Raw genomic sequence first — 56584 nt, forward strand, 5'->3', positions numbered from 1 at the left:
CAGTTGCTTGACTGATTTATCATCGGTGACATCGCAGCGGAGCATATGAATGCCCTGTCGCACCTCGTCGGGCGCGGCCTGACGGCTGGTGCCGAACACCCGATATCCCGCGCGGATCAGGGCAAGTCCGGCCGCAAGCCCGATGCCCCCGGAAGCGCCCGTGATCAGGGCTACCTTTTCTCCCGCTGCGCGCGATTGTGCATGTGCCATCTCGAATTCCCTTGTCAGCGCCGATAATGATTATGCTCGTAATCATCGTCTATTTATGATTATGTATATAATCATTGTCAAGGACCTTTGGGACGACAGTCCGGGCCCCCGCTGAAAAAGGTCATGCCGGCGTTATGCGTCGGCCGTCGCCATCAGAAGGAAAGGGCTCGTGAAAGTCAGCAAGGAAACGGTCGAGCAGAATCGGGAGCGGGTGATCGCGACCGCCGCAAGGCTGTTCCGGGAACGTGGGATCGACGGTATCGGGCTTGTCGACTTGATGAAGGCTGCCGGGCTCACTCCCGGAGGCTTCTACCGGCAGTTCAAGTCAAAGGACGACCTCATCGTTCAGGCGGTCAAGCGGGCCTACAAGGATATGAGCGAGGATATCGCGCGCCGTATTGCAGCGAGCGATGATCCGCTGGAGACCCTCGTGCGTCATTACGTGTCGCACTACCACCGCGATGATCCGGGGCAAGGGTGCGGCCTTGCAGCAATGGCTGCCGACGCGGCACGTCACGACGATCCGGCGCTGCGGGAGTGCTTCGGCAGCATCGTCAGCAACTATATCGGGCTTCTCACCAAGCTCGTGCCAGGAAGAAGTGCAAAAGCGAAGCGGAGCGCGGCGATAACGGCGCTCGCCGAAATGATCGGATCGGTTGTCCTCTCCCGCGTGGTGCCAGATCCCGCACTATCCGATGAGATCATCGACACGGTCTCGAATGATCTGGTGAAACGCCATGCGAAATCTTCTCGAACTGCTTGATGAGCCTCTCGCACTTTAGCGGGCAATCCGGCGACCTTGCTCGAGTTATTCAACGAATAGATGCTCGCTTCACGAGGCTTCCGTTGTTGCCCTGGCCATAGGCGTGCATCCGGCACAACTAACTGACCCAGGCGCGTGAAATCGTACAAGATCGTAGTCTGGCGTACAAAATCGCGTAAATAGCGGAGAGAGTGGGAGTCAAACTCACGATTTTCAATCATTCCACTTCGAAGAAGACTGAAAGCTGCTGAGTAAGCGCTCGCCTGCCTCCTTCAAAGATTTCGAGTCTGAGCCGGGTTGGATTCCGGTCGGCGATTGTGGAGACCGGAACGGCATGGGCCCTGCCTGCTGCCGAGCGCTTGCTGATTTATTTTTGCGAGCTACTGCCGTCCGTCATCTTGTTGGTATTCCTGTTGGTATCCGCAGCAATCGGCGACTAAAACTATTGCAAATTCAAACCGTTATGCGACTAGGCGATTATCGGCCAGGGGCACCAAGGATTTATTCCGAGCTGCGAAGTGCAGCTATGTCCGCCGCACCGCGGCTCTTTCCGCCGTACCACGAATCCTCGGGAAAAGCGGAAGCAACGCGGACATCGTCAAACCAACGCGAACGCCCCTGAGCCGACATTGCGCCGAGTTTCAGCATACATGGAAGAAATGCCTCCATGCCCTGGAGAGCGAAGTTCGCCAATAATTGCTGGTTAAAACAGAGTACGGGAGTATCCTGACGAGCGGACGTCGAACCCAGCGAGGGCGCCAATATGGCACAACTTCGCGAGTGGCTTGAGGCGCGAGGACTGGGGCGCTACGCCGACGCGCTGCTGGCTCAGGACATCGAACTCGACATCCTGCCCGAACTGACAGATGCAGACCTCACGGCGGCCGGCCTGCCGGTTGGCGCCCGCAAGCGCCTGCTCCAGGCGATTGAGGGACTGCGCAACCTCGCGGACCCAGCGATGCGGTCAATGGCGTCGCCTACGATCGTTCCGACAGCGGAGTCAGCAACTGAAGCGGAACGGCGGCAACTGACCGTGCTTTTTTGCGACGTGGTCAACTCGACCCACCTCGCTGAAACGTTGGACCCGGAAGATCTGCGAAATCTGCTGCTGTCATTTCAGAAAGTGTGCGTAGAGGCGGTTCAGCGTCATGAAGGGCAAATTGGCCTTTTCATCGGCGACGGCGTGAACGCCTATTTTGGTTATCCAAGGGCCCACGAGGATTCCGCCCAGAGTGCAGTCCAGGCAGGCCTCGACATCATGGCCGGACTAACGGAGCTTCGAACAGCCAGCCTCGAAGCGCGCTGCGGCGTCCACACTGGCCCGGTTGTTGTCGGTGAACTGGGAATTGGCGAGAAGCGCCTCAGTGACGGTATCGTCGGCGAGGCGCCAAATATTGCCGCGCGGCTGCAAGCCTTGGCACCGCCGGGCAGCCTGGTCATGAGCGAGGCGACGCTGCGCCTCGTCGAGGGCTTCTTCGAGATTGAGCCGCTTGGCCCGCAAATGCTCAAGGGCGTCAGCTCGCCGATTGCAATCTATCGGGTGCTGCGCCCCAGCGCCGCGCCCAACCGCTTTGAGGCGAGAAGCGGACAATTCTTGACCCCACTCGTCGGTCGCGAGACCGAACTCGGCTTTCTCACCAAACGGTGGGAGAACGCGATGGAAGGCGAGGGCCAGGCCGTGCTGCTGCAGGGAGAAGCCGGCATCGGCAAATCCCGCTTGCTGCAGACGCTTCGCATGCAGCTTCGCGAAGCGCCGCACACCGAGATTGTCTTTTATGGTTCTCCACAACATCAGGCCAGCGCGCTTTGGCCGGTGATCCAGCAACTGCATCGGGCGCTGGGTTTTGCCGGCGAGAAGGATGACGTGACGCGGCGCGAGCGCCTCCGACACTTTCTCGGCGATCTCGATTTGGACAGCGCCGATGTGGTCGAACCGCTCGCCATGCTGCTGGGCCTTACTGCGGATCCGGCGTGGAATGCCGGCCCAGCGGATCCTGAACAGGTTCGCCGGGTTGTCTTCGCTGCCCTGTCGCGGCTTATCTCTGCAGTGCAGCGGAGAAGCCCCGTCCTTGTGATTGTCGAGGACGCCCACTGGATTGATCCTTCGACCATAGAACACGTCGGTCAAATGCTCACGGACATGGCGTCCCAACGGCTTTTCGTTCTGCTGACCGCGCGACCGGAGTTTGAAGCGCCGTGGTCGAACTCGTCGCAGATGGTGACCTTGCCACTCGCCAGGCTCAGCCGCCGCGAGACCGAAGTGATGATTCGTCGCGTCGCGCCCGATGATCTGCCGGCAGCCATGGTGGCGCAACTGGTCGCCAAGACCGACGGTGTGCCGCTATTCATCGAAGAGCTAACTAAGTCGGTGGCCGAAAGCAGGAGTAATTTCGGCTTCGGCGCGGCCATCGAGATCCCCGCGACCTTGCAGGCCGCGCTACACACCCGTTTGGATCGTCTGGCGCCGATCCGGCAAATCATTCAGGTGGCGGCACTTTTGGGCCGGGTGTTCGATGCCGATCTTCTGATCGCGGTGACCCAGCGAGACGCTGCCGCGGTTAAGCGGGCACTGCACGACCTGATCGAGGCCGAGCTTATCTATCCGCGGAGAAATCCCCACTGCGAAAGCTTTCAGTTCAAACACGCACTGATCCAGGACGCGGCAACCGACACCCTTCTTCGTAATCAACGGGCCCAATTGCACCGCCAGATCGCGGTTGCCCTGGTCGAGCTGCGCGCCGATGCGGTTGAGCGTAACCCTGAGGTCCTGGCGCACCATCTTCAGAAAGCCGGCGATTGGGGTGGCGCGCTCGAACACTGGCAACAGGCGGGGTCGGCCGCCATGTCCAGGGCTGCCGCCCGGGAAGCTGTCTCGCACTTTGCCAATGCGATTGACTGCAGCAAGAGACTAGACGAAGTGTCCGGCGGCGCCGAGCGGATGACACGTCTCCACCTGGCGATGGCCAATGCCTTGATGCAGTCGGAAGGCTATCGTTCTGAGCGCCTTACTCAGGCGCTTGATGCTGCACGTCGGGCCGCCGCGAACACTGCATTGGTCGAATTGCAGTGTGAAGTGGCTATATCGTTTGCTGCTTTTTTTTATGCTACCGGGCGCAATCGCGATTATCTGACACTCGCCGATGAGCAACTAGAAAATCACGCAGATCTACTACCGCCGGCCTACGTGAGCGGCCTTTGGTCGACGAAGGGGTTTGCCCATTTTAACCGAGGCGAATGGCGCTTCGCGCTCGACGCCCTGCATAAGGCCCGAGGCCTGATTGATCGGGCTGACGCTGGTCGACGTATTTTGCTAGGCGGCGCGGATCAACTCATACCAACCGAGGGCTATTTTTTCCGATCGCTGGTTTTGATGGGTTTTGTTGATGAGGCCGTCAAAGCGACGGAGCGCTTTGTTCAAGCGATTGACCAGTTTGAGAAGCCCTTCGACATCGTCTGGGCTCTTATGGTGAAATGCAGTTTGTGCGCGCTGCTCGGCCAAAACGATGTGCTGCTGCAGGACGCGGCAAAGATAATCGAGATCAGCGAACGGCATGGTTACACGGCCCGGCTTGGCAACGGTCTTTCATTACGGGGACTTGCTCGGTCGCGATTGGGTGAACTGGATGCCGGTATCGCCGATGCCCGCGAGGGGATGGTGCTTTGGCGTAGTCGTGGCATTGTATCTACCACTGCCGAGCTAATATGCTGGCTGTGTGATCTTCTGGTGCGGGCGGGCCGCCTCAAGGAGGCATCACAACTGCTGGATGAGGCCGACACCCTCATTATCGATACCGACGAAGCATGTGCTTTGGTTGAATGCATCCGCATTCGCGGCCAAATCGCCGCTTGCAGAAACGATATGATCGGCGCGGTGCGCTTATTCGAAAAAGCGATTGCTGTTTCCCAGTGCCAAGAAGCGCGACTATTCGAGCTCCGTGCCACAACACAATTAGCAACAGTCCTCGCACGTCTAGGGCGTACCCAGGAGGGTGAGGCGCGGCTGCGCACCATCATCGATGCATTCGATACCAAACACGAAATCGTCGATCTCGTTGCCGCACGAAAAGCATTGCACACGTTGCGCTGATCCGCAGCTTCGGTCGGCAAGCCAGCCCGCTCTCACCCCTCCCGATACCAGCTCGCCAGCTGCCACAGATCATTGTCCCAGCCCGAGATATGCGCTGTCAGCTTGCCGCTGAGCGCTGCGACGCGGGTGCGGGAGATGATGGGCTGGATGTAATTATCTGACACGACGAGGTCGTTGAGCCTGATGAACAGCGCGGCGCGCTTCACCGCGTCGAGCTCCTGCTCGACCTGCTTGTAGATCTCGTCATATTCCTTGCTTTGCCAGCGCGAGACATTGCGCCCCTGCCACTTGTTGTCCTTGTTCGCCACCTGCCACGACACATACTGGTTCATGAAGAACTGCGGATCGGCCTGCGGCATGGTGGTGTTGTACATCTGCGCGTCGCAATAGAAATGCGGGTAGGTGTCGGGATTGCCGGCGTCGGAGGAGAAGAACACCGATCCCACCACCGACTTCAGTTCGACGTCGATGCCCGCTTTCTGGCACGCCTGCTTGACGATGGCCTGGGTCTTCTGCCGGGGTGCATTGATCGAGGTCTGGAATACGAACTTCAGCGGCTTGCCGTCCTTGGCGCGAATGCCGTCGCCGCCCTTTTTCCACCCCGCGGCCTCGAGGATCTGGTTGGCCTTCTCGATGTTGAATTCGAACTTGGTGTTCTTCGACCGGAAGCGCGGCGGGTTGTTGAGGAAGTTCGCGGTGGCGAGCGCCGTGCGGCCATAGATGAATTTCTCGATCGACGCGCGATCGATCAGGAGATTGATGGCCTGGCGCACGGCCGGATCGCTGAACAGCGGATGTTTGGTCTTGATGCTGGCGCGCTCACCGTCGACCTCGACCGCAGGATCGGTCGAGTTGAGCTGCATGAATTCGACATTACCTGACGGCGTGATGTTGATCCTGCCCTTTCCGAGGGCTTCCATCTTCAGCAGGATCTCGTCTTCGACCTGCATGTTCCAGGCATAGTCATATTCGCCGGTCTGCAGCACCGCGCGCGCCGCCGACACCGCATCGCCGCCGCCCTTGACCTCCACCTCGTCGAAATGCGGCCGGTTGGCGACGTGGTAGTTGGGATTGATTTTTGCGCGGAGCATGTCGCCCGGTTTGAAATCCACGAACATATAGGGGCCGGTACCGACCGGCTTCAGATTGTTCGGCGCCTCGCGCGATTTGGCACCGACGTAATCCTTGAACAGGTGTTTTGGGATGATCATGCCATAGGCGCTGACAAAGGCATCGGCCCAGAATGGTGTCGGCTTGGCAAAAACGAGGCGGACGGTGAAGTCGTCGATCTTTTCGACCGTGATGTCCTTGTAGCTGCCGATCGAGACCGACGCGGTCTCCGGCGTTTTGGCATATTCCCAGTTGAACACGACATCGTCTGCCGTGAACGGCATGCCGTCATGCCATTTGACGCCGCGTTTCAGCTTCCAGATCACGGAGCGGCCGTCCTCGGCCAATCCGTCATTCTCCTTGCTCGGAATCTCGGCCGCGAGGATCGGCACCAGATTGCCGTCGCCATCCCATCCTGCCAGCGGCTCGTAGAATATCCGGGAGCCTTCCTGGTCCTTGGTGCCGACGGCGAAATGCGGATTGAGCAGGGTCACGGCCTGCCAATACATCAGTTTCAGCACACCGCCGCCGCCGGCCTTGGTCGGCTTGTAGGGAAGCGCGGTCGCGGCCATCGCGACCCCGGACTGGCTCAGCATCATCCCGGCCATCGGCGCCGAAAGGCCTGCGGCGATCATTCGCTGGACAAAGGCCCGCCGCGACAACTGACCGGTCTTGACGTCTGCAATCAGGTTTCGAAGTTCCCGCTCCTTCATTGGGCCGGCTCCTTAACTGTGCTGAATGTCCCGTTACTCTCGATCAAGGAAATGGATCAGGTCAGCGCGAACCTGTCAAAGCAGGATCCGCGCCATCCCGTCATGCCAGGCTCAACCGAGACAAGGTGACGCGGCATCAGGTGGCAGTGCACCTAATTCACACGTCACGCCTTCGCGGGCATCGCCTGCGAATGAAGTGCACTGGCCCCGAAATTTTCTCGAACAGGGCTCTTGGATTGAGAGCGGCGACAGCAGACGAATGGAGATTCGGCTGATGACGATGAACGTACGAGGATAGTCTGGAACGGCGGATGACGCCTTCGGCTCCAATCCGCCTTACGCGCCTGGCTCAAGCTGTTGGTGCGACGGCTCCCTCGCCGCCGATCGCGCGGTCCAGGGCGTCGATCAGTATCTGAATCTCGATGAACTTGTTGCGGGCCCGTTCGGCCTTGTCGCGGTCAAAGGGAGCGGCCAGCACCTTCGCGTGCGCGTCCCTGTCCTCGAGCATGCGCGCACGGGCTTTATTCAGCGTTTCAAGTCGCTCGCTCATTTTGGGCTTCTTTCCTGGGAGGGATGGGCGCCACGCTGCCGGCGCGAGTCTCATGCGTACACCGATCCAGTCCCTGGCGCCATCGATCAATGGCGCGGCGTCAAGCTGAAGGTTAAGCCGGCGCCGCCGCATAGTTTCGGGAACCGTGACAGTCGTACCGACATCACCTGCAATTGAGTGCATTGGCAACACGGTTCGCGGAGTTGTTGTCTTGACCGCACTCGCCTTTGTTACGACCATCGATCATCCAGCTACGCCAGCTCAGGAGCTCTTATGTCTTCGACATCCAATCTGCCGCGTCTGAACAGGAGAGCTTTTGTTGCCGCGGCTGCCGGCGCGGCGATCGGTTGCGCGCCGGCGCTGGCGCAGCATTCGGGCCATGGCACACCGTCGGGCACGGCGTTGCCTGAAGCAGCCCCCTCCTCCGACCCGTTTGCCCGGCTTCAGGGCGGCACGCCGCATCACCTCACGACCGAGCAGATTGCCCAGCGAAGAGTGGAAAGCCCCGCGCCGAAGGGACCGCAGGGACACTGGACCGCCAAGGCGGCGTTGCCGCTGCCGCGAAGTGAAATGGCCTGGGCTACCGCCTGGGCGGGGCGCATGCATATTGTCGGCGGCTATGGCGAAGGACGCGTCGACCGCGCCTATCACCATGTTTACGATCCCAAAGACGACCGCTGGTTCAACGCCGCGCCATTGCCGCGCGGCGCCAACCATGTCGCCGTCGTGGCGGATGCTGGCCGGGTCTACGCGCTTGGCGGCTTCATCGAGCAGAACCGCAATCCGGATCCGAATGCGTTTTTCTACGATGTGGCGGCCGACAAGTGGACGACCATCGCGCCACTGCCGCGGTCGCGCGGCGCGGCCGCAGCCGTCGCGCTTGACGGCAAGATACATCTGATCGGCGGCGCCGGCGCCCCGACCAACGAGCGCGCCAGCGTCGGCTGGCATGAGGTCTACGATCCGCAAACCGACAAGTGGGAAATCCGCAAGGCGCTGCCGGCGGCGCGCGACCATGTCGGGGCTGTCGCCCATAACGGCATGATCCATATCATCGGCGGCCGCTTCAACACATTCGAATACAACACCGATCTTCACCACGTTTACCTGCCCGTATCAGACACATGGAAGGAGCGCGCGCCGCTGCCCACGGCGCGTTCCGGCCACGGCCTCGTCGTCTACCGCGACCGCTTCTTCGCCATGGGCGGCGAATACGGCGTGCAGGACAAAGGCCAGATATCGCAGGGCGTCGTATTCGGTCAGATGGAAAGTTACGATCCCGCGACGAACACCTGGCAGTCTCATGCAGCAATGACGACGCCGCGGCACGCGGTGGGCGCCACCACCATTGGCGATGCCATCTATGTTGCGGGCGGAGGCGCGGTGACAGGCGGCTCAGTCCAGTCGTCCGTGCACGAAGCGTTTACGCTGGCGGTTTGATCGCTTTTACCGGTTGGCCGTCGCAGCGGTGCGGAAGTAGAAGGGTTCACTCGGCAGCGAGCCATACACGAATGGTTCCTGCTGCCGTCCGGTTGCCGCTAGCACGTCGTCGCGAACGAAGCGGAACAGCATTGACACCTCCAGGCCCGGCTGCTTCAGCCGCTTGAGGAGCGCTTTCATGAACGGACTGTTGCCATCATCGCCGTCGTGCGCCACCTGGCCGGCTTTCGCCGCATAGGCGACCATGGTTCCGCCTTCAGGCTCCACCCGCGCCAACCCCGTGCCCAGCGAACGCGTGCTGTTGGTGAAACGCATCTGAGGCGCGAAGGGATTATTGCGACAGGCATCCAGCACGATCAGCCGCAATCCCCGCACACCCTCGATCGCAGCGCTAAGCTCGTCGATGGATACCGCTTCGAGACGTACGTCGCGATCAGTCTTGAACTGCGCATCAACAGGTGCGAGCCAGTTGACGCCGCCCATCTCGAGTCCGTGACCGGCAAAATAGATCACTGCCCAGTCGGACGTTTCGGCGTCCTTCGCGAACGCGCGCAGCGCGGCGAACATCTGTTCGCGCGCGACATCACGTAGCAGCGTCACCTTGCGGAAGCCCAGCGCATCGAACTCCGCCGCCAGTGCTTCCGCGTCACGGCCGGAATTGGTGAGCGGCGCTACGTTCTGATAAGCCGCATTGCCGATCACCAGCGCGACCCGATTGCTCCGCTCGCGCGACGGCGTTGCACCCGGCGCGACCGGTTCGCCGAGGGGCGGCGCCATTGCGCTGTCCACCTCGCGCACGAGCTGCTCCGCCTCGCGGAACAATTCCGCGGCGTCCGGGCTGGACAGCGGCAGCCGGCGCGCGGTGGACAGCGCATCCCGCGCGGCCGCGACATTGTTCGTTCGGGCCAAGGCCACGCTCTTCAGGGCAAACGCTTCGGCGTTGTTCGGGTCGATCTTGAGCAGCGCATCCAGCACAGGAAGAGCTTCCGAATGGCGCTGCAGCGCCACGAGGGATTTACCGTGCAGCAGGCCAATGTCGGCGTACATCTTCTGCTGCGAAAAATTGACGGTGGCTCGGGTGGCGCGAGCCCGCGCAACCTGCCGGAGCGCCTCATCGGGACGGCTGAGTTGCAGCAGGAAGTCGGCCCGGTTGATGAAATTGTAGACATCGCCAGGTTGCAACCTGGCCGCATGGTCGAGGTCGGCCTGGCTCTCCGCGATGTTGCCACGCCGGACAAACGCCGCGGCGCGGTTGCGCAGCGCGCCGGCACGGTCCGAATTGTTGTTCGCCATGGCGAGCGCCTGGGTGGCGTCCTTGATGGCGAGATCGAATTGGCCTAGGCCACTGCGGATGGTGCTCCGGTTCAGCCAGGCGTCCACGAAGGACGGGTTGTCTTCAAGCGACTTGTCGCAGTTAGCCAGTGCGTTCCGATAGTCGTGCCCCAGGATGTAACGGTAGCACCGATTGTAGTACGCGGTCGCACGCTCGCGCGCGGGTATGCCGCGTGTGTTGATGATCGCCATGCAGGCGGTGAGCCCGGCCTCACCGTCGTTGTTGCGGCAGGTCTTCCATAGCTTCGACCTGTCGCCGGGTGCCGCAGCAAATGCGCTAACGGCAGGCAGCGACACCACGAGCGCCAGCAGAAGCGTCATACTGTGCGTTGGCCGCAATACGCGCCAGTGCGCAATCTGCCGAAACGCGATCATGAATGGGTTCTGCCGAAGGCGGCCCCGCCTTCCGGCGAGGGCCGGATGGCCACGTCCGCCAGGCGCGGCGCATCGAGAACCCGTGACGCCCAATTACTCATCGCGATCATGGCCGCTCCGATCGCGAAGAAAATCGTTCCGATGAAGGACAGGATGATTGGGGTCAACCAGAGCGACAGCACGCCCCGGATAGTGGCGGCGCCCGGCGCCGCCGGATCATAGACGACCGAGACGACCTCGCCGGTGCGGTAAGCGGGTGGATTGGTGCGCAGGCCGGACTGGAATTCATGTGTGCTGCCGTCCGCCGTCTCGAAGCGCACAATCGGCGAAAATAGATAACCCTTGTCGTCGCTGTCCCGCATGCGCACCATCTCGATCACCACGCCTTCCACTTCGAGGGTGCGTGCGAGCCAGATTTTCGTGCTCCAGACAGACCAGGCGGCTGCGAGCAACAGCAACAGGCCAATCGGTATCAACGCGAACTTGCCAAGGCGGCTGAGGAAAATCGTCGGGTGTTCCATCGATCGGTCCTGCGGCGGCGAGCGTGGTGCGCTTGTAGGCCTGTATCTGTCTGGAGGGCGGCCGAAAGGTTCAACGAAAATTGCACCAGCGACTAGCGGCAGCATGGCCACGCCGAACGCTGCACCGACGCGGCGTAAAGCGATGCAGGCAATCGGCCCACGCACGCGCATTTTGCAGGTTCCAATCGGTAGAACTACGGGTGAGAAAACACCTCACCGCCGCAGTTCATCCGCGAAATGTCCACATCCGACTTCTATCCGGCGGGCCTCACACCCATGGATGGAAGTTGATGCGATATCTTTTCGCCGCCGTGATTGCTGTGTTCGTGATCACGCTGGATTTTGAAAGTTCCAACATCAGGTCAGTATGGACGGAACCATCTTTCGTCGTCGCCGAAGCGCAATCGGAACCCACGGCCATATCGAATTCGCACAGTGGAACTGTGACCGCGTCCGTTGAGTCTTCGCTTGCGTCGGACAAGACAAATGTCGTTGCCGCGCCATACGAGAAGGCAACGGCAGCCGATGCAGATGCTCATGCAGCCGCCGCGGTCGACAACGAGTCCAAGTCAGCGTCGGGAGACAACGAGGCCAAGCCAGCGGACGTGATCTGCGAAACGGTCAAGGCTGCCGCCGAGGAACACGATATTCCGATCGGATTCTTCGTGCGCCTGCTCTGGCAGGAAAGCAGGTTTCGTTCCGAAGAAGTCAGTTCGGCCGGCGCGCAGGGCATTGCCCAATTCATGCCGCAGACGGCCGTCGAAATGGGTCTGAGAAACCCGTTCGATCCACTGCAGGCGATCCCTGCGTCGGCAAAATTTCTTCGCAAGCTTTACAATCAGTTCGGCAATCTCGGGCTTGCGGCGGCAGCGTATAATGCGGGCGGCGGCAGGATCGCGAAGTGGCTTTCACGACGCAGTTCACTGCCTGCGGAAACGCGCGCCTACGTCAAGATCATCACCGGCCACAAGGCCGAAGCGTGGACTGCCGAAGAGAGCACCGTCTTCATGCCGACCGATCTGCCAAAGAAGGCGCCATGCGAGGGCGTTGGCGGGCTGTCGCGGCAAGATCAGATCGCCGCCGTAAACGTCGACCTGACGCCTTCCGCCAGCGCGATGGTGCGCAAGGCGGAGACTGATGATGCCGAGGACAAGAAGAACGTGTCCGTGAGGAAACTACGCGTTGCAAGCTCGGCGGCCAGACGTGCCGGGCCGGCATCACGAAAGGCAAATGCCCGCGCTGTCCTGCTGGCAGGAAAGGTGGCGCGCAAGTCAGGGAAACAAGCCGCCGTGCGTGTCGCGTCAGATTCTTCTACCGGCGGCCGAACGAAGTCATCGAGGGCGGCACGGGAATTGTAGCTGTTGCCATCAAGCTGCCCGAAACGAAAGAAGCCCGCGTTGTTGCTCGCGGGCTTCTTTGTATTGTCAGCCTGCCCTGTTACCAGCCGCGATATCCGCCGCTGCCGAAGCTGAAGGTTACGCCGGGGCCGCCGCCATAGTAGCGGGGTCCGTAGTAACCGTACTGACGCGGCGCATAGTAGCCGTAGCTGTTGTAGTACGGCCGATAGTGACGGTGGCGCCAGTGGTGATGGTGATGGCCATGCCAATGCCGATGGCGGTATTGCGCACTGATGTCAGTCGAGGTGCGCGTGGCATCCGTCGAGGATTTCGACTTCACCGCATTGTCGGCGGCGTAGGCCGCGGAACCTCCCATCAGAGCGGCGGCACCAACGGCGAACACGATAGCTAACTTCTTCATCATCGAACTCCAGTGAACGTGTGAAGACTAACCGGCCGGCGCGCGTGACGTTCCGGCGTGCGACATAAAGACCGCACTCGTTGCCTGAACGAATGTTCACGTAGATTAACGCTTCTGCGACGAGAGTAGCGTTGTTCGATCATGCAGCGGGCCGTAAGAATCAGCGGTGACCGAAAAGCAGCGACAGTGCCGATGTGGCGCGATCTATCATCGCACCGAAGCGATGGCGCCTTCGCGCGAGATCGACAGTTTTGAATGCACGGCTTGCGGCGTGACTCTCGAAAAGTGGGATACCGCGTGGGTGCCGACCTATCGACTGATCGCAGAGCCTGCGATCGAGATCACAGAGCCTGCGATCAAGCCCGAGAAGTAGAGTAGCGCGATGGCGACGAGGCCTGAGCGGAGCTCGGAAATCCCCTATTGCGGCGGCGCCGGCGCGGCAAAACCGTGCCCCGCGAGCGTGCGCTGGCCTTCCGCCGACAGGATGAAAAGCGCGAATTTGTAGGCCGGCGCCGAGGCGCCGTTCATCACGGTCAGTCCGTAATCGGCGCCGACCGCGAGCGCGTCAGGCAGTTGCACGATCTGTTGCGTTGGATTTTCCCGCTGCGCGGCGAGCGCATTGGTGCAATAGGTCAGGAAGATATCGGCGGCGCCTTGTGCGACGAGATCGCCATAGACCGAGCGGCCCTGCGGCGCGGGCGGGCTCGTAGGCCCACCGGTAAGCTGCAGCGCTTTCTTCTCGAGCATAGTTGAGCTGCCCGCCTTGAGCTTCTCGGCTTTGCGAAACACCTCCCAGGCGTAATCGCCTGAAGGATCGGCCTTCGGCGTCGAGGTACCGAGCTTCACCGAGGAATCGAGCATGCGGTCGAGAAGAGATGCCGGCGTGACTTCAAGGCCGGGCCGCGCCAGCGCGCACAGCCGGTTTCGCGCGAACAGCACCACAGGTCCGCTGCGCTTCTCTGCGGCCAGCGCCTGCGGGTGCTCCATGTTGGCGGAGGCAAACACTTCCGCTTTTGCGCCAGTGGCGATCTCGTCTTTCAACAGGCCGGATGCGGCGAACTTCGCCTGCACCTTGCCAAGGCCCGCGACTTCGAAAGCGTTTGCCACCTCAGTCAGCGCCGCGCGCAGGCTGCCGGCGGCGTGGAGCAATACCGTTTCCTCTGCCATCGCAGGCGCCATCGTGACCAGGAGAACCGCAATCGCTGCCGAAAGCCGCGTCCGCATCACGCGCCGGAATCGCTGGCGTTGGGATAGAACAACTGTTCGCCGTTGATCTTGTACTCGGCGATGGCCTTCTGGCCCTCCGACGACACCAGCCAGTCGATCAACTGCTGGCCGAGATCCTTCTTGACGCTCGGATGTTTTTCCGGGTTCACCAGCATGACGCCGTACTGGTTGAACAGCCGCTTGTCGCCTTCGACCGCGATCACGAGATCGCCGCGGTTCTTGAACGACAGCCAGGTGCCGCGATCGGCGAGCACATAGGCGTTGGAGGCCGATGCGGTGTTCAGCGCCGCGCCCATGCCCTGCCCGATCTCCTTGTACCAGGGCCCTTTGTCCTTGGCGATGTCGACGCCGGCAACCTTCCAGAGGTTGACCTCCGCCTGATGCGTGCCGGATTTGTCGCCGCGCGAGATGAAGTCGGCGCCCTTGGCCTTGATCGCCGTGAGCGCTGCTGTGATGTCCTTCGTGCCTTTGATTCCGGCGGGATCGCCCTTCGGGCCGATCAGGATGAAGTCGTTGTACATCACGGGATAGCGCTTGACGCCAAAGCCTTCGGAGAGAAATTTTTCTTCCGCAGATTTGGCGTGGACGAACACCACGTCGGCATCGCCCCGGCGCGCGGTATCGAGCGCCTGTCCGGTGCCCTGCGCCACCACCTTCACGTCGATGCCGGTCTTGGCCTTGAACATCGGCAGGATGTGGCCGAACAGGCCGGAATCCTGCGTCGAGGTGGTGGACGCCACCACGATCGATTTCTCCTGTGCGGAGGCGTGGCCTGCGAATACGAGGCTGGCGGTCACCGCAATCAGTAAACGGCGAGTGAGCATCTTCATGGGTATTTTCCTTCCCTTAAACCAATAGTTCGCCCGCGAGGAATATCTTGGCCTCGGCGGTTTGCGGCCTGTCGAAGAACGATGCGGCGGCGGCGGTCTCCACGATGCGGCCGCGGTGGAGCATGACGATATCGCCGGCGAGCCTGCGGGCCTCACCGAGATCATGAGTCGCCATCACGACCTTGATGTTGCGTTCGCTGACGGCGCGGATGATGTCTTCCACTGCCTTGGTCGCGGTGGGGTCGAGGCTTGCGGTCGGCTCGTCCAGGAACAGCACCGCGGGATCGCGCGCGAGCGCCCGCGCCAGCGCCAGCCGCTGCTGCTCGCCGCCGGATAACCTTCGCGCGGCGCGATCCGCGAGATGACCGAGACCGACCAGTTCGAGAAGCTCAACGGTGCGGCGCGCATGCTCCGCGCGCGGGATTCCGGCGGCGCGCAGCGCGAAGCGGATATTGGCGGCAGCGCTGCGCCGGAGCATCGCCGGGCGCTGAAACACGATCGCGCGCTTCAGCGGCGGGACATTTTCCAGCCCGCCCCAGGTGATGCGCCCGCGCGAAGGCGCGAGCAGCCCCATCGCCACGCGCAGCAGCGTGGATTTTCCCGAGCCGTTGGGGCCGATCAGCATCGTGGGCGCGCCCGGCGCCAGCGTGAGCGCGATACGATCGAGGATCGTGACGGCGCCTGCCGTCACCGTGACGCCATCGAATACAATGGGCAGTTCGCTCGACGGCGCGCGCATGGTCATCCCGCCAGTCGTTCGCCGGCGCGGCGGGCGGTCCAGGCCAGCGCGTTGACGGCGATCACGATCGCGATCAGCACGAGGCCGAGGCCGACCGCGAGCGGCAGATCGCCCTTGGAGGTTTCCAGCGCAATCGCCGTCGTCATCGTGCGGGTAAAGCCTTCGATATTGCCGCCGACGATGATGATGGCGCCGACCTCCGCCGCCGCACGGCCGAAGCCGGCGAGCAGCGCCGTGACCAGGCTGAAACGCGCGTCCCAGATCAGCGCCGTGACCCGGCCGAGCGGGCCGAGATTCATCGCGGTGAGTTCATCGCGATATTCGATCCAGAGATCCTCGATGGTCTGCCGCGTCAACGCGGCGATGATCGGCATTACCAGCACTGTCTGCGCGATGATCATGGCGCGTGGGGTGAACAACAGACCGAACGAACCGAGCGGTCCGGAGCGCGACAGCGCGAGATAGACCGCGAGACCGACGACCACCGGCGGCAGGCCCATCAGAGCGTTGAGCAGCACGATGACGCCCTGGCGTCCCGGGAATTTCGTCAGGGCGATCCAGGCGCCCAGGGGAATGCCGATCAGCGCCGCCAGCACCACCGCGGACAAGCTCACATAGAGCGACAGCCGCACGATCGCGAACAGCGCGGGGTCGCCGCTGAGCACGAGTTGAAGGGCTGTTACGTCCTGAGGCATGGAGAATTCCGTTGAGCAAACATCTTGCGCAGATGGTACTGACATGGTCAATTTGCGGAAATGCTGCATGCGGGTGCATATTCATGCCTATGCGGGAACTCCTGACGACTGACGAGGCCGCCGATTATCTGCGGCTATCGGAACGCAAGCTTTACGAACTGGTCGCGGACCGCGCCGTGCCTTGCAGCAAGGTGACGGGGCGTTGGCTGTTTTCGCGCGCCGCGCTCGACCGGTGGGTGTCCGCCGGCCTGATCGCGCCCGCGGCGCTGGCGCAGGTGGCGGCACCGCCGATCGTCGGCGGCAGCCACGATCCGCTGCTGGAATGGGCGTTGCGCGAAAGCAATTCCGGCCTCGCCAGCCTGCCCGAAGGAAGCGAGGAAGGCCTGCGGCGGCTGACCCAGGGCGAGGTGATGGTCGCGGCCATCCACCTGCACCGCCTCGACGGCGATGACGAAACGGCCAATGTCGATGGAGTCGCCGATATGCCGGGGTTGCACGATGCGGTGGTGCTCGGCTTCGCGCGGCGCGAACAGGGCATTCTCGTTGCGCCCGGCAATCCGCTGGTCTTAAGCGACATGGCCTCGATCGCCACGTCGCGCGCGCGCATGGCGCAACGCCCGGCCGGCGCCGGCGCGCAATTGCTGCTGCTCGCACTATTGGCGCGCGCCGGCATCGCGCTCGACGACCTGAAACTGGCAAAGCCCGCCTTTCCGACCGGCCCCGACATCGCCCAGGCGATACGCGCGGGCCGCATCGATTGCGGGATCGCGACGCGAAGCGTGGCGAAATCGGCCGGGCTCGATTTCCTGCCGCTCACCTGGGAACGCTTTGATCTGGTGATGCGCCAGCGCGACTATTTCATGAAGGGGCCGCAGGCGCTGTTCGCCTTCATGCGCGCGACCACCCTGCGCGACCGGGCGGCCGAGCTCGGCGGCTATGATGTCAGCGATGCCGGCGTGGTGCGGCTCGTGAATTAGGGTGCGGACTTGTAGGCGCGCAGCCAAATGCGGCCACCGCCACGCCACCAAATCGCCTAACGACTCAACGACGCCTAGTGCAGCGGGCCGCGGGCACCAAGGGAGGAATTGATGGATACTCCAACGTCTGCCGCACTCGACGAGAAAACGCCTCCGCCAGAGGCGACTGTGGCGACACAACCCAGCAAAGAGAAATCGAATCCCTCCAACCCGCTGGAGATCAGCACCGAACGATTCAACTCGTCCGTCGCCCGGTTGACTACAAATTCGATAGACGAACTTCACAAGTTGGCTTTCGAACTCCAAAAAATGCAGGAATTCCTGAAGTCCGAGGTCGAAAGCGTGCAGCGCCAAATCGACAGCGCGGTGGCCGGAATCAATATCATCGTCGAAACCATCGGTCCGTGGAAAAGCATGGCGGGCTCACAAGCGCATCCGTCAGGCAATCGCAACGTCCGCGCAGGCGGACCGGCCGCCAACATTGAGCAACGCATTCGCGCCGGGCAGTAACGGGCTACAGGCGCCGCTCGGCGATATTTGCCGGCTGCGGTGGACTCTGGATGCAGCGCGTTTTCTAACAATGCCATTCTCAGTGCAGCGTTCTTTACGCGAATCGGTATCTGCTTCGCTCGAAAACGCTACGTTAGCGCCGCCCCGGCAGCCACGCGACAAATCCGGCCTCTTCGAGCCGCTTCATCACCTCGTTCAGATGCGCGCGGTCGCGCGTTTCGATCACGGCTTCGAGCAGCGTGCCCTTGGCCGGCAGGTCGGAGAACGTGCGCTGATGCGAGACCTCGATGATGTTGGCGCCGGCTTCGGCGAGTAGCGCCGAGACCGCGGCGAGTTGGCCGGGCCGGTCGACGATATCGATGGCGATCTGCGTCAGCCGTCCCTCGCGCGCGAGTTCGCGGGTCAGCACCGAGGCGATCAGCCGCGTATCGATGTTGCCGCCGGTCAGCACAAGGCCGACATTGCGTCCGGCAAAACGCTCCGGCGCCGCCAGCACCGCGGCAAGGCCCGCCGCGCCGGCGCCCTCGACCACGGTCTTTTCGATCGCGATCAGCATCGCCACCGCGCGCTCGATCTGATCTTCCGTGACGAGGACGATGTCGTCGACGAGATGGCGGATGATTTCGGTGGTGATCCGGCCCGGCGCCTTGACGGCGATGCCTTCGGCGAGCGTGTCGCCGCGCATCGGCAGGCTCTCGCCCTTGATGGCGTTATACATCGAAGGATAGAGCTGTGCCTGCACGCCTATGATCTGCAACTCCGGTTTCAGCGATTTGGCCGCGACCGCCATGCCGGAGATCAGCCCGCCACCGCCGATCGGAACCACCAGCGTATCGAGCTGCGGCACGGCAGCGAGCATTTCGAGCGCGATGGTGCCCTGCCCCGCGATGATCAAGGGGTCGTCGTAAGGGTGGATCATGGTGAGGTTCTGCGCCTTGCCATGCGTGCGCGCGAACTCGGCGGCCTCCTCCAGCGTCTTGCCGGAAATAATCGTTTCCGCGCCGTGACGCCTGGTGTTCTCGATCTTCACCATCGGCGTGCCGACCGGCATCACGATGCTCGCGGGAATAGCGAGCCTGTTGGCGTGATAGGCCACGCCCTGCGCATGATTGCCGGCCGACATCGCGATCACGCCGCGCTGTCGTTCATCCGGCGACAGCGCCAGCAGCCGGTTGAGCGCGCCGCGCTCCTTGAAGGTCGAGGTGAACTGCAGGTTCTCGAATTTGAGCCAGAGATGGCAGCCGCAGATCTCGCTCAGCGTCCGGCTCTGGTCGCATTCGGTGACGATGACCGAGCTGGAAATGGCAGCGGCCGCGGCTCTGACATCATCGTGCGTGACGGCAAGCCGGCCGGGTTCGGAAGCGTGCTGGTCCGGCGGGGCGTTTTTGGGGGCTTTCGGCATTTCGGGGGCCTCGTTGGGAGGCAATCGTATAGGCCTTTTCCGCTCGATCCGCCTCCTCCGAATCTCGTAAAAATCCGGCCCCATGAACATGGGTGTCGCAAAAAGCCGCCGCGGGGTTAAACTTGCGCGGGTCGCAGGGACAGGCGGCCGGAGTTTTCATATGAATTCATTGAACGATGAGCCGAAGGTTGAGGCCATCACGGTCGTGCTGCTCGAGGACGACGCGCCGACGCTTTGGCGGCTGCAGGACGCGCTGACCAAGGCCGGATATCAGGTCAGGGCCGCCGGCACGCTCGCTGAAGCCCGCGCCTGTCTCGCGCAAGGCGCGCCGAAAGTGCTGCTGACCGATCTGCAACTGCCTGATGGCCACGGCGTCGACCTGATCCGCGAAACCCGGCAACGTTTTCCCGACACCGAGATCATGGTGATCTCGATCCTCGGCGACGAAGAGAGCGTGATCTCGGCGATCACCGTCGGCGCCACCGGCTATCTGCTCAAGGACGCGTTCCCGACCGATATCGCGGCCACCGTGCGCGATCTCGTCGCCGGGCATTCGCCGATCTCGGCCTCGATCGCGCGCTTCATCGTGCGCCGGACCCAGAACACGCCCGAGCCGCCGCCCGGCCCCGTGCTCAACACCGCCAGACTGACGCCGCGCGAAATCGACATCCTCTGGGGAATCGCCAAAGGTTTCAGCTACGCCGAGATCGCCAGCCATCTCGGCCTGTCGCGCCAGACCGTGCCCGGGCATATCAAGAACATCTATCGCAAGCTCGAGGTTCATACCCGCGGCGAAGCGGTGTTCGAGGCGGTCCAGCAAGGCTTGATAAAGTTGTGAACGACCACGACGAGGACGCGACGGCGGAACAACTGCCCGCCCGCGAACGGCGGCGGCTGCAGATGCCGCGCCTGGTCCAGTACCTTCTGTTGCAGGCGGTGATCGCCGCCGCCTGCGTGCTGGCGCTTCTGCAGTCGCTGCCGAACCCTCCCGCCCAGTATCAGGTCACGGCGTTCAATCTCACCGAGGCCGGGGTCGAGCGCGCGGTGACGCTGCCGTACTTCTCGCCGTTGCGGAATGCGATGAACGATCCACCCCGCTTCACGGGACGATTTGTCCGCCCAGCCGGCGAGGCCGCGCGGGCCTGGTCGGTGTTTCTGCCGCGCTTTACCAACGGCGTCGAGGTCACCGTAAACGATGTCGTGATCCTCGATAGCCGCCGCGATCCGGCCGCCAACCGCCCCGACCGCAACACGCCGGCGATCGCCGTGATCCCCGCGTCGCTGCTGCGCGACGGCGACAACGCGATTGCGATCCGGCTGTTCATCTGGGGTCCTATCACCGGCTTTCTCGATCGCATCTGGGTCGGCCCGGACGAATTGCTGCGCCCGAGCTATGATCAGAGAACGCTGATCTTCGTCACCCTGCCAGTAGTGTTCTCGTCGTGGCAGGCGATCCTCGCGGTCATTCTCGGCATCATGTGGGTGATGCGGCGCCATGAGCCGGCCTATGGCGTGCTCGCAGCGGCGATGGCGGTCGGCGTCGGGCAGGCCTTCCTGCAGACGCCGATGGGGGAGACGCCGTTTTCAAAACTCAATGTGATCCTGATTTCCTCGGCGCCGCTGGAAAGCGCGCTGGTGCTGACATTCGCGCTCTTGTTTTCGGGGTGGAAATGGCAGCGCTACGGCTGGATTCTTTTCATCCCTGGCATCGCGCTGGCGCTGGGCGGCCTGTTCGGAAACCAGGCGCTGTCGCGCACGCTGTTCCTCGTGCTCGCCGTTCCGATGGTCGGCATCTCGCTGGTCATCATGGCTGTCGTCACCGCCCGCTCCGCGCTGAAACGGCAGAATGTCGCGAGCTTCCTGCTCGGCTGCGCGGTCACCATCATGCTGACCTGCTGGATCGCCGACCTGCTCTCGGTGTTTCAGATGACGCCGAACCGCATCTTCACCGCGCGGCTGTCCTATTCGGTGATGCTGGTGGCAATCGGCGCGGGGCTGACCTGGCGGTTCGCCCGCGCGCTGAACCAGGTCGACGGCTTTGCCGGCCGCCTCGTCACCCAGGTGCGCGAGGCGGAGGAGAAGCTGAAGGCCAGCTTCGCCCGCGAGGAGGAACGCGCCCGCGCCGCGGCGCTGGCGCGTGAGCGCACGCGGCTGATGCGCGACCTGCATGACGGGCTCGGCGGCCAGCTCGTCAGCATCGTGGCCTTGAGCGAGCGCGGCAATGCCGGCGCGGGAATCGGCGATGCGGCACGCGCGGCGCTGAAGGATCTGCGCCTCGTCATCGATTCGATGGACGACATCGGCGGCGATCTGATGCTGGCGCTGGGATCATGGCGCGAACGCGCCATGGCGCAGCTGCGTCCGCATGACATCGCGCTCGACTGGCGCGCGGTCACGCCCCAGGGCCTGCCGGTGCATCCCGAACTGCGGCCGTGGCATGTGATTCAGATCGTGCGGCTGCTGGATGAAGCCGTGACCAACGCAGTCAAGCATGCCGACGCGCGGCGTATCACCGTGAGGATCGAGACGCTCGCAGGCGCCGATGGCCTCGACCGCGGCTGCATCACCGTCGAGGACGACGGCAAGGGTTTTGAGATCGCGGCTGATGGTGCGGCGGCAGGCGCGATAAAAGCGGCGCGCGGCTTGCGCAACATGCGAAGCCGCGCGGCGCGCTGTGGCGCGGAGCTGGAACTGAGCTCCTGCGCCCAAGCGACGCCTCAAGGGACTTATCAAGGCACGCGCGTGAGACTGACATTGCCCCACCGCTTTCCCGACAGCGACGGCGCTGCCGGTTGAGGTCTGCCCCGGCTGCCCTCAACGGCGGCCGACGCGGTTGACCGGACCGCCGCGGTTCATGGGTGTGCCAGGACGAACACCGACGCCCGGGGCACCGACGCCGACACGTGCAACGCCGACGACCGGCGTCACCACCGCTGCCCTCACGACCGGCGTCGGCCGCGCCACACAGCCCTTCGGCACGCCGACCGTCTTGCAGTAAACCACCGCGGCCTGAGCCGAGCCCACACCGCCCACCGCGAACGTAGCAAGCGTCGAAACCGCCGCGAGCGTCAGACCAGCGCTCAGCCAACCTGTCTTCTTCAACATCTGTCATCTCTCCCGAATTGGGCGTGCAGCTCTTTGCGATGTGCCGATCGGTCACCGCAGCCGACGCGAGATGTACATGGTCCATCGAGGGGCGCGGCAACATCCCATGAAAATGGTGTGAGTGCGCGCAGGCGTTTGCAGGGCCGATTTCCGACGCCATGAACATGGCATGGACCATGGGCGCAACCTCGACGAGCTTCCGCGCGCTTTCAACCCTCACATTCTCGTCGAAAGGTGACCCATGCTAAAATCCATTCATGTCGCAACCGTTGCGCTGATCTTGTCGCTCGCCGCCGGCTCGCTGGCTCACGCGCAATCCGGACCCACCCCCCAGGAGCAGATGGCCTGCCGTTCGGATGCCGGAAAATTCTGCGCCGAACATGTCGGCAAGCCGCCGCAGATGAACGCCTGCCTGAAGGCGAACAAGGCGAAGCTGTCGGATGGCTGCCGCAAGGTGGTGGAATCGCGCGGCGGCTAACGCCTCATCCGGAAAAATCAGTACCGGTTTTCTCTCGGGCTGAACGACGAAGCGTTTGCCGTAGGTCATACTCAAACAGAAGGAGCGCGATGATTTTCAAAGTCATCACGCTCCAACATGCAGTCGCGATCGGCGGAAGAAATCAATTAATCCTGATCGAACAGCCTGATCCGGGGCATTTCGATTCTGGCCGGCTCGGCGAACATATCCCTTCTCCTGGGCTCGGCGAAGTCTCTTGGCTCTCCTTCTTCCCGGACTCTAACCCGCCGCGGCTCGGTCATTTCCCGGACTCTCTCTTCGACCGCCTCGAGCTCCTGCTCACGAGGCTGCTTCAATCGGCGCTTGTCTGCCCATTGCTGTCGCCGTTCGGCGCGCCGCTTTTCCGCGTCCGCGCGTTTGATGTCGGCATCGCGGGCCCTGGCGAAGGCGTCCCGAGGCGCGGCGCTCCTTTCGTCGGCCTGTTCGGCAGGCTTCGAAGGTTGCGGCTGTGGCTGTACGGGTTGCGCGGCCGCTACGTTGTTGGCGGGCTTCTCTTCGGCGCGGGCAGGATTGGCGGACGGAGCTGCCGCCTCTATTTGCGGCGGCAACTGCTGCTGCGTGTTCGGCTGCTGCTGGGTCTGCTCCTGGGCGGGCGCGGCAACGGGCTTCGTCGTGGCCACATGCGTCACCGGCTCCGTTGGTGCCGTCGAGACGGTTATCGGTTCCGCCGACATCCTGCGTTCCAGCTTGGAGACCGCCTGCGTAGGCGGGCTGGTAATATTCGCAGCCAGATAGCCGCCGCCAAGACCGGCGGTGACCGCCACGATCACGGTTCCCACGCCTGCAAAATAAGCCGTCGATATCCGCATAATTCGGCTCCCTAATCCACGCGGGCAACGCGTGGCATGGGCCGATGTTCCTGCACGGCATTGAGAGGAAACTGGAACCCGCGGCGCAGCGACCGCAGCGCACACCGCTCAGATCATCGCGGCGACTTTTTCCAGGCCGATGATGCGGGCGAGCGAACGGACTTCGTTCTTCTGGTCTTCACGCAACTGGAACAGCAGCGGCATCGCCGCCGATTTCAACTGCTGGACTTCTGCGGATTCGGGATCGATCGGCACGCCCGGAGCATTCGGGTTGGCCTGCCGGCCCGCATGAATCTTGCGGGCGACGGCGCGCAGCGCGGTTTCCACCGGTGGCCAGTAGGACTCCTGCGAAGCAGACAGTTTCAGGCGGTCCTTGATTCCGGCGATCTGGACGTCGCTCAGCAGCGCGTAGTTCTTCTGCGGCTGGGGTTTTGCGACGGCTTTGGGCTTCGGCGGCGGAGCGGCCTGTGCCGCGGCAGGCGCAACTTCCTTCGGCAGCCCGATATCGACAGGAGCGGTAGATGCATAGGCCTGACGCAACGGCTCGCTCAGTGCCGCGGTGGTCTGCGGCGGCTCGTAGGCGGCCAGCGCGTAGCTGACGACGGCAAGCCGGTCCTTCTTGTTTTCCTTGTTCGACACCGGCGCCTGGACGGGAGCGGGTGCCTGGACCGAAGCAACAGAAGCAGAAGCCAGTTGGGACAGCGCCGCAGGTATGCTGTCGCGACCGAGAATGGCGGTGGCGGCGGCGCCGACCACGAGAAAGCAGATCAGCGCAACGATGGTCATCGTTTTGGTCAAAAAGGTCTCCATTCCCGCCGACGTTTGGCCCTTTTGCCGAAAACTGGACGACAATTGAGGCGTTACGATGCCGATCGGAGCCGTAACGCGATCAAAAAGCTGGGGAAATCGGCCCGAAACAGGCCGAAATCAGGCCGCCGCGGCCAATTCGTAGGCCTCCTGGATATCGGCAACGATATCGGACGCCTCCCACAGGGCGTCGGGCTCGACCGCCTGCAGGGTGACGGTCCAGTTGCTCTTGCTCTTGCGGTTGCGAGGCATGCTGACGACCTCGAATTCGATGCCGCGGCACAGCGGGTGCCGATCCAGCGCAAACATTACCCGACGCGTGATCTCCGGGAGGGTTGCCGGGGTTTTGGCAGCCAGATACCGATCGAAATCCATGTCGCGCCCCCTCGATTTGCCGTCCGGCCGGCCGTGGCGGCCGACCATCCTCTGGGGCTATTGTTGGGGCCGATATGGTTAACGGCGCGTTAAGCCTCGCAATGGCACGGGCCGGAACCTTAAGCGAACGGCGGAGCGGAACAGCCCGGTATGGCTGAAGCGATACCCCAGACAACGACGGCCGCGACCGGGTCGTCGGTTCGCGCCGCGCTGGTGGCGGCCATCGCGATTTCAGCCTTCACGCTGTCGGTCGCGACCTTCGAACTGGCGATGGCGGACTGGCCTTCCGGCTTCGTCCTGCTCGTGGTCATGCCGCTGATGGCGCTGATCTTCTGCGGCTGCGCGCTGTGGTCGGCGACGCTCCTGCTCAGAGTCCGAAAAGGCGGACTGAAGTTCGCCCTCCCCTTCCTGATCTGCGCGCTGACGCTCGCCGCGCTGGTCTATGCGCCGCTGCAGCAGATCGCCCTGCAGCAGAATTTCGACTGGCACCGCAAGACTCGCGAGCGGATCGTGGCGCGGATCGAGGCTGGCGAACTCAGCCCCAATGTCAGCTACAACAAAAACCTGATCGCGCTCGGCGACCGCGAGCCCAACGTTTCCGCAGGCGGCAACGACATCGTCGTCGACGAGACGGACGAAGGCACCTACGTGCTGTTCCTGACCTCCCGCGGCCTGAAACACTATTTCACCGGCTTCCTGCGCGTGCCGCCGGGCGGCGATCCCAACAAATTCTTCGAGTTCGAGGACAAGCCGCCGAGCCAACTCGTGCGCTATGACGAGCGCTGGTATTTCGTGGCCAATTAAGGCCCTCTCAAACCAGTTCCATGCGCAGATGGCGCCCAACTGCCTGCGCGGCCCGCGCCAGCGTCCCAAGTGTTACCGACTCGTTTTCGGGATCGAGCAACCGATCGAGTTGGGCGCGGCTTGTCTTCATGCGGATGGCGAGCTGGGTCTTGGAAATTTCCTCACGCCGCATCAGTTCGTCGAGCTGCCGCACCAGCACACGCTTGATCGCCCGCGCAGTTACGTCCTCGTAGATTCCATCCTCCTTCAGGAAATCATCAAAAGACGATCCAATTCTGCCCTTCTTCCCATGCACCTTCTTCATGCGATCTCCTTTTTTCGTTTGATCGCCAGTTCCAGATCACCTGCGGGCGTCTTCTGCGTCTTCTTGATGAAGGCGTGAAGCAATATCATTCTGCCTTCATGTTCACAGAACAGTACGCGGGCGATACGCCCTTGCGTCAATGTGCTGCGAACCTCCCACAACCCGCGACCCAGGGACCGGCAGAGCGGCATACCAATCGGCCACGCGAACTCGACATCCTTGATGTCCTCGCCGACGATCTTGCGATCATCGGCGGACAAGCCCTTCAGCCATTCCCCCAGCGACGTACCATTTTTGGTACGCTTCGGCAAGAAAAATCGAGCCGCCCGTTTATTAGCGCTTTGCCTCGGCTACGCGCAGCGGCCATCCGCCCGCGACGGTGCCGAGCGCGATGCCGCCGATGATCAATGTCATTGCCAGAAACAGCGATGGCTCGAGCGGCTCGTTCAGCATCACGGTTGCGCTGATGATGCCGAGCAGCGGCGTCGCCAGCAGCCACAGCGAGGTGGTGACGGCGGGGAGGCTGCGGTTCACCATCGTCATTGCCCAGTTGGCGAACGCCGTGCAGACGATTCCGCTATAGAGCATCAAAACGGAGAGGCGCCCCGTCCACGCGATATGCGGGGGGCCTTCCGCAAACCACGCGATGATCGCGAGTAGCGCGGCCGCCAGCAGCATCTGCCAGAACACGAGCTGGAAGGGCGTCGAAATCCATCTGTGCGCCCTCACATAAACGATGTTCCCAGCCCAGCAGAACGCCGCGATCAGGATCAGGCCGCTGCCGAACAGCGCCTGACGATCGCTCCAGTTCAACGTCTGCGGATTGAAGATCACCGCAAGGCCGGCAAGGCCGAAGCTGATACCGATCGCGCGCCGGCGCGTGATCTCCTCCGACAGGAACATGGCTGCCCCGATCGCAACCCACAGCGGCGTTGTATAGCCAAGCACGATTGCCCTGCCCGCCGGCACGAACTGAAGCCCCGCAGCGACCAGGGCGGAAAACGCCACCAGATGAAGGATCGAGGTGCAGAACACGACCGGCAGGTCGCCGCGCCGGGGGATGATGAATTGCCCCTGCGCCCACAACATCGGCGCAAGCACGACGGCGGCGATCACGCAGCGCAGTGCCGTTGCCCACAATGGCGGCACGTCCTGCACGATCATCTTCGTCACCGGCCAGTTCGTCCCCCACGCGAGCACGACCGCGGCAAGCAGCACGGCCGCGCTGCGGGTTGAAAGTCCACTGGCCATCTCGAACGCGTCCCGTCATGAGCCGATCTGGATTGCCTAGCCTCCCAACTGGCTCTAATGAAAGTACCAGTCCTGCTAAAATAGTAGAGCCAGTTATGGACGAGCTGTTGCCCGGAATGCTCCATCTGTCGCGCGACGGCGGCGACACGCTGATGCGCCAGCTCACCGACCAGTTGCGGGGCCTGATCACGGACGGACGCCTCGCGCCCGGCCGGCGCCTGCCGTCGAGCCGGCAGCTCGCGCAATCGCTCGACCTGTCGCGCAACACCGTCTCGTTCGCGATCGAGCAATTGGCCGCGGAAGGCTATCTGAGCCTTTCGGCCGGCCGTCGTCCGGTGGTGGCCAAAGGCCTGTCGCTCGACGGCGGCAAACCGCCATTGCCGGGCAACCGTGCCGCGACCGGCCGTTTGAGGCTGTCGTCCTGGGCGCGCGGGGTGCACATTACGAACTGGCCGCCCGTCCATGCCGGGCGTCCGCGGCCGTTCCAGCCCGGGCTGGCGGATGAGCGGGAATTTCCGCATGACCTCTGGAGCCGCCATCTGCGGCGCGCGGCGCGCAACGCGTTGTTGCGGCAGGATCGATCCATCAATCATCCGCCGCTGCAGCAGGCGCTGTTGCAGCATCTGGTGGTTCATCGCGGGATCAAGGCCAAACCGGCCCAGATCCTGATCGTGCCGACCGCCCAGGCCGGCCTGACGCTGGTCGCCAATGCGCTGCTCGAGCGGCGCGATCATGCCTGGATCGAAAGCCCCGGCTATGGCGGCGCCCACGTCGCGTTGCGGGCCGCCGGCGCCGTCGTCTCCGCCATTCCACTCGATGCGCAAGGCATGACGGTCGTCGCACGCAAGCATGCCCCTCGCCTGATCTTCGTCACCCCGTCACACCAGTACCCGACGGGGCGGCTGATGCCGATCGGCCGCCGCCTCGAACTTCTTCGTTATGCCGACGCTGCAGGCGCCTGCATCATCGAGGACGACTATGACGGCGAATTCCACTACGAAGCGCGCCCCGTGGCCGCGTTGCAGGGGCTCGCGCCGTCGCCGCACATTTTCTATCTCGGGACATTCTCGAAATCGACCTATGCGGACATCCGCATCGGCTACCTTGTCGTGCCCGAGGCGCTGATCGATGTCTTCGAAGTCGCGCAGCGCCACATGGGAATGTTGACGTCGATCACGATGCAGGACGCGCTGGCCGAATTCATCGGCGCAGGCGCCTATCTCGGCCACATCAGACGGATGACGCGTCTCTACAAGGGCCGGCGCGACCACATGCTGCAGGCGCTTGCCGCCGAAGCGGGCAACCGGCTGAGCATCGAAGTACCGGCCGGCGGAATGCAATTGCTGGCGCGGTGCAGCGGACCGGCGAACGACCGGCAATTGTCGGCACGGCTGCTCGAAGCAGGCGTCGTCAGCCGGCCGCTAACGGGCATGCTGTATCACAAGGCGGGTGAGCACGGCCTGTTTCTCGGCTTTGCCGCATGGAATGAAAAGGAGATCGATCAGGCCGCGCGCATTCTCGGCCGGATCGTTCGTTAGGACGCGTGGTATCGCGGCGAACTAACCGGCCGCGCGCCGCGGCGTTGCATTGCCGGCCACCTCGGCCGGCGCTGGCGCCGGAACCTGCATCAGAATGGTTTGAGCGGTGGGCGCTATTTCCACGCCGCATTCCTGGAATCGCCGCTTCATGCGGCGGTTGAATTCCCGCTGCACCGGCCAGCGGCCGGCATCGCTGCAGCGAATCTGGCCGACGATCGAAGCCATCGAACCGTCCACCTTGTCGACGCCCCACAGTTCGAGATCGCCGCGCATCAGGTGCTGGAACTCAGGCTCGCGCCGCATCTCGGCGACGATGTCCTTGAGGATCTGACCGGCGCGGTCGGTGTCTTCCTTGTAGGACACGTTGACGCTGACGGCCGCATTGCCGGCGCCTCGGCTCGAATTGGTGATCGTCGTCACCGCGCTGAACGGCACGATATGCACCGAGCCGTCGCCGGAGCGCAGGCGAAGCGTGCGGATCGAGACATTTTCCACCACGCCTGACAGGCCTGACAGCGTGACATTGTCACCGACCTGGACGGTGTTTTCGAGCAGCAGAAACAGCCCGGTGATGAGGTCCTGCACCAGTTTCTGCGAGCCGAAGCCGATGGCGATGCCGACGATGCCGGCGCCGGCGAGCAATGGCGCGACGTTGACGCCGATTTCGCTCAGCGCGGTGAGGCCAACGACGGTGACGATCACGCACAACAGCGCCGTTCGCAGCATCGGCTGAAAGGTGCGCAGCCGTGCCGCACGCGCGTAGTGGCCCTCACGCGACAACGCACTGATCTTGCGATCCAGCAGCGCGTTGCTGATCTCCCAGATCGCCGCCGCGGCCAGCGCGGCGATGCCAACGGTCACCACCGCCGACAGCAACCGGCTGCCGATCTGGCCGCCATAGAACCAGACGATGGCGTCAACGCCCCAGACCTCCAGCAGCGCAACGAAGCCGATGAACGCAATCACGGCCGAGACGATGTTCCGCAACAGCGGCAGATAGCGGTTGGCGCGGGTCTCCAGGCCGGGGAAGCGGCGCAAGAGATCCGGGCTGATGCGAAAGCCGCGATCGATCAGGCTCAACACCAGAATGGTCGCGAGACGCACGATCAGAACGACCGCGATGGTGCCGACGAAATACTGCAGCAGCAGCGCGTAGCCGTTGCGGATATTCAGCGCCCACACCGCCCACAAGGCGAGGTCGAGCGCGATCGCCAGATAATGCCAGAGGCCGGCGACGCGATTGCGCACCCTGGCCGCGAAGCCGTCGCGGCCGGCCGGCGCGCGAATGGCGTCGGCGACCTGGCGGCGGCACTGCAGGATGACGACGACGACAAAGAGATGCACGACCAGCATCACCATGCGCAGCAACGCAGCGTAGCCGGCGCGGTGCAGGCCCAGCAGCAGCGCGACATTGGCAAAGGCTATCCCAGCAACGGCGACGGTGACGATGCGACGTGCCCATATCTCGATATAGGCCGCGGTCTCCGCGCGAACGCGAAACAGGCCGAACGGGCCGGCCAGCGCCCGCACGACGCAGATCAGCGCGCGCGACAGCGCATAGGCATTGACGACCGCGAGGATCACAAGCCGGGTGGTTGAGAGATCGCCGATCCCGGTGCCCAGCAACATCGTGGCGACTCCGATGAAGACAAGAACCGGGAGCAATTCAAGCGCGAGACGTCCCAGCACGAAAGGCAGCCGAACCAGCGACTGCCAGGTGCGCGCCAGGCTGAGGCGCCGCCGCTGCAGCGCGGGCGCCGCAGCAACGTCTGCCGCAGACGATGGCGGATCGGATATCGGCAGCGTCTGCACCGGGGCGCGCGCGGTTTGTGGAAGCCGCGCTTCCAGGAGCGCCACCGGCCGCTTGATGAGGCGGAAAACCAGCCACTCGGCTGCGAAGGCGCAGATGAACACCAGCGCCAGCTTCCAGGCTATATCGAGCAGTTGATGATAGGCGGATGGATCGTTGGCGGTCCGCACGAACCAGTAATAGAACGCCCGGAAATGCGTCAGCGTCCGCACGACGTCGGCGACCTCGCGCGAAATCTCGCCGACCTGCTCGGACACTGAAAGCAGGAGCTGCGCGCCAAGACTGTCCGAAGTGAGCGGGATCGCGGATTTCGATTCAGGCGCGGCGCCTTGCGGCGGCTGTGAGGCATTGGCAATTGCGCGCAGCGTCTCGATCACCTGCGCGCGCTTCTTGTCGTCGGAAAGCGTCTCGAGCGCCCGCTTCGCCTGATCGGGTGAAAGCACGTCAGCTTTATCGGCGGCAGGGGCGGCCGGCGCAGCGTTGGGCTGAGCGAAAGCCGGAACAATAAACAAGGCGCAGGCGAAGAGAATCGAAGGCAGGAGTTTGAGCGACACGAAGACCTCTTTGGAAAAAATGCGCCCGACGGCGAAACCGGGATCGGCCTCGCCCTCGTGCGCGCGTCATGTCGGATTGCCTGTTTTCGCCGTCATCCTGTGTCGGAAGTTTGCCGCGGCGACGGTTTTCTCTTGGCATTTCGCCGTGCATTACAGCATCACAGAAATGCCGCAGCGCTCGATCGCCGGGAACTTTGCAATCGCTGAAAAATGCGGTGGACGAGTGCAGCGCTCTAATCAAGTCTGACGCGCGCGGCGGCCTCGCGAAACTCCGCAAGCGTGCGCGCCACCAGTTCATCGACCGAAAGCAGCTCCGTCACGCCCGAGACGGAATGCCCCGCGCTCCAGATATCCTTCCAGCGTTTTGGGTGGCTCTCGCGGGCACCGATGTCGATGTCCTTGCCGATGTCGATTGCGCCGCGCGGCGGCAAATCATCCGGATCGAGGCCGGCGGCCTCGATCGATGGCCGCAGCATGTTGGTTTGCAGGCCCGTAAACGCCGACGTCAGCAGGACATCGTCGGCGGTGCTCGCAACCAGCAACTCCTTGTATCTGACATCCGCCATGCTCTCGCGCGTGGCGATGAATTTTGTGCCCATGTAGGCGAGGTCGCAGCCGAGCGCCTGCGCGGCGCGAAGTGCGTGGCCGTCGGTGATGCCGCCCGCCAGCACGAGCGGCCCATCGAAGAACGCGCGCACCGCGCGCACGAACACGAAGGGGTTGAGCCAGCCGGTCTGGCCGCCCGCACCGGCCGTCAGCAGCACAAGCCCATCGGCGCCCGCGGCAACGGCACGCTCGGCATGGCGGATCGAGGCGACGTCGGCAAACACCAGCGCGCCGGCATCATGCAGCGGCCCGATCACCGGCGCCGGTGATCCGACCGAGGTGATCGCCATTTCGGGCCGGTACCGCAACAGCACCTGCAGATCCTGCTCCAGCCGCGCATTGGAGCGATGCACGATCAGGTTTGCGCAGATGGGGGCTGCGGGTTTTCCGCTTGCATCCGAATGCGCCTTCAACCTGATGTCGATATCCGTCAGCCATCCGTCCAGTTGTTCGGAACTCCGGCAGTTCACCGTGGGAAACGAACCGATCACGCCGTTGCGGCAGGCGGCTACCACAAGCTCGACACCGGAGACGAGAAACATCGGTGCCGCGATCAACGGCAGGCTGAGGCGGTCGCGAAAGCGAGAGAGAGAGAGAGAATCGGTTGGTTGCGTCATGCTGACTTGAGCCGCATCCTCTTTGTGCTAGCGTTACCAGAAGATTGGCACGAGCGAAGGCCAATTACAAAACAGACGGGAGAATAAGATGAGCAATCCGCTCTACGCGTTTCCGGCGGCATGCGAACAGACCTTGCGGGCGCTGGCGCGGTATCCCGAGCGGACGGCGTTCAGTTGGCCGGGCGGATCGATCACCTATCGCGGCGCGACCGACATGATCGGCCGCATGCAGAGCGTCTTCATGCAACTAGGCTTTGCGCCCGGCACCCGTGTCGCGTTTCTCACCGCCAACCGCGCCGACACCTGGTGCGCCGGCTGCGCCGCGCAATTGTCGCGGTTCGCCATCACCTGGCTGCATCCGCTGGGTTCGCTGGACGACCAGCTGTTTCAGCTGGAAGATTCCGAAGCGCAGATGCTGGTCGTCGACGGCGTCACGTTCCGCGAACGCGGCGGCGAGCTCGCCGCCAGGGCATCAACGCTGAAAGCCATCTTCACACTCGGCCCGGCCGACTACGGCGCCGATCTGCTGCAGGCGATCGAGACGGCAGGCAGCGCCACCGCACGCAACTTTGCCGGGCCTGACGATGTCGCCACGCTCAACTACACCGGCGGCACGACAGGCAAATCCAAGGGCGCGCTACGCCATCACCGTGAGTATGGCAGTTGGTCCAACGCGATCCTGGCCGATTTCGAAATTCCGGATACCCCGAGCTTTCTGGCGGTGGCGCCTATCAGCCACGTCGCCGGGACGAAAGTGTTGCCGACGCTGATGCGCGGCGGCACAGTGCACATGCTGAAGGGTTTTGATCCCGAGGCGGTGTTCAAAACCATCGAGCGCGAGCGCATCAATTTTACGCTGTTGGTGCCGACGATGATCTACGTCCTGCTCGATCATCCTTCCCTCGACAAAACCGACCTCTCCTCGCTCGAACTGTTGCTGTATGGCGCTTCTGCGATGTCGCCGAGCCGGCTCGTCGAAGGCATCGAGCGGATCGGGCCGGTATTCTCGCAGCTTTACGGCCAGACCGAATGCTATCCGGTGTCGGTGCTGCGCAAGGCCGACCACGATCCCAAAACGCCGGAGTTGTTTTTATCTTGCGGATTTCCGATCGCCGCGTGTCAGGTCAAGATTCTCGACAATGACGACCAGGAGGTCGCCACCGGCGAGCCCGGCGAGATCTGCGTGCGCGGCACCCATGTGATGGCCGAATACTGGAAGCGGCCAGACGCCACGGCGGAGACGCTGAAGAACGGCTGGCTGCACACCGGCGATATCGCGCGCACCGACGAGCGCGGCTACATGTTTATTCTCGACCGCAAGAAGGACATGATCGTCTCCGGCGGCTTCAACATCTTTCCGCGCGAAGTCGAAGATGTGTTGTCGCAGCATGCCGACGTCGCGATGGTCGCCGTGGTCGGCGTGCCCGACGACAAATGGGGCGAGGCCGTCACCGCCGTGGTCGTGGCGCGCGAAGGTACAAAGCCGAATGCGGACGAGTTGATCAACCTGGTGAAGGCCAAGAAAGGCTCGGCGCACGCGCCCAAGCACATCAAGTTCGTCACCGAGTTGCCGATGACTGGCGTCGGCAAGGTCGACAAGAAGGTGCTGAAGGCCGGCTTCTGGACAGGCCGCGACCGGATGGTCGGGTAACGCCGACGCCTCACGCCAGCAATTGATCGAGCTGATCGCGCAGCTGGTCCTGATGATAGGGCTTTGCGAGACGCGGAAGGTCGAGCTGCGCCCCTTCCGGCAATTCGGCATAGCCGGTCGCCAGCAGGACCGGCAGCGACGGGCGCACCTCGCGCGACACCGCAGCCAGTTCCAATCCAGTCATCCCGGGCATCATGTGGTCCGTCACCATCAGGTCGAGCGGCTGTTCACTCTTGAGGATGTCCAGCGCATGCTGGCCGGAATTGGCGCCGATCACCTGGTGGCCGAGATCTTCCAGCATTTCCACGGTCGACATCGCGATCAGCGGATCGTCGTCGACAAACAGGATGACGGCTTTGCGCTTGATCTTTTCCACGACAGGCGCCGGACTTTCCGCTTCCGGCGCGACGGTCGCAACCGGTAGCACTAGCGTCGCACAGGTTCCTTTCCCGACGGTGCTCGTCAGTTGCAGCGTGCCGCCCAGTTGGACCGCAAGCCCATGCACCATCGACAATCCCAGTCCGGTACCCTTCCCGACCTGCTTTGTCGAAAAGAACGGTTCGATCGCCCGCTTCAGTATTTCCGGTGACATTCCGCTCCCGGTATCCGCCACCGACAGCCTGAGGTATTTGCCCGGAGCCAGCAACTGATCGCGCGTCGCCTGATATTCCCCCACGGCGATGTCGATCCTGCCACCGTCGGGCATCGCGTCGCGCGCGTTGATGGCGAGGTTGAGGATCGCAAGCTCGAGTTGGTTGGCGTCGATCCGGGCCGGCGGCAAGCCCTGGGGAATATCGAGCCGCAACTCCACACGAGGCCCGAGCGAGCGTGCGAGCAGATCGACCATGCCTTCGATCAGCGCGCGCAGATCGACCGACACCGCACGCAAGTCCTGCTGGCGCGCGAATGCCAGTAAACGCTGGGTCAGCGAGGCGCCGCGCTCCGCGCCCTGGATGGCGCCTTCGACCAGCCGTTGCAGGCGCGGATCGTCCGGCAGGCGCTTGCGCAGCAGATCGAGATTACCCATCACGGCCATCAGCAGATTGTTGAAGTCGTGCGCGACACCGCCGGTAAGCTGACCGATGGTTTCCATTTTCTGAGCTTGGCGCAATTGTTCCTGCGCGCTCTCGCGGGCGGCCACCGCCTTCATCAGATCGGCCGAGCGTTGCTCGACACGCTGTTCGAGCGTCGCGGTCAATTCGGCCAACGCGGTGCGTTCGGCCGCCAGTTGGGCGAGCAAATTCTCTCGCTCGATTTCAGCCGTCTTGCGCGCGGTGATGTCGGAACAAACGCCGATGAGCGACTTGATGCTGCCGTCGGGGCGATACACCGGCCGGCCGCGCACATCGACCCAGTGCAACGAGCCGTCGGGCCAGATATTGCGGAACTCGATGTTATAGTCATATCCTTCCCCGATTGTACGCGTGACGCTTTCATCGCGGCGCGCGCGATCATCGGGATGAACCGCGTTCTCGAGATCCTGGTACGTGAACGGACTTTCCGCATCACGCCCAAACGCTGTCTTACAGGTTGTCGAGGCTTCAAAGAGCAGGTCGGGCAGATGCAGCTCCCACGCGCCAAGTTGCCCAGCCTTGAGTGCGGTCTGCAGCAGATTCCCGCTTTCGGTAAGATCGCGAAGGATTGCGCGCGCCTCGTATTGCCGCCGCCTGCCGCGAATTGCGGAGCCGACGATGCTCACCAGCGTGGTCGGATGAAACGGTCGCTCCAGGAATGTGACGTTGCCGAGCGCCTGCCCGAGCCGCGCAGCATCGGGATTGCGCTCGGGACCGCCGCCCTGATGCGTCAGCAGCACGATCGGAAAATCCGACCATGGCGGTTGATCATTGAGCCAGTTCACCAGGCCACGCAGATCCACGGTCTTGATCGCCTCGTCGGCGATCACGGCGAGGCCCGCGCCGCCCTCGATCTCGCTCAGCAATGCTGCGAGATCGCCGCAGGCTTGCGCATGGTAGCCTGCCTCACGGATCAAGGCGGCGGCGACCGATGCGTCGCGGCCCTGCGGCGCGAGAATGACGGCCCGCTCGGATGACGGACCGGCGATCACGCGAGCGAATCCTTCAGCAGGGGCTTACCCTCGCCGACATAGACCGGAACTCCTTGCAGCACCCCCTGGAATCCAACAAGCGGCCCGCCGACGGTAAGGCCGCGGTTGTCGATGCGATATTCGCGGATTGTTGCTTCGTGCGCGCTTGTACGTTTCTTGATGATCGACATCGCCCGGCGCACGGTACCGACCGCCTCGAAATAGCGCAGCAGGATCACGGTATCCGCAAGATACGTCACGTCGACCGGCGCTTTCATGTCGCCGATCAATCCGTGCTGCGCGACCGTCATGAAAGTCGCCGCCCCCTGGCGATTGAGATATTGCAGCAGTTCATGCATGTGAAGGATCAACGAATTCTCTTCAGGCATCGCTGCCTGATAGCCATTGAGGCTGTCGATCAGCACGGTCTTGACGCTGTTCTCGTCAACCCGCTTGCGGACGCGATGGGCGAATTCGCCGGGCGACAGCTCGGCGGCATCGACCTGCTCGATAAAGAGATTGCCGCTGCGCTGTATGGCTTCGAGGTCGATGCCAAGACCTTTCATGCGATCATACAGGAGGCCCAACTCTTCATCGAAAACGAAGAAGGCTGCCTTCTCGCCCCGCGCGGTCGCAGCAACGAGAAAAATGATGGCGAGGAGAGATTTGCCGGTACCCGCCGGCCCCAGGATCAGCGTGCTCGATCCGGTCTCGACGCCGTTGCCCAGAAGCTGGTCCAGCTCGGCAATGCCGCTCGATAGCGTGTGTCTGGCGTAACCCGTCCGATGCTCCGAGGCCACCAGCCGCGGAAACACGTTCAGCCCGCCGGTGGTGATGGTGACGTCATGGTAACCGCCGCGAAATTTGACGCCACGATATTTGACGACACGCGCGCGACGCCGCTCCGCGCCATACGACGGCGCCAGCTCCTCCAGCCGCAGCACGCCATGCGCCACGCTGTGGATGGTTTTGTCGGCGAGGTCAGAGGACATGTCGTCGAGCAGCAGCACAGTGGCGCCGAAATTTGTGAAATAGTGCTTGATCGCCAGAATCTGCCGCCGGTACCGCAGCGAGCTCTGCGCCAGCAGCCTGATCTCGGAAAGGCTGTCCAGCACTACCCGGCTCGGCTTCGCGCGATCAATGGCCGCGAAAATCTGCTTGGTGGTCTCGCCCAGTTCGAGGTCGGAGGAATAAAGCAGGCTCTGCTGTTGCTCGGAATCGAGCAAGCTCTCCGGCGGCAACAACTCGAACACTTCGATCCCCTCGTCGAGCTTCCAGCCGTGGGAGGCGGCGCCTTGCCGCAATTCGCGCTCGGTTTCGGACAGCGTGATGTAGAGGCATTTCTCGCCAGCCCGCGCTCCCTCCATCAGGAACTGGAGAGCGATCGTGGTCTTTCCAGTCCCGGGCGCCCCCTCGATCAGGAACATGTGCTCCCGCGTGAACCCGCCGGCCAGTATGTCGTCCAGGCCCCAAATTCCACTCTTCGCTTTGTCCGCAATCAACTCGACCAAAACTACCTCCCAAACCAACGGTAAATCCCCACGCTTCAGGCGGTTCCCTTTTGCTGGAACAATTTTCTGGAGCGACGAACTACCGCGCGTCAGCAGGCTGGGAACGGATGGTGAATAGAAGGTCGTGCGGCCCGTTCAATCGGCCGCGTCAGTCCAGCGGGCACGCCATCCAGGCAGCAGGCTTCCCCAACCGTTCGGCTGGGTTTCGAAACACTCCGCACCGGGCGCTGGTTGTACCCACGCTGCGCGCTGCGCGTAAGAAATGCGCGACCGGTACCAGCCACGACGTATCATCGAGCGCGCCGGCACGAAGGCTGATGGTTTCAGGCCGTCCGCCGCGTTCGCCATAGAGGCGTGTGCCGCAGTTGCCGCAGAACCGCGAGATCACTGCCGTGCCGTTTGGCGAGGTGTGATTCCAGCCATTCGGCTCGCCCTTTAGAATTCGAAAATCCGCAAACCTCACCGGCATGTTCAGCGCGAAGGCACTGCCGGTCTGGCGCTGACAATCGGTGCAGTTGCAGGTGTACAGCAGCAACGGAAACGACGCGATCTCGTACGGATCGCGCCGCACTCGCAGCCACCGGTCATCGGGAGCGAAGGTCGCGGCGACTCATGGCCGGGCTCGGACCAGTTTGTCGTCGCATCCTACCCCCAGCAAATCGATTGTCTATCGATGCGCCGCGTCAGCCGGTCATGCGCCTTTCGGCGACCGCCTTCGACTTGTCGAAATTATTGGGCACTTCGATGTCGACCTCGAGCGTCGACACCGTCTTGCCGCGCTCCAGCTTGACCATCACCTTGTCCGGATCGAGCTGTATGTGTTTCGACACCACCGCGAGGATTTCCTCCCGCAGCGTGACGAGCAGGTCGGACTGGCCGAGCAGCCCGCGTTCGTGCTGCAGCAGAATCTGCAGCCGCTCCCGCGCAACCGGGGCCGTCGCTTGGCGGCCGCCAAACAGCCGAAGCAGCCTCATGCAGCCCTCCGTCCCAGCAGCCGGTTCATGAAGCCCCTGCGCTCGGCCGGCACGACCATGGCGACTTCCTCACCCATCAGGCGGCGCGAGGCGTCGACATAGGCGCGGGCCGGTGCGCTCTCGGCATTATTGAGCGTCACCGGCGTGCCGACGTTGGAGGCCTTCAGGACATCCTGGCTCTCAGGGATGATGCCGAGCAAAGGTGTCGCGAGGATTTCCAGGATGTCGTCGATATTGAGCATCTCGCCGCGCGCCGCGCGCGCCGGGTCGTAGCGGGTGATCAGCACATGTTTTTCCACGTGTTCGCCGCGCTCCGCCTTCACCGTCTTGGAATCGAGCATGCCGATGATGCGATCGGAATCGCGCACCGAGGAAACCTCGGGATTGGTGACGATGACGGCTTCGTCGGCATAGCGCATGGCGAGCGTGGCGCCGCGCTCGATGCCGGCAGGGCTGTCGCACAGGATCCAGTCGAACCGGCTCCTGAGTTCGGTGATAACGCGGCCGACGCCCTCGTCGGTCAGCGCATCCTTGTCCCTCGTCTGGGAAGCCGGGAGCAGCCAGAGATTTTCCAACCGCTTGTCGCGGATCAAGGCCTGCGGCAGCTTGGCGACGCCCTGCACCACGTTGATGAGGTCGAACACCACGCGGCGTTCGGCACCCATCACGAGATCGAGGTTGCGCAAGCCGACGTCGAAATCGACCACCACGACGTTTTGCCCGCCCTGGGCAAGCGCGGCGCCGAGCGCCGCGGTAGAGGTGGTCTTTCCAACGCCTCCCTTGCCTGAGGTAACGACCAGGACCTTGGCCATACGTGATCTCCTTAGCCGGTTAATTCAGCGGGGTAATTTTCATGGTGTCGCCCTGCAGCCAGGCTTGCGCCGGGCGGTTGCGGAGCGTTTCGTCGATTTCTTCTGCAGTCTGATAGTAGCCGTCGATGGCGAGCAGCTCGGCCTCGATCTTCTGGCAGTAGATTCGCGCGTTGGAATTGCCGTTGACGCCCGCCATCGCGCGGCCGCGCAGCGTCCCGTAGATGTGAATTGATCCGCCGGCGACGATCTCCGCGCCCGACCCGACCGAGCCGAGCACGGTGACATCGCCTTCCATGAAGACGATCGACTGACCCGAACGCACCGGGCTATCGAGCAATAGCGAGGTCGGCTTCGGCTTGGCTTCGGGCTCGGGCTTCTGCGCCGGCTCGTTTCGCGTGATCACGCAGGCGCGGCCGCCGGTCAGCAAGGGCGGCATGTTCGCCGCAAGGCGATCTTCGTCCACGCCCTCGATGCCGAGGACGCGAATGCTGCGCTCGTTGAGGCTGCCGACGAGATGAGCGATGGCCGAGCTACTGAGGTCGACGGCTGCGAGATCGAGCACGATCGGCTTGCCGACGAAATAGCCCGGCGAGCGCGCCAGCGTAGCGTCGATCTCGGCGAGCCATTCCACGATCGGCACGACAGGGCTGAATACGAACGCGACATAGGAACGGCCGCGCAGCCGGACCAGTTGTCGCGTGGGATCCGCTCGGACGTCCATGTTGTTCGACTCGCCTTTCTTATTGAATGGTTAACAATCGGCCAACTTGGTTAACGAGTAATTAATGCGACGACCCGCGCTGCGCGCAGAAAACGGCGTAAGTGTCGGCGAATCCGGCGTATTTGTGGCCAATTCTTGCTGCTGACCGCCGACAACGCGGGTCAAAGCCTTTGCAAACAGAGGTCTCGTGAGTTGTAGTTAACAGGAGCTCAACTTACTTTTGTCACGTTTCCGACCTAAATTAGTCCTCGCGCGGTTCCAACAAACTTATGTGTGGCTGGGGGATCCATGGGTCTGGCAGCTCATCCCGTCGGGCAGACGGGACATTTGCCGGCAGGGGACTAGGGCAGTGGAAGCCGTGAGGAAGGTGCGGTCGCGAGACAAGATCTCGCAGACAGGTGTCGTCGAACGCAGGGACGACGCCCAACACTTTGATTCAAATCTTGCAACCAATCTTAGCGATGGGTCGAAGGTGCATGTGGATTCCTCCGCGCGCCTGCTCCATGAGCTGGAACTTCTGTCCAATACGTCCGCAGCCGTTTCGCCGCCAACCAATCCGCCGGGTCATCCGCCGAGTGCCAATCCGCCAAGTGTCATGAGGAGTGAGCGTATGAGTAGTGTGAGTGAGCAGGATCATCTCAATCCCCGCGATCCCCTGTACTACGCGCCGCGCTCGCTGCGTGAGCGGTCGGCTACGCGCGGCGCAAGCCTCGAGACGCCGTTTTCTGCGGCGTCGTTCGACACCCAGCTCGAAAGCGCGGTATCCGACGCGCTGCGCCATCCCCTCGATCCCGAGCTCATGCAGGAACCCGGCCTGGAGTCGAAGAAGGCATTGTGGACCGTCGCGGCGCGTTTCGCCGCCGCCATCGGCGTCGCGGCCCTCGTGGCGCTGTTCTTCGTCGTCGCCGTGCCCGGCTCGCGGCAGGGCGACGGTGAGCCGTCGACATTCGCCAACGTCACGCAGTCGATCAAGAACGCGCTGTCTCCATCCGGAGAGGCTGCGCAAAAGCCTGCGATCAACGAGTTCCAGGCCCTTCTCGCCTCCACGCCGCCGAGCGCTCCGGCGGCGTCCGAGCAGGACAGCCAATTGCTCAAGCAGTTCATGCAGTGGCGCGAGAAGCCGGAACCGGCGACCCCACAACGCACCACCCCATAATCCAGACGGAGGGCTGACAATGCCTGAGAACCGTCCTACAGCGCTCTTGTTCTCAAGGAGTTTGCCATGACCTCGCACCGGATCGCCCTGCTAGTCGGGGCCATACTGTTCGGCATCGCGGGCGGCGCGCAAGCCGCCGGCGACATTACGATCGTGCGCGACCTTGCCGGCCGCGTCGGCCCCGTGATCGGCTCGGCACAGGCGTGCCGCGACATTGCGCGTCCCCGCATCCAGACGATCGTCGACAAGTTTTCGCAAGTAATCCGGGAGGCCTCGTCGAACGAGGCCGAGCGTTCCGATCTCACGCAGGTTTTCGATCGCACCGTGGCCGAAGGACGCACGGCTGTGTCCTCGGGCAGGATCGATTGCATCCGGGCCGACCGTCAGCTTGCCGATCTCGAACGCTCGATCTCCGGACCGAGCCTCTCCAGCGTCATCGGCCCGTCGCCCGCTGCCGCGGCGACCGCCGCGAATGCAGCGACCGCGCCGACCGCCCCGGTCCCGACCGGCCCGCTGCCGCGCGGCATCGGCGAAAAGGAAATCCGCTTCGGTATCGCAGCCCCCTTCTCCGGCTCGGCCCGCGAGCTGGGACGCCAGATGAAACTCGGAATCGAAACCGCCTTCAACCGGATCAACGATTCCGGCGGCGTGGACGGCCGGATGCTGAAATTGTTCGCCGCCGACGACGGCTACGAACCCTCGCGCACCGGCGAGGCCATGAAGCAGCTCTATGAAAAGGACCAGGTGTTCGGCATCGTCGGCAATGTCGGCACCCCGACCGCGGCGGTGGCAATCCCCTATTCGCTCGAACGCCGGATGCTATTCTTCGGAGCCTTCACCGGCTCCAACATCCTGCGCAACGATCCGCCGGATCGCTACGTCTTCAACTATCGCGCCAGCTATGTTCAGGAAACCGACGCGGTCGTTCGTTACCTCGTCAAGATACGCCGGCTGCAGCCGCGCCAGATCGCGGTCTTTGCGCAGCAGGATTCGTACGGCGATTCCGGATTTGCGGGCGTCGCAAAAGCGTTCCGCACGATGGGCGTGAACGACGGCGCGATCCTTCGGCTCAACTATGCGCGAAACACCGTCGATGTGGACGATGCGATCAATCAGTTGAAGCTCGCGAAGCCGCCGATCAAGGCGGTGGTCATGGTTGCGACCTACCGGGCCGCGGCAAGGTTCATCGAGAAGACGCGCGACCTCTATCCCGGGATGATCTACTCCAACGTTTCGTTCGTCGGCTCCACCGCGCTTGCCGAAGAACTGAAGCTGTTGGGACCGCGCTACACCAACGGCGTGATCGTGACGCAGGTGGTGCCGGCGGTGTCGGGCTATTCATCCGCCGTGCTCGAATACAAGAACGCGCTCGCCAAATATTTCCCGGGCGAAGCGCCCGACTACGTGTCGCTCGAGGGCTATGTCGCCGCCAACGTCCTGATCCAGGGCATCAAGCGGGCCGGACCGCAGCTCGATACCGAGAAGCTGATCGACACGCTGGAAAACATGCGCAATCTCGACCTCGGTCTCGGGACCCAGCTGAGCTTCGGCCGCTCCGAGCACCAGGCCTCGAACAAGGTGTGGGGCACGGCGCTCGATGAAAGCGGACGCTATCAGCCGCTCGAGCTCGAATGATCAGAACGCTACCGGTGCAGCCGCGTCGTCAGGGCAATTTTTGCGCCCTCGACGTGGCTCGCCGGCATTCCAGAAAGATTCGATCCAAGAAAATTCAACCCAAGAAATTTCAACCTCAAGAGTTGTGTAGTGCGTATTTTAGTGAAGCTGCGTTGGACTTCGTTTTTACTTAGTGCCTTTTTCATAACAACCGCCGAAGCGGCTCCCGGCGACAAGATCGAGCTCGTACGCGACCTTGCGGGCCGCGTCGGGCCGGTGATCGGTTCGGCGCTGGCCTGCTCCGATATCACACGGCCTCGAATCCAGTCCGTGATCGAGAAGTTTGCGGCGGTGATCCGGGATGCTGCCGCCAACGAGGCCCAGCGCTCCGACCTCGCGCAATTGTTCGATCGCAGCGTCGCGGACGGCCGCAACGCCGTGGCGTTGGGAAAGATGGATTGCAGGGTTGCTGAACGCCGTCTGGCGGATCTCGAACAGTCGCTCAGCCCGTCCGGCCAGGCTCCGGCCGCAGCCGCAGCCCCCGCCGCACCGGCTTTTGCTGCGGCGCCGGCGCCTGCGGTCAGCTTCGGAAATCCGGTCACTGCGGTTCGCGGCGTATCCGACAATGAAATCCGGTTCGGCATCACGGCAGCCTTCACCGGCCCCGTGAAAGAGCGTGGTCGCCAGATGAAGCTCGGCATCGAAACCGCCTTCAACCGGGTGAACGACGCCGGAGGCATCGGGGGACGGATGCTGCGGATCATCGCCGCCGACGACGGCAATGAGCCGGCGCGCACGCTGCAGGCCGTGCGACAGCTCTACGAGAAGGACCAGATCTTCGGCATCATCGGCAGCATCGGCACCGCAACTGCAGCGGTCGCGGTTCCTTACGCGCTCGAGCGGCGGATGCTGTTCTTCGGGGCCTACACCGGCGGCAACGTCGTGCGCCGCGATCCGCCCGATCGCTATGTCTTCAACTACCGTCCGAGCTATGCCGAGGAGGCCGACGCCGCGGTGCGCTATCTCGTGAAGATGCGCCGCATCCCGGTCCGGCAGATCGCCGTGTTCGCCCAGCAGGACGATCTCGGCGATGCCGGGTTTGCCGGCGTCGCCAAGGCGTATCGCGCGCTCGGCATCAACGACAGCGCCATCCTGCGGCTCAACTACCCGCGCAACACCATCGAGGTCGACGAGGCCGTCAACCTGTTGCGGCTGCAAAAGGTGCCGGTCAGGGCGATCATCATGTCGGCCTCCTATCGGGCCGCCGCCAAATTCATCGAGAAGACGCGCAACCTGTATCCCGAGATGATCTTCACCAGTATCTCGGGCGTCGGCGGCTCGTCACTCGCCGAAGAGCTGAAGCTGTTGGGACCGCGCTACACGACAGGCGTCCTCGTGACGCAGGTCGTGCCGGCGGTCTCCGGCCATTCGAGTGCGGTGCTCGAATACAAAAATGCACTCGCCAAGTATTTTCCCGGCGAGGCGCCGGATTACGCCTCGCTGGAAGGTTTCGTGGCGGCAAGCATCCTGATCGATGGGCTGAAGCGCACCGGCGCGCAGCTCGATACCGAAAAGCTGGTCGACGCGCTGGAGGCTACCCGCAACCTCGATCTCGGACTCGGCGTGCAGCTCAACTTCGCCCGTTCCGATCACCAGGCTTCGCACAAGATCTGGGGCACGGCGCTCGATGAAACCGGGCGCTTCCAGCCGGTCGATCTCGAATGATCAGGCAGCCGCGATGTCAGTGTCGCGGCCTCATCGCGCGGTCTGCGCTCAGCGCTTCTCGATGACAAGGCTCTGGATGGCGCGGCCGAAATAGCCGCGCTCATCGGCGAGCCGCGCCATGGCGAGCCCCGCGCCGTCGGGACCGATCCAGGATTCGGCATCGAGCAGGATCCAGTCGCCGGCCGGCTCGCGCGAAAAATTCACGGTGAGATCGGCGTTGAGAAACGTCCATTCGTGAAAGTCCAGCACGGCCGAGGTGCCGTTGCAGAAGTCCGCCGCCGCCATCGCCCGCATCGCCTGCGAGACCGGTGCGCCTTCCACGATCGGCCGGTCGACGCGATACCAGATCGCGCCGGGTCCCGGCACGCCGAAGTGGCCGCGGGCGGCGCGCAGCGACATGCCGGTGACGAAAGGGCTCGAGGAGAAATCAACGTGCTCGACGCGCGATTGGTCCGGCCCTGGTAGCTGGACCGGCTCGATAGCAGCCTCCGGCGGCAGTTCGTCGGCCTGCACCTTGATCTTCAGCACAGTCGCGCTGACCACGACGACGCCTTTGGCGAGCAGCCTCACGGCGCAGAGCTGGATCTTGCGCCCCGCGCGCAACACCTCACTCTCGATCGTCAGCGGCGCCACCGGCACGGGGCGCATCAGGTCGACGGTCACGCGCGCGACCCGCATCGCCACCGGCGTCGGAATCCGCTCCGCCGCCCACACGACCAGCGCCGCCGGCGGCGAGCCGTGTTGCATGCTCGGGTCCCAGGGCCCCGCGGCAAAGGGGCTGGTGACGACGTCGTTGCCGTCAACGCGAAAGATGGCATCCATTGATGAGAGGTCCTGTCGATCAAAGGGAACAGCTTCTTGCCTGCTCCGGCGGAGCGAGTCGAGGCCGCGGCGGGCAGATCGCCGTACGCATTTTGCGGGAGACGGAGAGCAGGACAGCGTGCGTCAAATGAAGGCCATGCCGCCATTGAGGACGATGGTTTGTCCGGTCATGTAGCCGTTGCCGAGCACCATCGCGACGGCTTGCGCCACTTCGTCGGCCTGGCCCATGCGGCCGAGCGGGATGTTGCGCGCCAGATCAGTCCGGCCGCCCATCATGTCAGTCTCGATCAGTGACGGCGCCACCGCGTTGACGGTGATGCCTTCCTTGACGAGACGCGCCGCGTAACCGCGCGTCAGTCCTTCCATGCCCGCTTTGGAGGCGTTGTAATGCACGCCGATGGCCCCGGCGCCGCGTGCGGCGCCCGAGGAGATATTGACGATCCGGCCCCATTGGCGCGCCCGCATCATGGGCAGCACGGCCTGCGTGCACAGGAACGCCGATTTCAGGTTCACCGCGATGGTGCGATCGAAATCGGCCTCGGTCAGATCATCGACGCCGCGCACGATCGCCACGCCGGCATTGTTGACGAGAATGTCGATCGGGCCGAGCGCGGAAGCGACCTGTTCGACCAGGCCGGCAACGGCAGCGGCCTGCGAGACGTCGGCCGCGACCGCGATGGCGCGGCCGCCGCCAGCTTTGATCTTCGCGACGATCGCCTCTGCGGCTTCCGCCCGCTCGCGATAATTCACCGCGACCGCGGCGCCCAATTCCGCGAGCGACAGCGCAACCGCCGCGCCGATGCCGCGGGATGCGCCGGTCACCAGCGCGACATGCGCGCTCAGATCCTGTCCGGCCGCCATCGATCCTCCGTCGCATTTCACGACGGCGCGCGCCCCGCAACACGCATTACAATGCGGGGTCGACCGCCTCGTCATATTCCTTCTTGAACCGCGCGATCAGTTCAGCGGCCGGCATGACCTTGCCGATGCCGCCAATCCCCTGACCGCTGCCCCAGATTTCCTTCCACGCCTTCGGCTTGCTGCGCTCGCCCGAGGCGTCGGTGCCAAAACTCATCTTGGAGGGATCGGAGGTCGGCAGTTCGTCCGGATTGAGACCGGCCTTGACGATCGACGGCTTGAGGTAATTGCCGTGCACGCCGGTGAACAGGTTCGAATAGACGATGTCTTCCGCCGATGAGGACGTGATCATCTCCTTGTAGCCCTCGACCGCGTTGGCTTCCTCGGTCGCGATGAAGGCCGAGCCGATATAGGCGAAGTCGGCGCCGAGAATGCGCGCCGCACGGATCGCTCGGCCGTTGGCGATCGCGCCCGACAGCGCGATCGGCCCGTCGAACCAGGCGCGCGTCTCCTCGACGAAGGCGAGCGGCGAGATCGTGCCGGCATGGCCGCCGGCGCCGGCCGCAACCAGGACCAGGCCGTCGGCGCCCTTCTCGACCGCCTTGTGCGCGAATTTCTGGTTGATCACGTCGTGGAAGACGATGCCGCCCCAGTCGTGCGCCGCCTTGTTGAGCTCCTCGCGCGCGCCGAGCGAGGTGATCAGCATCGGCACCTTGTACTTCTCGCAGACCGCCAGATCATGATCGAGCCGGTTGTTGGACTTGTGAACGATCTGGTTCACCGCGAACGGCGCCGACAGCCGCTCCGGATGCGCCTTGTCGTGAGTGGCGAGTTCTTCGGTGATCCGGGCGATCCACTCGTCGAGCAGCGAAGCCGGCCGCGCATTCAGCGCCGGAAACGATCCGACCACGCCGGCCTTGCACTGGGCGATCACGAGATCGGGCACGGAGATGATGAACAGCGGCGACCCGATCACGGGTATCGACAGGCGGCCCTTGAACAGCGCGGGCATGGACATTCGAAGCGATCCTCAATCTGTTGTCGTTAAGAGCGGCACGGTTCGGAGCGTTATGCTTTCGCGAGGCCTGGCATCTGCCATTCCAGATCACGCTCAAGAGATTTCAGACGTCATACCAACAAGGCAATCTTTCCAGTGTCAAGTATTGCGTTTTGGCGCTACTGGCAGACCGCCCTCGTCACGTAATTTTCGTTCTTGCAGTCGCCCGGCTGGCGCTTGTAGCCCGGCAGGTACACTTTCGGCGAGCATTTCTCGGCCGCGTCGGTGTCGAGACTCTTGCCTTCCTTGTAGCCCTTGCTCTGGCACAGCCAGGCGTCGCCGGGGCTGATCGCCAGCATCGAAAAGCCAAGGCCGAAACTCGCGAGTTGCGTCCCGAATAGATTGAAGAGATGTCCGGCTCGATCGGGCATATCACGAAGCGTAGCCTCAAGATCGAGTCCGGCAAAGAGCCGGGCTAAATCAGCTTGAACGCGACGACGAAACCGAGCACCAGCACGACGGCCCCGATGGCGACCCACAGGCCGAGCCGCTTTTCCAGCTCGGCCCGGATCGGATCGCCATAGCGATTGAGCAGGACGGCGACCACGAAGAAGCGCCCGCCGCGCGCCACGATCGAGCACAGGATAAACAGCCAGATATTGTAGCCCGCGAATCCCGAGGTGATGGTCACGAGCTTGTAGGGGATCGGCGTCAGTCCCTTCAGCAGGATGATCACCGCGCCCCATTCGGCATAGGAGGCCCGGAAAGTCTCGACCTTGTCGCTGAGACCGTAAAGGGTGATGAGCCAGTGCCCGAGCGAATCGTAGAGCAGTGCGCCGATCGCGTATCCAACCACGCCGCCGGCGACGGAAGAGATCGTGCAGACGGTCGCGAACCACCACGCCTTCTTCGGCCGCGCCAGCGACATCGGCAGCAGCATGATGTCGGGCGGGATCGGGAAGAACGAGCTTTCCGCAAAGGATACGGCCGCCATGATCCAGAGCGCGTAAGGCTTGTCAGCGGCGTCGATGCACCAGTCGTAGGTCCGTTTCAGCATGGCCGCATGAACCATCATGCGACGGATTTGTCCATGCCGGAAAAGGACGGAATTGGAGAGGAATTAGTGCCGTTTACGCGAGGAACGGGCTTCCAGCGCGACAATTCGCCGCCGGACCGCGGGGGACGCGGTCGCCTTGGACAACTCCTTGGGCAAAGTCTTGGACAACGCCTTGGCAGGTAGCGCCTTGCTCGCCAGGACTTTGGGCATCTTGACCGCCGCCTTCGGCAGCTTCTCGGCGATCCCGAGCATTTCCTCGCGCCGCTCCATTTCGCGCCAGACGTCCTCCGGCTTCACGCCGGCCGCAGCCCACAGGACGGTCAGGTTATAGAGCAGATCGGCACTCTCGCGGACCACCGCCTCAGTGTTGCCGTTGACGGCGTCGATGACGACTTCGATGGCTTCTTCGGCGAGCTTCTTGGCCATCTTGGAGGGGCCGCGCTGAAACAGCCGGGCCGTTCGCGACGTGGCCGGATCGAGATCCTTGGCCGCGATGACAGCCTCATAAAGCCGTTCGAGCGAATCACTCATCCTGCAAGCCTAATGCAAAGCCGTGGTCGGCGTGTTAACGGCCGACCCTGCAACCATAAAAAATCCACCGGCCGGGGCGGCCGGTGGATTCATCTTTAACGGTTGCGATTTTAACGGTCGCGTTTACCAGCCGCCATAGTAGTGGCCGCGGCCGTAATAAGGCTGAGGCGCGTAATAGCCCGGGTTGCCGTAATAGGCAGGGCCGCCGCCATAGTAGCCGTAGCCGTTGTCATAGTAGTAGTCGCGGCGGTTCTGGGTGGCCGCGATCGCAATCCCCGTGCCGACAATGCCGGCAAAGGCCGCTGCTGCCGCGGCACCACCGCCACCGCGATAGTGTCTGCGACGCGCGCTGATATCGGTCGCGTCGCTGGTCCCGGTCGACGCCGTGACGCCCTTATTTGACGTCGCTGAGCCGGCGAAGGCCATCGACGGCTCGACTGCCGTCAGCGCCACCGCCAACACCGTCGCCACCGCGCCAGCGCGGCCGATCGATGAAAACACACCTTTTCGCGCAAACATCTCGACATCCTCCGTGGAAGCTGGCCCGACAGGCCTCAGTTAGCTAACCACCGAGGGGATACTAGGTTCCCCAATCCGAACGGCAGCTGAACGATCCCTGGCAAAATCATGGCAGTCATCGACCGTTCAGGTTAGATGCTGCAGAATGGCTCGCCGAAGAGCGATTCATGCCGTCGGCGATGTCACGAAACAGTCATCGCCGGCGCGGCAACTTGTCCCACCTCGTGCTGATGTAATCTCGATGCGTGCTATCAGGACCAACACCATCCGCTCTCGCCTGAGCGTTCTCTTCAGTGTTCTCTTGGCTTCCCTTGCCGGGCTGTGGGCGATTGCGGGTTTGATGACGAGCAATGTCCTGGCCGCGGATGACCCCCGGCCTCCGCTTGCGATCCAGTTTTCACTCGACCGTCCGATCGATGCCGCAGCCGCCCCGTTCGTGATGGCCGCAGCCGGCGGCCTGTTCGGCGCGGAAGCGCTGGCGGTCACCATCAACATCGCCAGCGGATCGCAGGATGCAATTGCGCGCGTCGCGGCAGGCACCAGCGATTTTGCGCTGGTCGACATCAATGCGCTGATGCGGTTTCGCGACAAGGACAAGCAGGGCGGCCCGAAGATCAAGGCGGTGTTCGTACTGTCCAACAAGGCGCCCTATTCCATCATCGCCCGCAAGAGCCGCGGCGTCCGCGCGCTGACCGACATCGAGGGCAAGAATCTCGGCGTCGCCGAAGGCGACCTGTCGGCCCGGCTGTGGCCGGCGGTGGCAAACCTGAACGGCATCAAGATCAAAAGCGTGAAACAGAGCAGCATCAGCGCCGCGGTGCGCGAGCCGATGTTGTCGGCAGGTCAGATCGATGCCGTGACCGGATTCTCCTATCTGTCGGCGATCAATCTGAGAGACCGCGGCGTGCCGGCCGACGATCTGGCGGTGCTGAAATTCGCCGACTATGGCTGCGAGGCCTACGGTTTCGCTATTGTCGCCAATCCGGCGCTGGCGGCCGCCAAGCCTGAGGCGGTGAAGGGATTCGTGCGGGCCGTGATCGGCGGCCTTAATCTCGCAATCAGGGACCCTGCAGGTGCTGCGGCCGAAGTCGCCAATCGCATGGACGGCGGCTCAAAGGACCTCGAACTCGAACGCCTGCAAAGCATCCTGCGCGACAACATCCTGACCAGCGAAGTGAAACGCAACGGCATCGGCGCGATCGATTCGGCGCGATTCGAGCGCTCGATCGACCAGGTCGGGGAAGATTTCAAGTTTCAGAAGCGGCCGCAGGCCTCCGACATCTTCGACGACCAGTTCCTGCCGCCGCTCAACGGCCGTTTGATCAATTGAGTAAAATGTAACGCCTCATGGTGAGGAGCGCGTCTTCGCGCGTCTCCGGACGATCAACGGCAAAGCCGTTGCGCAGGGATGGGGGTCGGTGGGTGTGCCCGCGCAAGCGATCGGAACAAAATTCATCCCGCTCTGGTTCTCCACCGCGATCCCTGATTAGAATGCGCCTCTGATCGCTTCCCCGTTGCTGCAGAGTCGCTAAACCAGATGTCCATGCTGCGCCTTTACACCCGCGTCCTCGAACTGCTCGGCAAGGAGGCGCGGCTGGGCTGGATTCTCGCCGTCGCCAACCTGCTGCTGGCCGGCGCGCAATTCGCCGAGCCGGTGCTGTTCGGCAAGATCGTCGACGTACTCTCCGGCAAGCCGCAGACCGGTCCGCTGGCGACGAACTCGGCCTGGCCGCTGCTGGCGGCGTGGGCGGCGTTCGGCCTGTTCACCATCGGCTGCAGCGCCATTGTCGCGCTCCACGCCGACAGACTGGCGCACCGCCAGCGTCAGGCGGTGCTGACGGACTATTTCGAACACATCATGCAACTGCCGCTGACGTTCCACACCGGCACCCATTCCGGCCGGCTGATGAAGGTGATGCTGAACGGCACCGACTCGCTGTGGCGGCTCTGGCTTGCCTTCTTCCGCGAGCACTTTGCCGCCATCCTGTCGCTGGTGGTGCTGCTGCCGCTGGCGCTTTACATCAATTGGCGGCTGGCGATCCTGTTGTTCGGGCTGTGCGTGGTGTTCACGGTGCTGACCACGCTGGTGGTGCGCAAGACCTACGGCATGCAGAGCGAGGTCGAGGCGCAGTACAGCGATCTGTCCGCGCGCGCCTCCGACGCGCTCGGCAATGTCGCGCTGGTGCAGAGCTTCGTGCGGATCGATGCCGAAGTTCAGGGTTTGCGCTTCGTCGCCGACAAGCTGCTCGCCGCGCAGATGCCGGTATTGGGCTGGTGGGCGCTGGTCACCGTCATCACCCGCGCCTCCACCACCATCACCGTGCTCGCGATCTTCACCGTCGGCATCTATCTGCACGCACAGGGACAGACGACGGTCGGCGAGATCGTGATGTTCGTGAGTTTTGCGACCATGCTGATCCAGAAGCTCGAGCAGGTGGTGAGCTTCATCAACAGCGTGTTCATGGAGGCCCCGCGCCTGCAGGAATTCTTCGACGTACTGGACGCGGTGCCGGCGGTGCGCGACCGGCCCGGCGCCATGGATACCGGGCGGCTTTCCGGCCTCATCGAATTCAACGACGTCTCGTTTTCCTATGACGGCAAGCGGCCCGCGGTCGAAGACGTTTCGTTTACCGCCCTGCCCGGCCAGACCATCGCGCTGGTCGGGCCGACCGGGGCGGGTAAGTCGACGGCGATCGCGCTGCTGCACCGCGCCTTCGATCCGCAATCCGGCATCATCAAGATCGACGGCATGGACATCCGCGGCCTGAAGCTGACGGCACTGCGGCGTAACATCGCCGTCGTGTTCCAGGAGGCGCTGCTCTTCAACCGCTCGATCGCCGATAATCTGCTGGTCGGCAAGCCGGACGCCACCGAGGAGGAAATGCGCATCGCCGCAAGCCGCGCGCAGGCGCTCGACTTCATCGAGCGCAGCGACAAGAAATTCGAGACCCATGCCGGCGAGCGCGGCCGCATGCTCTCCGGCGGCGAACGGCAGCGGCTGTCGATCGCACGCGCACTGTTGAAAGACCCGCCGATCCTGATCCTCGATGAGGCGACCAGCGCGCTCGACGCCGTCACCGAGGCCAAGGTCAATGCGGCGCTCGATGAGGTGATGAAGGGCCGCACCACGTTTGTGATCGCGCACCGGCTTTCGACCATCCGCAATGCCACCCGCATCCTGATGTTCGACAATGGACGGGTGATCGAAAGTGGAACTTTCGATGAACTGGTGGCCAAGGGCGGACGCTTTGCGGAACTCGCGAAGGCCCAATTCATGGTGCAGGACAGTGCGCGCGCCGGAATCGAGGCCAAATAGGGCCTGCGTGAGCGCGATCACGGTTTGGGCATTGCCGAATTTGCTACGATTTCGTCCACGATTTAATCGCCCGGCCTCTGTTCTGGCCCGCCAAGCCGGTATAAGTTTGCGCTGCCGCAACGCGACGGCGCCGGACACGCTTGAAACCCGAACGCTAGATCTCAAGGACCTCCTTTTCGAAGGCGGGTCTCAAAGGACCGGAACGGAAAAGTGCATTTTCTTCGCCCGCTGCTTCGCCGTCCGTCGGTGAACTGGATTCTTCTCGTGGCGGCGCTTGCCGTCGTGACGCCGCGCGTCGTGCACGCCGAGGCGCTGCTGCTCGTCGAAGCCGATACCGGCAAGGTCCTGCAGGCCGACAACGCCACCATGCCCTGGTATCCCGCCTCGGTGACCAAGATCATGACCGCCTACGTCACGCTGAAGGCCGTGAAGGAAGGCCGTCTCTCGCTCGACACGTTGCTGACGGTGTCGCCGGTCGCCGCCTCGGAGTCGCCGTCCAAGATGGGTTTTCCTCCGGGCACCCAGGTCACCGTCGATAACGCGCTCAAGATGATGATGGTGAAATCGGCCAACGACATGGCCGTGGTGCTCGCCGAAGGCGTCGGCGGATCGGTCGACCGTTTCTCCGGCATGATGAACCAGACCGCGCTGAAGCTCGGCATGACGCAAACCAGCTATGTCAATCCGAACGGACTGCCGGCAGACGGACAGGTCACCTCGGCGCGCGATCTCGCGATCCTGGCGCGCGCCGTCATTCGCGACCTGCCGGAATACGAATACTTCATGCACATCCCCTCGATCCGTTACGGCCGCAGGGTGACACAGAATTTCAACAAGCTGATCGGCCGCTATCCCGGCGCCGACGGTTTCAAGACCGGCTTCATCTGCGCTTCCGGCTACAATCTGGTCGCCTCCGCGACGCGTAACGGCAAGCGCCTGATCGCCGTCGTGCTTGGCGCATCGTCGGGACAGGCGCGCGCGGTGCGTGCGGCGCAATTGCTGGAGCGCGGCTTCGGCGGCAACGGGCTGGGCTGGCTGAAGCCCGCGCTTGGCACCGTCGACAGTCTGGTTCCGATCGATGCGACCCCGCCGAACCTGCGCGAAGAGATGTGCAACGGCAAGCGCAAGCGGCCGGCCACCGACGAGGACGCCGACGTCGTCGCCACCAATGGCAACGCGTCGACCGGCGAGACCGCGGTCACGTTCTTCACCGCCGGGCTGCAGCCGCCGATGGGCAAGCCCTCGGAAATGATGGCTGCTGCGGCGCAGCCGTCCGAGCCCGTTCCGGTCTATACCGGCCCAACCAAGACCGGCCCCGCATTGATCGCGGCGGTTGCAGCGGAGGCCGAGAAGCAGGCGTCGGCAAGGCGCGGCAAGAAATCGAAGATTGTGGCGAAGAAGCCTAACGGCGGGGCGCCCAAGGCTGAAGCCGACGCAAAGCCCGCCGCCAAACCTGCCGCGGTCAGGCATGCCAACGCCAAGCCAGAGGCTGCCGCCAAACCGGCCGCTTCGGCCGAAAGAAAGCCTGCCGCCAAACCCGGAGCCGTCAAGCCCGCCGCCGCCGGAGAAAAGCCCGCGCCGAAGCCTGCCAAGCCGAACGCTGCCGCTAAACCCAAGAGCGAAACCAAGCCGGCTGGTTAACGGGCCGGAAGCCGCGTAATTGGGCAGCTTTCCTGCCGTTCGGCCGAACTATTCCAGATCGCCGAAATGCGTCGATAGCACGCAGCCGCTTGCCATCGGCGGCGGCATTCACAATACTGCCCAAAACAAGGCGTGCCCGGCCGAGAAACAGGACCCATAGCGTTTTCGCGCGGAGCATGTCCTCGGACTTGATCCGGGGATGGGTACCGGTTCGCATGAAGGAACGCGTCAAAACAAAATTAGAGCACGGATCTGATGCACATCAGAGCCGGGCTCGGAACCAGAGGGGAAATACCATGGAGCGGATCTGGCTCAAGCAATATCCGGCCGGCGTGCCAGCCGATATCGACGTCACCCAATACTCATCGCTGGTCGAGCTATTGGAAGAAAGCTTTGCGAAGTTCGCCGACCGCAAGGCGTTCATCTGCATGGACAAGTCGATCAGCTACCGCGACCTCGACGATATGTCGGCCGCGCTCGGCGCCTATCTGCAGAGCAAGGGCCTGCAAAAGGGCGCCCGCGTCGCGCTGATGATGCCGAACGTGCTGCAATACCCGGTCTCGACCGCCGCCGTACTGCGCGCCGGATATGCCGTGGTGAACGTCAACCCGCTCTACACCCCGCGCGAGCTCGAGCACCAGCTCAAGGACTCCGGCGCCGAGGCGATCATCGTTCTGGAGAATTTCGCCACCACGGTGCAGCAGGTAATCGCGAGGACCGCGGTCAAGCATGTGATCGTCGGCAGCATGGGCGATTTGCTCGGCTTCAAGGGCGTGATCGTCAACCTGGTGGTCCGCAAGGTGAAGAAGATGGTGCCGGCCTGGTCGCTCCCGGGCGCGGTCTCGTTCAACGAGGCGCTCTCCGCCGGCCGCGGCAAGAGGCTCGACAAGCCGAAGCTCACGCTCGATGATGTCGCCTTCCTGCAATATACCGGCGGCACCACCGGCGTCTCCAAGGGCGCCACGCTGCTGCACAGGAACATTCTCGCCAACGTGCTGCAGAACGACGCCTGGCTGCAGCCGGCGCTGAAGAAGCCGCCGCATGTCGACCAGCTCTTCATCGTCTGCGCGCTGCCGCTCTATCACATCTTCGCGCTGACGGCGTGCTTCCTGCTGGCGATGCGGGCTGGCGGCGTCAACCTGTTGATCCCGAACCCGCGCGACATGCCCGGCTTCATCAAGGAACTGATGAAATACCAGGTCAACAGCTTCCCGGCGGTCAACACGCTCTACAACGGCCTGTTGAATTCGCCCGGCTTCGACAAGGTTGATTTCTCCAAGCTGAAGACCTCGTTCGGCGGCGGCATGGCGACGCAAAAACCCGTTGCCGAGAAGTGGCTGAAGGTGACCGGCTGCGCGCTGTCGGAAGGTTACGGCCTGTCCGAGACCTCGCCGACGCTGACCTGCAACCCGGCCGATACCGACCAGTTCTCCGGCTCGATCGGCATTCCCGTGCCGTCGACCTATCTCTCGATCCGCGACGACGACGGCAAGGAAGTGCCGCTCGGCGAAGCCGGCGAGATCTGCGCCAAGGGCCCGCAAGTGATGACCGGGTACTGGAACCGGCCGGAAGAGACCGCGAACGTAATGACCGCGGACGGCTTCTTCCGCACCGGCGACATCGGCGTGATGGACGAACGCGGCTACACCAAGATCGTCGACCGCAAGAAGGACATGATCCTGGTCTCGGGCTTCAACGTCTATCCGAACGAGATCGAGGAAGTGATCGCAAGCCACCCCGGCGTGCTCGAATGCGCCGTGATTGGCGTAGCCGACTCGAAATCGGGCGAGGCAGTGAAGGCGTTCATCGTCAAGAAGGACCCCAACCTTTCGGCCGACGACGTCATCAAGTACTGCGGCACGCAGCTCACCGCCTACAAGGTCCCCAAGCAGATCGAGTTCAGGAACGATCTGCCCAAGACCAATGTCGGCAAGATCCTGCGCCGCGAACTGCGCGACGAGAAGAAGGCCGCGGCCTAGAGGCCACGCGGACAATCTGACGATGGGTGAAGCTCACGTCGCGCCGGCCGATATTTTGGCTTTCTGGCGCGACGCCGGCCCTGACCGCTGGTACATGCCCGACGACGCCTTCGACGCGGGGGTGCGCCAGCGATTTCTCGGCCTGTGGCAGCGAGCGGCAGCCGGTGAATTATCGGCATGGGAAACGAGCGATGACGGCGCGCTGGCGCTCGTCATCGTGCTCGACCAGTTTCCCCGCAACATGTTCCGCGGCGATATCAGGACCTATGCCAGCGACGCCTTGGCGCGCGAAGTGGCGCGCCGCGCCGTCGATCGCGGCG

At 63.3% G+C, this 56584-nt stretch carries 55 protein-coding genes (2 of these 55 only partly in view); 22 read left to right on the forward strand and 33 right to left on the reverse strand.

Going from position 1 to position 56584, the window contains the following annotated elements:
• Positions 1–210 carry the 5' end (the start) of an oxidoreductase gene (locus KIP88_RS28790; protein ID WP_214491482.1) on the reverse strand. Its footprint begins 624 nt before the window's first position, so 210 of the gene's 834 nt are visible here — the first part of the coding sequence; the start codon lies at positions 208–210; its stop codon lies off the left edge, out of view.
• Positions 211–379: 169 nt separating this feature from the next.
• Here KIP88_RS28790 and KIP88_RS28795 point away from each other — a divergent pair, with 169 nt between their 5' ends.
• Both KIP88_RS28795 and KIP88_RS28800 read left to right on the forward strand, forming a co-directional pair.
• The gene (locus tag KIP88_RS28795) at positions 380–973 is read left to right on the forward strand and encodes a TetR/AcrR family transcriptional regulator (RefSeq protein ID WP_214491483.1); all 594 of its coding nucleotides are present in this window, start codon (positions 380–382) and stop codon (positions 971–973) included.
• Positions 974–1736: 763 nt separating this feature from the next.
• Entirely contained in the window at positions 1737–5060 is a 3324-nt protein-coding gene (locus tag KIP88_RS28800) for an AAA family ATPase (RefSeq protein ID WP_214491484.1), read from the forward strand.
• A gap of 32 nt (positions 5061–5092) precedes the next feature.
• On the opposite strand, the gene KIP88_RS28805 is transcribed toward KIP88_RS28800, so the two are convergent.
• Both KIP88_RS28805 and KIP88_RS28810 read right to left on the reverse strand, forming a co-directional pair.
• On the reverse strand, positions 5093–6883 hold the full coding sequence (locus tag KIP88_RS28805) for a peptide ABC transporter substrate-binding protein (RefSeq protein WP_214491485.1): 1791 nt from the start codon (positions 6881–6883) through the stop codon (positions 5093–5095).
• A gap of 349 nt (positions 6884–7232) precedes the next feature.
• Complete coding sequence (locus KIP88_RS28810) at positions 7233–7433, reverse strand: hypothetical protein (protein WP_214491486.1); 201 nt, start codon at positions 7431–7433, stop codon at positions 7233–7235.
• Positions 7434–7706: 273 nt separating this feature from the next.
• On the opposite strand from KIP88_RS28810, the gene KIP88_RS28815 reads away from it, so the two are divergent.
• Positions 7707–8873, forward strand: coding sequence for a kelch repeat-containing protein (locus KIP88_RS28815; protein ID WP_249791083.1), 1167 nt, complete (start codon positions 7707–7709; stop codon positions 8871–8873).
• 6 nt (positions 8874–8879) lie between these two features.
• Here KIP88_RS28815 and KIP88_RS28820 read toward each other — a convergent pair whose 3' ends face one another.
• Both KIP88_RS28820 and KIP88_RS28825 read right to left on the reverse strand, forming a co-directional pair.
• Positions 8880–10580: a caspase family protein gene (locus KIP88_RS28820; RefSeq protein ID WP_214491487.1), complete on the reverse strand. Its 1701-nt coding sequence runs from the start codon at positions 10578–10580 to the stop codon at positions 8880–8882.
• Positions 10577–11206, reverse strand: a complete 630-nt coding sequence (locus KIP88_RS28825; RefSeq protein WP_249791094.1) for a DUF3592 domain-containing protein — start codon at positions 11204–11206, stop codon at positions 10577–10579. The genes KIP88_RS28820 and KIP88_RS28825 overlap by 4 nt, the downstream gene beginning before the upstream one ends.
• Positions 11207–11391: 185 nt before the next feature.
• Between KIP88_RS28825 and KIP88_RS28830 the strand changes: the two genes are divergently transcribed.
• A complete protein-coding gene (locus KIP88_RS28830) occupies positions 11392–12459 on the forward strand; it encodes a lytic transglycosylase domain-containing protein (protein ID WP_214491489.1) in 1068 nt (355 codons plus the stop codon).
• Between the two features lie 79 nt (positions 12460–12538).
• On the opposite strand, the gene KIP88_RS28835 is transcribed toward KIP88_RS28830, so the two are convergent.
• On the reverse strand, positions 12539–12859 hold the full coding sequence (locus tag KIP88_RS28835; protein WP_214491490.1) for a hypothetical protein: 321 nt from the start codon (positions 12857–12859) through the stop codon (positions 12539–12541).
• Positions 12860–13025: 166 nt separating this feature from the next.
• Between KIP88_RS28835 and KIP88_RS28840 the strand changes: the two genes are divergently transcribed.
• The gene (locus KIP88_RS28840) at positions 13026–13232 is read left to right on the forward strand and encodes a hypothetical protein (protein WP_214491491.1); all 207 of its coding nucleotides are present in this window, start codon (positions 13026–13028) and stop codon (positions 13230–13232) included.
• A gap of 44 nt (positions 13233–13276) precedes the next feature.
• Here KIP88_RS28840 and KIP88_RS28845 read toward each other — a convergent pair whose 3' ends face one another.
• The 4 genes from KIP88_RS28845 to KIP88_RS28860 are packed head-to-tail and all read right to left on the reverse strand — an operon-like array spanning position 13277 to position 16350.
• The gene (locus KIP88_RS28845) at positions 13277–14083 is read right to left on the reverse strand and encodes a molybdate ABC transporter substrate-binding protein (protein WP_283848535.1); all 807 of its coding nucleotides are present in this window, start codon (positions 14081–14083) and stop codon (positions 13277–13279) included.
• Positions 14083–14910 carry a substrate-binding domain-containing protein gene (locus KIP88_RS28850; RefSeq protein WP_214491564.1) on the reverse strand — a complete coding sequence of 276 codons (828 nt, stop codon included), beginning with the start codon at positions 14908–14910 and terminating at the stop codon, positions 14083–14085. Before KIP88_RS28850 ends, KIP88_RS28845 begins: the two co-directional genes overlap by 1 nt.
• A gap of 22 nt (positions 14911–14932) precedes the next feature.
• Positions 14933–15655 carry an ATP-binding cassette domain-containing protein gene (locus KIP88_RS28855; protein ID WP_214491565.1) on the reverse strand — a complete coding sequence of 241 codons (723 nt, stop codon included), beginning with the start codon at positions 15653–15655 and terminating at the stop codon, positions 14933–14935.
• Between the two features lie 2 nt (positions 15656–15657).
• Entirely contained in the window at positions 15658–16350 is a 693-nt protein-coding gene (locus tag KIP88_RS28860) for an ABC transporter permease (protein ID WP_214491493.1), read from the reverse strand.
• An 83-nt stretch (positions 16351–16433) separates the two neighbouring features.
• Here KIP88_RS28860 and KIP88_RS28865 point away from each other — a divergent pair, with 83 nt between their 5' ends.
• Both KIP88_RS28865 and KIP88_RS28870 read left to right on the forward strand, forming a co-directional pair.
• Positions 16434–17327: a helix-turn-helix transcriptional regulator gene (locus KIP88_RS28865; protein ID WP_249791085.1), complete on the forward strand. Its 894-nt coding sequence runs from the start codon at positions 16434–16436 to the stop codon at positions 17325–17327.
• A gap of 111 nt (positions 17328–17438) precedes the next feature.
• Positions 17439–17837, forward strand: a complete 399-nt coding sequence (locus KIP88_RS28870) for a hypothetical protein (RefSeq protein ID WP_214491494.1) — start codon at positions 17439–17441, stop codon at positions 17835–17837.
• Between the two features lie 133 nt (positions 17838–17970).
• Here KIP88_RS28870 and KIP88_RS28875 read toward each other — a convergent pair whose 3' ends face one another.
• Positions 17971–19239 carry a threonine ammonia-lyase gene (locus tag KIP88_RS28875; protein ID WP_214491495.1) on the reverse strand — a complete coding sequence of 423 codons (1269 nt, stop codon included), beginning with the start codon at positions 19237–19239 and terminating at the stop codon, positions 17971–17973.
• 160 nt (positions 19240–19399) lie between these two features.
• Here KIP88_RS28875 and KIP88_RS28880 point away from each other — a divergent pair, with 160 nt between their 5' ends.
• Positions 19400–20077, forward strand: coding sequence for a response regulator (locus tag KIP88_RS28880; protein ID WP_374226524.1), 678 nt, complete (start codon positions 19400–19402; stop codon positions 20075–20077).
• 62 nt (positions 20078–20139) lie between these two features.
• The gene (locus KIP88_RS28885; protein WP_214491568.1) at positions 20140–22035 is read left to right on the forward strand and encodes an ATP-binding protein; all 1896 of its coding nucleotides are present in this window, start codon (positions 20140–20142) and stop codon (positions 22033–22035) included.
• 18 nt (positions 22036–22053) lie between these two features.
• On the opposite strand, the gene KIP88_RS28890 is transcribed toward KIP88_RS28885, so the two are convergent.
• Entirely contained in the window at positions 22054–22344 is a 291-nt protein-coding gene (locus tag KIP88_RS28890) for a hypothetical protein (RefSeq protein ID WP_214491496.1), read from the reverse strand.
• Between the two features lie 241 nt (positions 22345–22585).
• Between KIP88_RS28890 and KIP88_RS28895 the strand changes: the two genes are divergently transcribed.
• Positions 22586–22822, forward strand: coding sequence for a cysteine rich repeat-containing protein (locus KIP88_RS28895; protein ID WP_249791086.1), 237 nt, complete (start codon positions 22586–22588; stop codon positions 22820–22822).
• 146 nt (positions 22823–22968) lie between these two features.
• Here the strand turns inward: KIP88_RS28895 and KIP88_RS28900 are convergent, their stop codons facing one another.
• The 3 genes from KIP88_RS28900 to KIP88_RS28910 form a co-directional block, all read right to left on the reverse strand.
• On the reverse strand, positions 22969–23670 hold the full coding sequence (locus KIP88_RS28900; protein ID WP_214491497.1) for a hypothetical protein: 702 nt from the start codon (positions 23668–23670) through the stop codon (positions 22969–22971).
• A gap of 108 nt (positions 23671–23778) precedes the next feature.
• Positions 23779–24468 (reverse strand): hypothetical protein, encoded by a 690-nt coding sequence (locus tag KIP88_RS28905; RefSeq protein WP_214491498.1) that lies wholly within the window; start codon positions 24466–24468, stop codon positions 23779–23781.
• Between the two features lie 129 nt (positions 24469–24597).
• Positions 24598–24852 carry a hypothetical protein gene (locus KIP88_RS28910; RefSeq protein WP_214491499.1) on the reverse strand — a complete coding sequence of 85 codons (255 nt, stop codon included), beginning with the start codon at positions 24850–24852 and terminating at the stop codon, positions 24598–24600.
• A 150-nt stretch (positions 24853–25002) separates the two neighbouring features.
• Between KIP88_RS28910 and KIP88_RS28915 the strand changes: the two genes are divergently transcribed.
• Positions 25003–25656, forward strand: coding sequence for a hypothetical protein (locus tag KIP88_RS28915; RefSeq protein WP_214491500.1), 654 nt, complete (start codon positions 25003–25005; stop codon positions 25654–25656).
• Positions 25657–25663: 7 nt separating this feature from the next.
• Here KIP88_RS28915 and KIP88_RS28920 read toward each other — a convergent pair whose 3' ends face one another.
• From KIP88_RS28920 to KIP88_RS28930, 3 genes are read right to left on the reverse strand one after another with little or no spacing between them, the layout of a single operon-like run.
• Positions 25664–25960, reverse strand: coding sequence for a helix-turn-helix transcriptional regulator (locus KIP88_RS28920; protein ID WP_214491501.1), 297 nt, complete (start codon positions 25958–25960; stop codon positions 25664–25666).
• Complete coding sequence (locus KIP88_RS28925) at positions 25957–26271, reverse strand: type II toxin-antitoxin system RelE/ParE family toxin (RefSeq protein ID WP_249791087.1); 315 nt, start codon at positions 26269–26271, stop codon at positions 25957–25959. Before KIP88_RS28925 ends, KIP88_RS28920 begins: the two co-directional genes overlap by 4 nt.
• Before the next feature lie 22 nt (positions 26272–26293).
• Positions 26294–27211: a DMT family transporter gene (locus KIP88_RS28930; protein WP_214491502.1), complete on the reverse strand. Its 918-nt coding sequence runs from the start codon at positions 27209–27211 to the stop codon at positions 26294–26296.
• A 95-nt stretch (positions 27212–27306) separates the two neighbouring features.
• Here KIP88_RS28930 and KIP88_RS28935 point away from each other — a divergent pair, with 95 nt between their 5' ends.
• Positions 27307–28749, forward strand: a complete 1443-nt coding sequence (locus tag KIP88_RS28935; protein WP_214491503.1) for a PLP-dependent aminotransferase family protein — start codon at positions 27307–27309, stop codon at positions 28747–28749.
• A gap of 21 nt (positions 28750–28770) precedes the next feature.
• Here the strand turns inward: KIP88_RS28935 and KIP88_RS28940 are convergent, their stop codons facing one another.
• Positions 28771–31113: a mechanosensitive ion channel domain-containing protein gene (locus KIP88_RS28940; protein ID WP_214491504.1), complete on the reverse strand. Its 2343-nt coding sequence runs from the start codon at positions 31111–31113 to the stop codon at positions 28771–28773.
• Between KIP88_RS28940 and KIP88_RS28945 the strand changes: the two genes are divergently transcribed.
• Positions 31103–31360: a hypothetical protein gene (locus KIP88_RS28945; protein WP_214491505.1), complete on the forward strand. Its 258-nt coding sequence runs from the start codon at positions 31103–31105 to the stop codon at positions 31358–31360. The genes KIP88_RS28940 and KIP88_RS28945 overlap by 11 nt on opposite strands.
• On the opposite strand, the gene KIP88_RS28950 is transcribed toward KIP88_RS28945, so the two are convergent.
• Positions 31347–32336 (reverse strand): nitronate monooxygenase family protein, encoded by a 990-nt coding sequence (locus KIP88_RS28950; RefSeq protein WP_214491506.1) that lies wholly within the window; start codon positions 32334–32336, stop codon positions 31347–31349. The genes KIP88_RS28945 and KIP88_RS28950 overlap by 14 nt on opposite strands.
• Before the next feature lie 88 nt (positions 32337–32424).
• Here KIP88_RS28950 and KIP88_RS28955 point away from each other — a divergent pair, with 88 nt between their 5' ends.
• Complete coding sequence (locus KIP88_RS28955; RefSeq protein WP_214491507.1) at positions 32425–33987, forward strand: AMP-binding protein; 1563 nt, start codon at positions 32425–32427, stop codon at positions 33985–33987.
• A 10-nt stretch (positions 33988–33997) separates the two neighbouring features.
• Here the strand turns inward: KIP88_RS28955 and KIP88_RS28960 are convergent, their stop codons facing one another.
• The 6 genes from KIP88_RS28960 to minC all read right to left on the reverse strand — a co-directional run bounded on the left by KIP88_RS28960 (position 33998) and on the right by minC (position 40049).
• Positions 33998–36052 (reverse strand): ATP-binding protein, encoded by a 2055-nt coding sequence (locus KIP88_RS28960; RefSeq protein ID WP_214491508.1) that lies wholly within the window; start codon positions 36050–36052, stop codon positions 33998–34000.
• A complete protein-coding gene (locus KIP88_RS28965; RefSeq protein ID WP_214491509.1) occupies positions 36049–37542 on the reverse strand; it encodes an ATPase domain-containing protein in 1494 nt (497 codons plus the stop codon). Before KIP88_RS28965 ends, KIP88_RS28960 begins: the two co-directional genes overlap by 4 nt.
• Before the next feature lie 148 nt (positions 37543–37690).
• Complete coding sequence (locus KIP88_RS28970; RefSeq protein WP_214491510.1) at positions 37691–38113, reverse strand: GFA family protein; 423 nt, start codon at positions 38111–38113, stop codon at positions 37691–37693.
• A 112-nt stretch (positions 38114–38225) separates the two neighbouring features.
• Positions 38226–38516: a cell division topological specificity factor MinE gene (minE, locus tag KIP88_RS28975; RefSeq protein WP_214491511.1), complete on the reverse strand. Its 291-nt coding sequence runs from the start codon at positions 38514–38516 to the stop codon at positions 38226–38228.
• Positions 38513–39328 carry a septum site-determining protein MinD gene (gene minD, locus KIP88_RS28980; RefSeq protein ID WP_214491512.1) on the reverse strand — a complete coding sequence of 272 codons (816 nt, stop codon included), beginning with the start codon at positions 39326–39328 and terminating at the stop codon, positions 38513–38515. The genes minE and minD overlap by 4 nt, the downstream gene beginning before the upstream one ends.
• Before the next feature lie 19 nt (positions 39329–39347).
• Positions 39348–40049 carry a septum site-determining protein MinC gene (gene minC / locus KIP88_RS28985; protein ID WP_214491513.1) on the reverse strand — a complete coding sequence of 234 codons (702 nt, stop codon included), beginning with the start codon at positions 40047–40049 and terminating at the stop codon, positions 39348–39350.
• 610 nt (positions 40050–40659) lie between these two features.
• Between minC and KIP88_RS28990 the strand changes: the two genes are divergently transcribed.
• The 3 genes from KIP88_RS28990 (at position 40660) to KIP88_RS29000 (ending at position 44544) form a co-directional block, all read left to right on the forward strand.
• Positions 40660–41205, forward strand: coding sequence for a hypothetical protein (locus KIP88_RS28990; RefSeq protein ID WP_214491514.1), 546 nt, complete (start codon positions 40660–40662; stop codon positions 41203–41205).
• Positions 41206–41271: 66 nt separating this feature from the next.
• Complete coding sequence (locus KIP88_RS28995) at positions 41272–42840, forward strand: ABC transporter substrate-binding protein (protein ID WP_214491515.1); 1569 nt, start codon at positions 41272–41274, stop codon at positions 42838–42840.
• Positions 42841–42969: 129 nt separating this feature from the next.
• Entirely contained in the window at positions 42970–44544 is a 1575-nt protein-coding gene (locus KIP88_RS29000) for an ABC transporter substrate-binding protein (protein ID WP_374226525.1), read from the forward strand.
• 48 nt (positions 44545–44592) lie between these two features.
• Here KIP88_RS29000 and KIP88_RS29005 read toward each other — a convergent pair whose 3' ends face one another.
• The 7 genes from KIP88_RS29005 to KIP88_RS29035 form a co-directional block, all read right to left on the reverse strand.
• Positions 44593–45366: a thioesterase family protein gene (locus KIP88_RS29005; protein ID WP_214491516.1), complete on the reverse strand. Its 774-nt coding sequence runs from the start codon at positions 45364–45366 to the stop codon at positions 44593–44595.
• A 123-nt stretch (positions 45367–45489) separates the two neighbouring features.
• Entirely contained in the window at positions 45490–46227 is a 738-nt protein-coding gene (locus KIP88_RS29010) for an SDR family NAD(P)-dependent oxidoreductase (protein WP_214491517.1), read from the reverse strand.
• A 46-nt stretch (positions 46228–46273) separates the two neighbouring features.
• Positions 46274–47242: a nitronate monooxygenase family protein gene (locus KIP88_RS29015; protein ID WP_214491518.1), complete on the reverse strand. Its 969-nt coding sequence runs from the start codon at positions 47240–47242 to the stop codon at positions 46274–46276.
• 158 nt (positions 47243–47400) lie between these two features.
• A complete protein-coding gene (locus tag KIP88_RS29020; protein WP_214491573.1) occupies positions 47401–47652 on the reverse strand; it encodes a hypothetical protein in 252 nt (83 codons plus the stop codon).
• 44 nt (positions 47653–47696) lie between these two features.
• The gene (locus KIP88_RS29025) at positions 47697–48278 is read right to left on the reverse strand and encodes a YqaA family protein (protein ID WP_214491572.1); all 582 of its coding nucleotides are present in this window, start codon (positions 48276–48278) and stop codon (positions 47697–47699) included.
• 63 nt (positions 48279–48341) lie between these two features.
• A complete protein-coding gene (gene hisE / locus KIP88_RS29030) occupies positions 48342–48809 on the reverse strand; it encodes a phosphoribosyl-ATP diphosphatase (RefSeq protein ID WP_214491519.1) in 468 nt (155 codons plus the stop codon).
• Positions 48810–48932: 123 nt separating this feature from the next.
• Positions 48933–49328 carry a hypothetical protein gene (locus tag KIP88_RS29035; protein WP_214491520.1) on the reverse strand — a complete coding sequence of 132 codons (396 nt, stop codon included), beginning with the start codon at positions 49326–49328 and terminating at the stop codon, positions 48933–48935.
• A 241-nt stretch (positions 49329–49569) separates the two neighbouring features.
• Here KIP88_RS29035 and KIP88_RS29040 point away from each other — a divergent pair, with 241 nt between their 5' ends.
• From KIP88_RS29040 to KIP88_RS29060, 5 genes are all read left to right on the forward strand, one after another.
• Complete coding sequence (locus KIP88_RS29040) at positions 49570–50658, forward strand: ABC transporter substrate-binding protein (protein WP_214491521.1); 1089 nt, start codon at positions 49570–49572, stop codon at positions 50656–50658.
• Positions 50659–50865: 207 nt separating this feature from the next.
• A complete protein-coding gene (locus tag KIP88_RS29045) occupies positions 50866–52644 on the forward strand; it encodes a glucan ABC transporter ATP-binding protein/ permease (RefSeq protein WP_214491522.1) in 1779 nt (592 codons plus the stop codon).
• 210 nt (positions 52645–52854) lie between these two features.
• Positions 52855–54285: a D-alanyl-D-alanine carboxypeptidase family protein gene (locus KIP88_RS29050; RefSeq protein ID WP_214491523.1), complete on the forward strand. Its 1431-nt coding sequence runs from the start codon at positions 52855–52857 to the stop codon at positions 54283–54285.
• Between the two features lie 296 nt (positions 54286–54581).
• Positions 54582–56264, forward strand: a complete 1683-nt coding sequence (locus KIP88_RS29055; protein WP_214491524.1) for a long-chain fatty acid--CoA ligase — start codon at positions 54582–54584, stop codon at positions 56262–56264.
• A gap of 22 nt (positions 56265–56286) precedes the next feature.
• Positions 56287–56584 carry the 5' portion of a DUF924 family protein gene (locus tag KIP88_RS29060; protein WP_214491525.1) on the forward strand. 254 nt of this gene lie beyond the right edge of the window, so only the first 298 of its 552 coding nucleotides appear in the window; the start codon lies at positions 56287–56289; its stop codon lies beyond the right edge, outside the window.

The sequence above is a fragment of the Bradyrhizobium sp. SRL28 genome (assembly GCF_018596315.1).
Classification (GTDB): Bacteria; Pseudomonadota; Alphaproteobacteria; order Rhizobiales; family Xanthobacteraceae; genus Bradyrhizobium.

Excerpts from the sequence above, each read along its gene's own strand:
- KIP88_RS28820 (WP_214491487.1), bottom strand. The coding sequence starts at position 10,580 with ATGATCGCGTTTCGGCAGATTGCGCACTGGCGCGTATTGCGGCCAACG.
- KIP88_RS28825 (WP_249791094.1), bottom strand. The coding sequence starts at position 11,206 with ATGCTGCCGCTAGTCGCTGGTGCAATTTTCGTTGAACCTTTCGGCCGC.
- KIP88_RS28930 (WP_214491502.1), bottom strand. The coding sequence starts at position 27,211 with ATGGCCAGTGGACTTTCAACCCGCAGCGCGGCCGTGCTGCTTGCCGCG.
- KIP88_RS29005 (WP_214491516.1), bottom strand. The coding sequence starts at position 45,366 with ATGGATGCCATCTTTCGCGTTGACGGCAACGACGTCGTCACCAGCCCC.
- KIP88_RS28885 (WP_214491568.1), top strand. The coding sequence starts at position 20,140 with ATGCCGCGCCTGGTCCAGTACCTTCTGTTGCAGGCGGTGATCGCCGCC.
- KIP88_RS28955 (WP_214491507.1), top strand. The coding sequence starts at position 32,425 with ATGAGCAATCCGCTCTACGCGTTTCCGGCGGCATGCGAACAGACCTTG.
- KIP88_RS28995 (WP_214491515.1), top strand. The coding sequence starts at position 41,272 with ATGACCTCGCACCGGATCGCCCTGCTAGTCGGGGCCATACTGTTCGGC.
- minE (WP_214491511.1), bottom strand. The coding sequence starts at position 38,516 with ATGAGGCTGCTTCGGCTGTTTGGCGGCCGCCAAGCGACGGCCCCGGTT.
- KIP88_RS29045 (WP_214491522.1), top strand. The coding sequence starts at position 50,866 with ATGTCCATGCTGCGCCTTTACACCCGCGTCCTCGAACTGCTCGGCAAG.
- KIP88_RS28950 (WP_214491506.1), bottom strand. The coding sequence starts at position 32,336 with ATGACGCAACCAACCGATTCTCTCTCTCTCTCTCGCTTTCGCGACCGC.
- KIP88_RS28860 (WP_214491493.1), bottom strand. The coding sequence starts at position 16,350 with ATGCCTCAGGACGTAACAGCCCTTCAACTCGTGCTCAGCGGCGACCCC.
- KIP88_RS28990 (WP_214491514.1), top strand. The coding sequence starts at position 40,660 with ATGAGTAGTGTGAGTGAGCAGGATCATCTCAATCCCCGCGATCCCCTG.
- KIP88_RS29055 (WP_214491524.1), top strand. The coding sequence starts at position 54,582 with ATGGAGCGGATCTGGCTCAAGCAATATCCGGCCGGCGTGCCAGCCGAT.
- KIP88_RS28935 (WP_214491503.1), top strand. The coding sequence starts at position 27,307 with ATGGACGAGCTGTTGCCCGGAATGCTCCATCTGTCGCGCGACGGCGGC.
- minD (WP_214491512.1), bottom strand. The coding sequence starts at position 39,328 with ATGGCCAAGGTCCTGGTCGTTACCTCAGGCAAGGGAGGCGTTGGAAAG.
- KIP88_RS28855 (WP_214491565.1), bottom strand. The coding sequence starts at position 15,655 with ATGCGCGCGCCGTCGAGCGAACTGCCCATTGTATTCGATGGCGTCACG.
- KIP88_RS29015 (WP_214491518.1), bottom strand. The coding sequence starts at position 47,242 with ATGTCCATGCCCGCGCTGTTCAAGGGCCGCCTGTCGATACCCGTGATC.
- KIP88_RS28920 (WP_214491501.1), bottom strand. The coding sequence starts at position 25,960 with ATGAAGAAGGTGCATGGGAAGAAGGGCAGAATTGGATCGTCTTTTGAT.
- KIP88_RS28815 (WP_249791083.1), top strand. The coding sequence starts at position 7,707 with ATGTCTTCGACATCCAATCTGCCGCGTCTGAACAGGAGAGCTTTTGTT.
- KIP88_RS28800 (WP_214491484.1), top strand. The coding sequence starts at position 1,737 with ATGGCACAACTTCGCGAGTGGCTTGAGGCGCGAGGACTGGGGCGCTAC.
- KIP88_RS28810 (WP_214491486.1), bottom strand. The coding sequence starts at position 7,433 with ATGAGCGAGCGACTTGAAACGCTGAATAAAGCCCGTGCGCGCATGCTC.
- minC (WP_214491513.1), bottom strand. The coding sequence starts at position 40,049 with ATGGACGTCCGAGCGGATCCCACGCGACAACTGGTCCGGCTGCGCGGC.
- KIP88_RS28910 (WP_214491499.1), bottom strand. The coding sequence starts at position 24,852 with ATGGATTTCGATCGGTATCTGGCTGCCAAAACCCCGGCAACCCTCCCG.
- KIP88_RS28850 (WP_214491564.1), bottom strand. The coding sequence starts at position 14,910 with ATGCTCACTCGCCGTTTACTGATTGCGGTGACCGCCAGCCTCGTATTC.
- KIP88_RS28865 (WP_249791085.1), top strand. The coding sequence starts at position 16,434 with ATGCCTATGCGGGAACTCCTGACGACTGACGAGGCCGCCGATTATCTG.
- KIP88_RS29035 (WP_214491520.1), bottom strand. The coding sequence starts at position 49,328 with ATGTTTGCGCGAAAAGGTGTGTTTTCATCGATCGGCCGCGCTGGCGCG.
- KIP88_RS28845 (WP_283848535.1), bottom strand. The coding sequence starts at position 14,083 with ATGCGGACGCGGCTTTCGGCAGCGATTGCGGTTCTCCTGGTCACGATG.
- hisE (WP_214491519.1), bottom strand. The coding sequence starts at position 48,809 with ATGAGTGATTCGCTCGAACGGCTTTATGAGGCTGTCATCGCGGCCAAG.
- KIP88_RS28875 (WP_214491495.1), bottom strand. The coding sequence starts at position 19,239 with ATGCCGAAAGCCCCCAAAAACGCCCCGCCGGACCAGCACGCTTCCGAA.
- KIP88_RS29040 (WP_214491521.1), top strand. The coding sequence starts at position 49,570 with ATGCGTGCTATCAGGACCAACACCATCCGCTCTCGCCTGAGCGTTCTC.
- KIP88_RS28830 (WP_214491489.1), top strand. The coding sequence starts at position 11,392 with ATGCGATATCTTTTCGCCGCCGTGATTGCTGTGTTCGTGATCACGCTG.
- KIP88_RS29025 (WP_214491572.1), bottom strand. The coding sequence starts at position 48,278 with ATGCTGAAACGGACCTACGACTGGTGCATCGACGCCGCTGACAAGCCT.
- KIP88_RS29010 (WP_214491517.1), bottom strand. The coding sequence starts at position 46,227 with ATGGCGGCCGGACAGGATCTGAGCGCGCATGTCGCGCTGGTGACCGGC.
- KIP88_RS28870 (WP_214491494.1), top strand. The coding sequence starts at position 17,439 with ATGGATACTCCAACGTCTGCCGCACTCGACGAGAAAACGCCTCCGCCA.
- KIP88_RS28900 (WP_214491497.1), bottom strand. The coding sequence starts at position 23,670 with ATGCGGATATCGACGGCTTATTTTGCAGGCGTGGGAACCGTGATCGTG.
- KIP88_RS28915 (WP_214491500.1), top strand. The coding sequence starts at position 25,003 with ATGGCTGAAGCGATACCCCAGACAACGACGGCCGCGACCGGGTCGTCG.
- KIP88_RS29020 (WP_214491573.1), bottom strand. The coding sequence starts at position 47,652 with ATGCCCGATCGAGCCGGACATCTCTTCAATCTATTCGGGACGCAACTC.
- KIP88_RS28895 (WP_249791086.1), top strand. The coding sequence starts at position 22,586 with ATGCTAAAATCCATTCATGTCGCAACCGTTGCGCTGATCTTGTCGCTC.
- KIP88_RS28805 (WP_214491485.1), bottom strand. The coding sequence starts at position 6,883 with ATGAAGGAGCGGGAACTTCGAAACCTGATTGCAGACGTCAAGACCGGT.
- KIP88_RS28890 (WP_214491496.1), bottom strand. The coding sequence starts at position 22,344 with ATGTTGAAGAAGACAGGTTGGCTGAGCGCTGGTCTGACGCTCGCGGCG.
- KIP88_RS28835 (WP_214491490.1), bottom strand. The coding sequence starts at position 12,859 with ATGAAGAAGTTAGCTATCGTGTTCGCCGTTGGTGCCGCCGCTCTGATG.
- KIP88_RS28880 (WP_374226524.1), top strand. The coding sequence starts at position 19,400 with ATGAATTCATTGAACGATGAGCCGAAGGTTGAGGCCATCACGGTCGTG.